Genomic DNA, 55,211 nt, shown 5'->3' with positions numbered 1-55,211 from the left:
CACATGACGCTGACTGGCCGGAGCATTTCCATGCGTGCCCCATCTGCGGCCAGCAGGTAGACCGACACGACTTCCGGCAGGTGATGTGGCACGAGCAGCCCGATCACGAGCCGCTCGATCTCAACCAATAAAAAGCCTGCCGCCCTTCCGGCCGCGCGGGCTGACGACAGAGACGTCACACCGCAAGCCTCACCAGCAATGGAACAATCGGCCATCACCGTCGCGGCCCTGAGGGTACCCAGCCGCAGGAGGGTCCTAAAGCCGCACAACCTTGTCGAGATGCAGGCGTATCCGCTGGCCTTCTGCGAAGGCCAGTGCGAACGATTCCAGGGCGAATGAGCGTGTAATTTCCTGGTCAGTTTCAATGATGCGGACGACCCATTCGCCACTGGCTCCGACCACTTCCACGCAAGGCGCGGCCTTGCAGATTGGCACCACGTTGCCCATCACGTCCTCCCTACGAAAAGCAATGGCGAGTCGACTTAAAACCGTCGTAGCCGGTAGATCAATAACAATTGCTTGTTCGGATCGGACGAACCAACCTGGATGGGCAATACGACCGGGGGCTAATGCCACTTCGGTCAGGCGAACCCTCCGGGGAACCTACCGTGAGATAGCCTCTGCTTCAGGTCGTTGGCATTCAGGATGGCGGCCAGCTCCTCGGCATACTCCATGTCGGGAAGGTCGACAGATGGGTGGCCCGCTACAATAGCCGGGAGCCCGGTGAACACGTCGAATACCGTCCACGTCCCATCCGGTTCCTGCCTTTCGTCGTACCGCAGAGTTGCCATGAGGGGATCATATAGTCACCCTTAGGTGTTGGGAATATTTGGTCCACGGAGGCTCGCGATCCGGAGCGCTGATTTCGCCGCTTTGAAGATTGCCGATCTCGTCGACAGAGATCAGGCCGCTCAATCTGCGATCGAACTTTATAGGATGGAAGCACCGACCGCCGTGGCGCACTGCGCTTTGGAGGCGCATTTCGACGGTCGACCAGATGACTACCGCTTTTGGTGCGATGTCTTTCACCAACTGAGAAAACCAAACTGACGGAACTTTGCCGCAGCATCTTGTTCGGTCGCGCATGGCTAGAATAGCCGACCTTGGACCCGCCTATCCCCGGCAAGCCACACCAACCGCAGGACTGTGACGATCGATTTCACGCATGCCCGATCTGCGGGCAGCAGGTCGACAAAGGCGATTTCCGCGAGGTGATGTGGCACGAGCAACCAGATCACGATCCGCTTGAACTGGATCAGTGAGGCAGGAACAACTTGGCAGCCTTCAGGGCCACGTCACACTAGGAAGGAAAGCGCGGGCCGGACCCTTTGCCGCCGGCGGGCAGCGGTAAGGCATCCTCACGAGCGCTGCGGTGGACCAACTTTTCCATTTACGCGTTGTTCCTAATGCAAATGAAAGGTCGTGTCCCATCAGGTGGGTGTAGCTCGGCGGTAGCGAAGCCGCTCACGAGCGCGCCGTTAGTAGCGCTGTAGCCAGCGAGCGGGGTGTGGGTGGTCATCGGCGCTTTCCGGTAGGGTTTGGTTGTTGACGCCAACCCATTTCGGAAGGACCACCGATGACCGACGACATGATGAACCTGCGCACGCTCGTGGAGAAGACCCCGGATGCCGATCTGCTGCGGGAGATGATCGGCTTTGCCGCCGAGCGACTGATGGAAATGGAGGTGGCGGTTCGAGGAAACCTGGGAAGTAGCTTCCCTTCCTGAGCTTCGGGATGCGCAGCTCGACCGTGCCGGCCCGGGTCTCCCAGTCCCGGTCGCGGTAGCCATTGCGCTGGGCGAGCCGCAGCGGTTCTTCTCGCCATAGCTGGCGCCGGTGGCCGCGCCCGCATGGCCGAGAAGGCGCTAACCGCCGTCATCCAGGAAGCTTATGTGCAAGGCATCTCGACCCGGTCGGTTGACGACCTGGTCAAGGCCATGGGTATGAGCGGCATATCCAAGAGCCAGGTCTCGCGGCTGTGCGAGGAGATCGACGGGAAGGTGAAGGCCTTCCTCGAGCGGCCGATCGAGGGCGATTGGCCATACCTGTGGATCGACGCCACTTACCTGAAGGTCCGCCGCGGTGGGCAGATCGTCTCGGTCGCCGTTATCATCGCCGTCGGTGTCAACGCGGACGGCCGGCGCGAGGTACTGGGCATGGAGATTGGCACCTCGGAGGCCGAGCCGATCTGGACAGAGTTCCTGCGCAAGCTGACACGTCGCGGCCTGCGCGGTGTCAAGCTCGTCGTCTCCGATGCTCACGAAGGCCTCAAGGCGGCCGTCACCAAGGTGCTGTGCGCGACATGGCAGAGGTGCCGCGTCCACTTCATGAGGAACGTGCTGGCCCATGCCGGCAAGAGCGGCCACAGGGTCGTCTCAGCCTTCATCGCCACCGCTTTCGCCCAGGAAACGCCCGAGGCCGCGTCCGTACAATGGCGCGCCGTCGCCGACCAGATCCAATTTGGGCGCGGGTCCAGTGTCTTGGCGGGCGCGATCGACGACCTCATTGTCGACCTGTCGACGCTATCATTGGCGCGCATGCTGGCTCGAAAAAGACTATTGAAGATCAAGTTGCTCGCACCTCGTCAGAGCGTCGGAGCGGCCAGCTAGAGATTGGTGGTCGCTACGAAAAACGTGTCGACCTGCTCGGTGCTCCGAGCGCATCGAAACCTCTCGCCATCATCGGTTCCGTACGGACGAAAGAGCCGCCTGACCCTGCGACCAGATGAAACCTTGGACTTGCGGCAGACCGCAAGCAGTTGGAGCTTGAATTGCCGACACACTCTCAGGAACCGTTGCCGGGATCGCACTCCATTGGTCGTCGGCCCAGATCCGGCGCGCGTCGCTTAAGGTGCCGGTCGAATATGGCCAGCTTCGCTTCGTAGCCGATCCGCACTCTGGACCTGCAGCTATCGCAGCTGAAACCGGCAATCGTTTTCAGCCAGGATCCCCTTCTCACCATTGGGCACGAACAGGAGGGGCATTGGAATTCTATCGGTACGTCGCGCAGTTCATTTGATAGAGGCACTGTGCATGTTCTCCTCAGCGGCACGGCCACTGCAACAAAGTAGAAGGAGAAATGTTTCCGGCTTCGGCCATTTGCGCGAAAGAATCGGACCTAAGTCTAAATGGTGAGCGGCCCAGAAACCTATTTCCCTTGCTATCGGCCTTTGCGTCGGAAATTGAACGGCAATAGCGAGGGTGATCGAAGGCGGCCCCGGGCGTGAGGCTGGCAAGTGGGGCCAAGACGCGGCGGAAAAGCGGAGCCTGTTGCGATCAAATAACCGGTTCGCCTAGAATCTCGTTCACCCAGCTCATAGTTCTCAGCCCGTATGCCATTCCGGCGCAGTCGGCAAACCAGTCGAAGACACTCATGTCACGCCCTGTGACGCATTGAAGGATTTCAATCGCTGCGCCCGTTAAAGCAAGTAGAACCGCCAGCCGGACCACCTGTTGGGGCCAGCCGAGGCTGCCCAAAGCTGACAAGGTGGCGAACGCGGCGGCGTGGTTGAGCTTGTCGTGATGAGACGTAAAGGCCAATCCGAGGGCGTGCAGCAGGTGGTCTGGCAATAGCGCGAGCAGCAGGACGACTGCCAACGTGGAGAGAAAGGCAGCCCTTGCCATGCTCTGATGAAAGCTGGACTGCGGCAATCTATTCGTAGCACTCCCGGTTCCTAGTTCTCGCTTCTCATACTGGTGCACTAGGAAGGGCTCCAACCTGCATCTGAGCTATGAGCGCGAACAACTGGCATGCTTAACAGGCCTCCTGATGTCATCAGGAAGTTCCATGAAACAGCCTATGTCACTCTGGATGGTTCCATAGGGCGCTGCGAATGTCGCCCTCCATTGTGATGAGGCCGAGGGTTTCCTGCCGAAAAGGCGCGGCGGAATAGGCGAGCCGTTGGTACCGCTTGCGCCCAGGTGCGATGCGTATCGTGCTGGGCACGGCTGGGCTGGAGCGGAACTCTTTCCAGCCTTGGCCCGGCTGTCTTTTGCACCCTGATGTTGGGCAGCCGGGCCGACTCCCTTCTGAATTCAATTATCGTCGGCGTGGCGGCTAACAGACGAAACCGTTATTTAGTCTGGTCATCCCTGCCTTGGTGATCTCGCCTTTACAGATTCCAATCCTGGACGCTAAGCCAGCAGCGGCCACTCGCTGCTGTCCATCAACAATCCCAAACATCAGGTCGCGCTTATATACAAAAAAGCCGGCCACCTTTCGGCAGCCGGCCAGTGCAAACAAGGAAGGGAACGTTGCACTGATGGGGCAGTGCACCGTCCGAAGCGTTTCCAGGCGACAATGTTCCACCGATGAGAGAACAAAGAAGGCTTCACCGCCAGCGCACATTCCCCTTAGCTGCGCTGTATTGCCAGCGGCTAGTCTCTAAAGGCCTTTAACCAGCCACGGATCGGTGTCGTATCCGAGGCGCGGCTTTTCCGGCGTTCCACCGGCCGGCAATTTGGCGGTTCCGGTCGGCCTGCAGTCCAGCTCGAGCACCTGCTTCTTGGCCGAGTGCTTCGTAGAGCAAAGGTCCGTGGCGTCACTCACCACCACCTTCTTCTCCTTGGCAACAGCGACACCAGTCCCAGCGATCACGATCGCCGCGCAAAACACAGCAACTCTCATCATACTCCCCACGTTGTGCCTCCCCAAAAAGGCTGAGCCTGACGTTACGGCACATTTAAATTAGCGCAAGCGAATATTAGCTGCCTAGTCCCTTCACATCGGCTCTGGTCGCCTCCCCCTTGCTGCCGGCGCCTTGCGATACCGGCAGCGCGATATGCTAGGATGGGCGCATGCCTGCTCATGATCGGAGGGCCGATGTTCATGACGAGCTCGACATGGCAGAGGGCTGCAACCGTCAAGTTTCCCAGGTCGTCGTGGCGATGAACGATCGCGTCGAGGATCGCTTAATAAGCGGCGTTTACTAGGTTCCGCTGGTCTAGCCCTACGCGATCACACCATAACCACGTGATGACAAATCAGCCATGTGTGTGGCGCGGCGGGCCTGTTCCGCTTGTGGCCGGCGCCTACCCACCCGGGTTCCCCAACCATGGCGTCGGCCATTTTCGTTCTCTCAGCGATTATAAGCCTTTGCTATAGGCCTATGTGTTGGCTGGATGGTGAGATCGCTGTTAGATCGCCTCGTTCGTTTGGATGTTTCGCTGGCGTTGGGAGGAGGCGCATATGTTCGCCAGCCGGCGGATACCACACCGCCCCACCCTCTTTTTTTGATTGCAGAGAGAGTCTGAGCGGGCTTACTAGTGAGGGGTTTGCCATCGCTTTGAGGGAGGCTGCGATGGTTGCAACACCCATAGATATCGCTCAAGCGGCCACTACGGCCACCTTGCTGATGCGCCTTCGTTAACGTCATCGCGATGACGTGGCGCGAGGCTGGGAAGATGCCGACCATTCTACTGTTGCCGTCTCCCGTACGCCTGAGTGTCAATGGCGCGATTTAGCCAAGGCCCTGGTGCACGATTGGTTCGAGCTGATCGAAACTGGCTTGGTGGATTGGATCCTCAGCAAGTAGCCGCTGCCCGCCAGCGGCCCAGCAGCCGTCTGCGGGACTTTGCAGCGGGCGCGCTGGGCCTGACCGGTTGTCCTCGCTCCCTGTTCTGTCATCGCAATGAAGGACGACATCTTCGAGCACCCGCAGCACACCTGTCGCATGGAAAAAGCTGTAGGCGTTTATAGGTGCTTGGGGAATCCGCCGTTTGTTTGCGTTGTGGAGCGGGACAAAGCAAGTTACTCACTCAGGCTGGCTACCGTGAAGCGGGGCACCAGCCCGACTTCCACGCGTTGCCGTGGGAAGCTGAACAACAGGGCCGTCAAAGAAAGGCAAGGTGGACGCGACGGCGCTCGCTGAACGCATTCGGGCGCCGGCTGCGTTCGCGTTCACACCCGGCGCTATGTCGCTTCTAGGCCCGCTCTGTCGCTACTTTGTGCGCAGCATATTGTGGGAACTCTGCCTCGGCCCATGCACTCAGTGGCTGACCAGAACGAGCGCATCATCGGCCTAACCGTTTAGGCTGTAGAATTTGTGTGTGCGCTCGTATCGAGATGCGGGTGATGTCGCAGCCGAAACGCGCTGCTTCCTTCTCGATCCGCCCCATCAGTTTGGCGCCGATACCAGCACTGCGCATCTCGGCGTCGACAACCACATGGTCGGCCTACGCCCACTTTCCGCCCATACCCGGTTTGCTGATAGAGCGGGTAGATAGCCGCGATCTCTTCGAGCTCCATGGCTGAGTGTCGATGCCTATGTCGGCGAGGTAATGAGTGCGGCCTTGCCGCCGAACACCAGCCCCAACTGGGCAGTCGCATCGCTCGACATTACGGGCGATGCAGCCACTGCGAAGGTCGAGGACGAATTTGGAACCACAAGGTTCACCGACTATATTTCTCTGCTCAAGATCGCAGGAGAATTGAAGATCCTTAGCAAACTCTACCACCTTCACTAATACGACCGTCCAGATCAGAGGCCAAATACCGCAAAACTGACCAACCTGTCGTAGGTCTCCCAGCGCCTTTAGAGCTTGAGCTCAGTCCTTAGCGCGTCGATTCCGTTCGAGGCCTCGGCTTTGCTTAGATCTTCGGCGTAGCTTCTGTCGTCGCCCGCCTGCTCACATAATGTTTTCAAGTAGGAAGCTTGCGACGGAGTCATTGGCTCGTCTCCCGTCGTCCATTCGTCAGGATCCTTGCTGATAGCTTCGCCTTTGGCTCGGGGTGTAGTTTTGCATGACGCTCTCCATGTTGGGAACGGCACAACGTATTTGATCTGCTTTTGTTCCACATGCTTGAAGTGTCTGAGATTGCGATGGCAGGGGTGTTCACGAACGCAAGTTTACCCGTGCTGGAAGAATCCGACGAGATTGCTTAGCTTCCGCTCGCGGTCGCCAACGATGAACTCAACGCCAACTCTGCGCGAGACATCGAAGACCCTCCGCGCCCGCAATTTACCCCAACGGTGAGGAGACGCCCCATGAAAGCAATCGTAGCGACGGACCAGACTGCAGGAACGGCCGGGATGAAGTTGGTGGAGCTGCCCGAGCCTCAGGCGGCAATTAACGACGTGGTCGTACAGGTTCATGCGGCAGGATTCGTCAACACCGAACTGGAGTGGCCCTCGACGTGGGCCGACCGAGCCTTCCGTGACCGGACCTCTTCGATCCTCGGCCACGAACTGGCTGGTGTGGTCACTGCGCTCGGCTACGGCACCACGGGGCTTTCTAGAGGTCAGCGGGTGTTCGGCCTCGCGGACTGGCATCGCGACGGCACCCTCGCCGAGTATGTTGCCTTGGAGGCCCGTAACCTCGCGCCGCTGCCCGGCGATGTCGACTTTACGGTGGGCGCTAGCCTGCCGATCTCCGGCCTAACCGCATGGCAGGGGCTGTTCCAGCATGGCCGCATCAAGGCCGGGCAGAGCGTTCTCGCGCATGGCGCTGCCGGTGCCGTCGGTTCGATGGTGGCGCAGCTTGCAAGGGAGGCCGGAGCCTATGTGATCGGCACCGGGCGGGCCGCCGACCGCCAGAAAGCGCTCGACTTCGGTGCAAATGAATTCCTCGACCTCGCAAAAGACACCCTTGAAGATGTCGGCGGCGTCGATCTGGTGTTCGATGTCATCGGCGGCGATGTCCAGAAGCGATCCGCAACGCTTGTCCGGGCCGGAGGTATCCTTGTCACAGTCGTCGGACCAACGGATATTCGACCTGCACACGGCCTGGCGGTTGACTTCGTCGTCGAGGCTGATCGAGCCCAGCTTTCTGAGATAGTGCAGCGGATCCGCGATGGACGACTGCGGTCGAACATCGTCAAGGTTTCGAGCTTGGATGATGCCATCGGCACCTTCAACTCAACGGACCGACGCGCGGGCAAGACCGTTGTTCGCGTTCGTCCGTGAGAACTTGGGAGAGAGGCGGGCCCTCGCTCCTTATGGTCGCGTCGGCAGCTGACACGGTGAGGTGCAAATCAGCGCCTGTCGCGGGATTTAGCCATCGTAGGGCGGTGTTTGCGGGAACCTACTTTGTACGTTTCCGACTCTTGCCTTTTTCGGAAAGTGACCCACAGAATAGCTGATTGAGGTTCTATCTCTCTGGGAGGATGGGATGGACATTCAAGCACCTGTTCGGCCTACGCAGCAAACGGCCAAGGAGCTGGTCCGCGAGGTCCTGTTGGGCTCTCAACCCGGCGACATTATTTCCGTCAAAGCGACCATTGTAGCGGTCCGTGAGCGCGGCGGCGATCTTCTCGAAACTGACTGCCAGTTAGTCGAAATGATCGTCAAATCAGCCTCCGTTTGGGGACTGTTCATCGCCTTTGACGTTCGAGAGGCGTGATGCCCCACCGTTGGTTCAACCCTCCGGTTTATGTGAAGACTGAGCGCCCGGGGCTTCGCCTTGGTGTCAACCGGGTTGATGCCGCCGCCGAGGAGCTCCTAAAGTGGTCCAATCGTGGCCCCAAGTGGCGGCTGGCGGCCGAGGCTTGCCTATCTGCGATGGATGGCAAAATGCCGGGTAATGACTTCCGGCTGCTGTTCGAAGCCGCGGCCGATGAAGAGGAGATGCTGCTGCCGGATTAACAACGCTATACGACGAGCCCATTCGGGTCTGTTCGCGTTGCGAATTCACCGGCGCAACGGGCATTTATGCTGTCCGTCTCCGTCGTCAAACTTTAAAGTGAGACACTAACGAGCGACGACCTAGATGGACAGTTTATTCGCCGGTGCGCGTACCATATAGGGCCGCGGGTGACCGATGGAGGTCACATGGTTGATGAAGAGCATCGCCGCGAACGGAGGCAGCGGGTGCTGAAAGGCGCCTCAATCATCAGCGGAATCACAAACTCCGAGATCAGTTGCACCATTCGGAACCAAAACAGTGGCAGAGCTGAGCTCAAAGTCCCGGTGGAATCGCGTGTCCCTGAGCGGTTCGTGGTTTACGTGCCGACCGACGGCGTTGCCTACGAGGCAGTCCTGCGGTGGCGCAGGAACGACCGAATTGGGGTTCAATTTATAGGAACGTTGCCAAAGCCGCGTCTCCACTATGGCTGAGCTTGTGCCCGGGATGCACAGACCGGGGAATTGGACACTCTCCGGCGCTCGGCACGTGTTCCATGGCAGTCGCACTTTAGAGATTACCCCCCGGCGAAACTTCGCTTCAGGTCGACGCGGTCAGAAGGCTTACAAAATCGCGGGAATATTCCCCGTCCAGATATTTAGCCGGAGCGCCCCACGCCTCGGCTGGTTGGCCAGTGAACGCGTCAAACACCGCTCAGGTTTCGTCGAGTCCCTCCTGAGGTCGTATCTTTGAGAAGCCATGCCGTCGCTAGGTAAGTCTGCGGTCCAGTTCTCAAGCGGTGATCGACATTCCTGTTGGAGTGCGGGTTCTACAGGAGATTCGGTTTTGAGGATCGCGAGGACTCAACGGATCATGAGCGACCCAGCAGGATCAGAAACCGGCACCCGTCTGCGCAGCCCTTTGATGAAGATAGGTAGAATCAAAATCTGCGGCGCGAACGAGCCCTGCCCAGTCGGTCGCATGAAAACGCGAGCCAACGGTGGATATCAGACCGTCGCGTCTAAGGTCCTGAAGCACTCGGTTCACGTGCACGGTAGAGAGGCCAAGTGCGTCGCCAAGTGCAGCCTGCGTTATGGGGAGATAGGCCACATGATCTTCAATGCGGCCTACCGACCGAAGGCGAACAATGAGTTCGCAAAGAATGTGAGCCATACGCGAGTAGGCGTCGCGCCTACCGACGTTGGTGACCCACTCTCGATAGATCGCCGCATCGATCACCGTCGAGCGCCAAAACACTCTCGTTATCGAAGAGTGCTGGTCGCAAACGGCGCGAAGTTCGTCGTGCCGCATGAAGCCCACCCTAGCGGGCATGAGAGGGGTGAAAGTGCAATCCATGACCGACAAATGCAAACCATGCAGGTCGGGAATGTCGCCCGGAACAAAAAAGGAGGAGATTTGACGCTTCCCCTCCCCGGTTAGTTTGATCGACCCTATTAAGCCTTCAAGAACGACGAACGAAAGGCTCGGCTTATCGCCCTCGCGCAGAATGTCTTCGTTGGCCTGATATCTCTTCTCCTGAATCGAGATGTTCCCCAAGGTCGCAATGTCTGATTCTGCGAGTTCCGAGATGGCTTGGAGCTTGCGGATCAACATTTTGAAAGAATGATCATGTGCCATCAAGAACCTGTTCGTGTTTGCTCCCAACTTTTAGTTGGCGCTAATGTTCCCGCTGCCTAGAGGAGACGAAGGCCAATGGTCAGTGCGTCGATGATGCGCGCAAAGTTCAGCTGTCCTCAATCCTTTTCGCCTGCCGCAACCTGTTCGAAACGGCTGGATCACAACCTGCTTTCCACCGGATTAACGAGTGCTATTGCGCGCCAGGAACCTTAAGAGTTCGCAGCCGTTCAACTGTTGGGGCGCACGAAGCAGGCTTTCAATGTCATCGGGTTCCGTGCTGATCGTGGAGACGTCGAGAACTCTCTCCGGGAGGCCGGGTTCGAGGTGGTCGCCGGCTTAAAAGGGCCTTCAAGCGATTGCGACTTTCGATCGTGAGCCGGAGCGAGTTGTGGCTCTCCTGACAGATATCAGACTTGGGGACGGCCCAAGCGGGTGGGATGTGGCCCGGCACCTCCGAGGCGCCGATCCTACTATGCCAGTTATATGACAGCGTTGGTCGATGCCATGGCCTGCTACGCAATTGACCGACATCAAATCGACATCCTGTCTCTCGGCTGCGTTGAATTGGAGTTCGCCTTCACCAAGGGCCAAATCGCCAAGGGCGGTATCAGGCACTGGCGCGAGATCATTTCTGCCGCCATGCGCCTGCAAAGCCAGAATGCACTGGGCCAAGCTGGGCTGCTGGTAGGACGAGACCGTCTACTACGCGTCGACGGAGCACCTATGAAGTCTAATCCGATCGACCTCGACGACTACACCGGTCCGCCGCAGAGTTACCTGTTATTGCTGCCTCACTGGTCAAGCAACATGAGGAACGGCTGGCCGCGCTTTTCGTTGCGCCGCGTCCACCCTACAAAGCGGTGTATGGGCCAAGGTCTCAGGACCCGTAAATAGCCACCTGTTCTTCGCACGATGTCGGCTTTCAGAAACCGCCTAAAGCGATCCCGATATTGAGCGCAATGGCCATCCGTTCTGATTAAGTCGTCTTGGCCAGCCGTGGTCTTCACTCGACCCCGCATGATGAGGTATGACCAAGAAGGATGTAGACTGGAAGAGACAAGGTGCAGGTGCAAGGCATTGAGAGAAATAGCAGGAACCGAACCAATCCACAGGAATATTTTGTTGGTATTTATGTTGGTATCAGATGCGGCTAACATTCCCCTAAGTATCTGAAAGCAAAACGGGATTTTCTTCACTTGAATTCCGCCTCTGGGCACCAGTTTTCTCTGAACATCAAGGGCTTGACTTCCTGGCGCCGCACCGACGGATTCCTGATTTCGGCCTGCCGGCTGTGCCGGCAAGCCTGCGCAACCGAGTTATGAACTTTCGGGGCGCACGGTCTCCACGCGCAGCGAGCCGGCTGGAAGCGGCTGCAGCAGTTCGGCTTCCGGCTTGGTCAGACTGAGCCAAGCCGCCCAATCGCCGGGCCGAAGCACCACGACCTGCCGACTGTGATAGGGCGCAATATCCGGTCCAGGCTCGGTTGTCAGCATGGTGAAGGTTGGCGGCTTGTTGCCGGCAGCTTCACGCCAAAGCCCTGCGATGGCCATGAACGGCGAGCCGTTGAGCGTGAAGCGATGCTTTGCCTTCGGATACTTCGTGCCCGTGAACTCGAAGAAGGCGGATGCCGGCACGAGGCAGCGTTTGCTGCCGGCGAATTGCCGGCCTTCGGAGCGGAAGTTGAACACTGGTCCGCCTTTCGGGCCGGCCGGCGGAAATCCAAACGTCATCGACGTCAGTTCAACAACGCCAGTGTCGCCGGCGGCGCGCATGATCGGGGCTGGATCGTTGATATGGATGTCATCAACCCGCGGCAGTTCAAGTTCGGTCTGATGGGTCGGGATCTCGAGTGCCAGCGACTCCAGCATCCGGCAATATTCAGCCCAGAGAATATGCTGCTCATAGTCGTTGCACATGGAAGGCTCCCGACCGGTCTGCCAGTTTACCTCACGCCAAACAAAGAGGCGATGGACCGCTCAACCCTCGCGGTCGCGCTCGAGCAGTATATCGGGCTCGATCGCCGCGTTGACGAAGGCGGCGCGGGCATAGCGCGCCTCTTGAAGGCCTTCCAGAACGCCAAGGCAGGCTTTACGGGCGGCGACGTGATAGCCGCCTGTCTTCACGGGCCATCGGTTCATGAGGATGTCAGCGGCCTGCGCGACACGCTCCACCTTGTAGATCGTGTTTCTGGACCTGCCAAGCGCCACGCGAACCGGCTCATCGAAATGCTGATCTTGCATGCTTCCCCTCCCGAACGCGATCGCGAGTCAATTCGGGGGAGGCAAGTTCGGTTCCACGGGAGCGATTTGCCAACGCAATAAACCCGCCCAATGAAATCACTTTGCGCCCATCGGCCAAATGGCGGATTCGCTTTGCTTGGTGATCCCCTCCACCTAGGGCAAACTGCCTGCCGGGGCTGCAGGAGGAGAAATGCGAGCACGCGCAGCTACGATCGGCGATCTCGAAAGTGTCTTCCGTGATCTGTCCACGCGGATGTCGGACGAGTATGTGGCCGCCGGCAAGGACAGCAAGGTCGCCTACGACAATCTGATGATGAATTTGAAGGAAGGCCGAGCGCACGCGCTGGTCGAGGGCGACAAGACGGTGGCGATCGTCGCCTGGCACGAGAACAGCGACGCCGCCGACACGCTGTTTGCCGCGCAGGAGGGTTTCTTCAGCGCCGCGACGGTCCGCTTCTGCAGGCGCCACATCCGCCACATTCAGGCGCTGGCCGGCAACCTTCCCATCCACTCGCGCAGCTGGCTGCAGCGGGCCGACGTCGGCAAATGGTTCCGTGTCATCGGTTATGTCGAACGCGGCCGAGAGAACGGCGCCACTGTGTTCGAATTGCCGCCGGCACGGGGAGCGTCAGCTGCGCGGGCTGCCTAGGGCTGCGCACCCACGGATGCCATCACGGAAAAGCCCCCGCCAGGATGGCGATGGGCCAATATCGCCTGCAATGGGCTCATATCGGGGGCTCAGATATCGGGCTGATCCAGCGCCTCGAAAATCACCCGTTCCAGCGGACCGAGATCCTCTTCGATCTCGCTGACCTCAAGGCCTAAATGCCGAGCATCCAGGGCAGCTCGCGTGGTTAGGGTTCGAGCCGTTGCCTTGTCGGCAGGCAGTTCGCCCGGCAGGTGCTCGTGGATCCAGCCCTGCAGGAAATCAACGCCGCGCTCGCTCATCGATTTATCCCTTCCCTTATCTGGGGGATCATTCCCCCAGAATGACCCCAGAAGCGACGATCTGAGCCGTCAGGCTGGTGAGCCTGCCTCGCTTCACGAGCGTCGGCTTTTGGTAGATTTTCTTCATGGCGGTGCCTTTCGCGACAAATCGCTCGTCGGCAACAACGTCCGTCGCGGGGCAGCGTTCCATGGCGGGCTGTTGAGCCCGACCCCCTGACACATCGTATTTGAGAACAGCCCCGCTCCCGCGACCCGTGATGTTGATGCCGCGGCAGGTTGCGAAGCCAATGCGGGGCGTGGCATTTGTCGATGCCGATCATTGGGATGGCAAGCAGGACATGGCACGGCCACCAGACATCGCCCGACACCAGGCCGCCAAGGCAGGCGTTAGCCTGAACCGGGCGCTTTCCAAACTCGGCCTGTGTTCGCGCAAGCAGGCCGAGCTGCTGATAGCCGAAGGGCGCGTGCGGGTTGGCGGCAAGGTGGTGCGCGATCCGTCGCTGCGTGTCGATCTCGGCCGCGACCGCATCGCTGTCGACGGCGAGCAGATCGTCGGCGAGGCAAAAGTCTACCTGATGATCAATAAGCCGCGCGGACAGGTCACCACGCGCGATGACCCGCAGGATCGTGGCACCGTCTATGACTGCCTGGTGGAACTGGAGTTGCCTTTCGTGTCGCCGGTCGGCCGCCTCGACAAGGCCAGCGAAGGCCTGTTGCTGATGACCAACGACACGCGCTGGGCCAACCGCCTGCTCGATCCGGCCTCGCATGTCGCCAAGACCTATCATGTCCAGATCGGCACCGCGCCCGACGAAGCGATGCTGGCGCGCTTTCGCGACGGAGCGATCGTCGACGGCGAACTGCTGACCGCAAGTTCGATCGAACTGCTGCGCAGCGGCGGCCGCACTGCCTGGCTGGAAATCGTGCTCGACGAGGGCCGCAACCGCCAGATCCGCCGCCTGCTCGGGGCATTCGATATCGAGGTGCTGAGGCTGGTTCGGGTGGCGATCGGCGGTTTGCAGCTCGGCGAACTCGCCAAGGGCAAGGCGCGGCATCTGACATCGGAGGAATTGGCGGTGCTCGCGCGTTAAGAGGCAGGCTTGCCGCGAAACCCTACTTCTGGTTCCACCTGCGTATCACCGGCTCGCTCAGATCGTGCTCATAGCCGAGGATGCTGAGGCTCGCGGTATCAAGTACGAAGTGCGCACCGCCTTCGGGTGGCAGACCGAGCCAGCGCGCGGCCAGCACGCGCAGGAAATGCGAGCTTGAAAACACCAGCACATTGCCCTCGATTGCCCGCAGCCCGGCGATGATCCTGTCGGCCCTGGCGCCAACATCCGCTACCGACTCGCCGTCGGGACAGCCGTCACGGAACAATTGCCAGCCGGGGCGCTGCACAACAATCTCCTTGGTCTTAACGCCCTCATAGGCGCCATAGTCCCATTCCTGCAGGTCGTCCTTCTTGACGGCAGCAGCGCCGAAGCCGGCAAGCGTGCAGGTGCTGAAGGCGCGCTGCGACGGGCTCGACCACACCGCCTGGAAGGACAGATCCTTGAGCCGGTCTGCCACGCCGCGAGCTGCCGCCTCGCCCTTTGCCGTCAACGGTATGTCGGTGCGGCCGGTGTGTTTTCCCGAAGCGCTCCACTCCGTCTCGCCGTGACGGACGAGGTAGATTTCGGGGTACGGATTGCTCATGCGCCGGCCTTTCGGTTTTACGTCCGCACCCTACCCGGGAGGGCCCGGCCAGCGCCAGCCACGTGCAGGCGGAAAAGGAAAGGCCGCAACCGAATCGGCTGCGGCCTTGTGCTCAAACGTCAGTGCCCGGAGCGGTCAAGCGGGCTGCAGATCGCCCGACAGCGCCAGGTCGGCTTCCTCGGACAATGTGCCGGCCATGGCGGCGGCGAACTTGGTCTGGTCGAGTTCGCCTTCCCAGCGCGCCACAACGATCGTCGCCACTGCATTGCCGACGAAGTTGGTCAGCGCCCGGCATTCCGACATGAAGCGGTCGACCCCTAGGATCAGCGCCATGCCGGCAACGGGTACCGTAGGCACGACAGAGAGCGTGGCGGCCAGCGTGATAAAGCCGGCGCCGGTGATGCCGGCGGCACCCTTGGAGCTCAGCATGGCAACCAGCAGCAGCAGAATCTGGTCGCCATAGGTGAGCGGCGTATCGGTCGCCTGGGCGATGAACAGCGCCGCCAGCGTCATGTAGATGTTGGTGCCGTCGAGGTTGAAGGAATAGCCGGTCGGGATGACCAGGCCGACCACCGAGCGGTTGCAGCCGGCGCGCTCCATCTTGGCCATCAGGCCGGGAAGAGCGGCTTCCGAGGACGAGGTGCCGAGCACCAGCAGCAGCTCTTCCTTGATGTAGCGGATCAAGGCGAGGATCGAGAAGCCGTTGTACCAAGCGACAGCGCCGAGCACGACCAGCACGAAGAGCAGCGACGTCAGGTAGAAGGTGCCGATCAGAAAGGCGAGGTTGGCAATCGCGCCGATGCCGTATTTGCCGACGGTGAAGGCCATGGCGCCGAAGGCGCCGATGGGGGCGGCCTTCATCAGGATGGCGACCAGGCGGAAGATAGGCGAGGTCAGCGCCTGCAGGAAATCGACGACCGGGCGGCCGCGCTCGCCGACCAGAGCGAGAGAGATGCCGAACAGCACCGAGAAGAACAGCACCTGCAGGATGTCGCCTTGCGCGAAGGCGCCGGTGATGGTGTCGGGGATGATGTTGAGCAGGAAGCCGACGATGGTCGTGTCATGCGCCTTCTCGGTGAAGGTGGCGACCTTCGAGGGGTCGAGCGTCGCCGCATTGATGTGCATGCCGGCGCCCGGTTGGACGACGTTGGAGACGACCATGCCGACGACCAGCGCCAGGGTCGAAAAGACCAGGAAATAGATCATCGCCTTGCCGGCGACGCGGCCAACCTTTTTCAGGTCGGAGACGCCGGCAATGCCTGTGGTCACCGTCAGGAAGATGACCGGCGCGATCACCATCTTGACCAGCTTGATGAAGGCATCGCCGAGCGGCTTCAGCGAAGCACCGAGTTCGGGATAGAAATGACCGAGCAGGATGCCGGCGGCGATCGCCGTCAGGACCTGCACGTAGAGATGACGGTAAAAGGGTAGCTTGCCGCGCGGTTCGGCGGCAGCGAATGCTGGCTGCATGACGTCCTCCATGGCGCCCCGATCGAAAGCTCGACCTCCCGGGGCAAGTTGTTTCCGCAGCCTCGCGACTGCTGTACTGGTCACTGCAACTGCCGTGCCAGACTGAGCGGCATTACCGTATCCATTGATTTTGTTGGAGATCTTTGTCGACCGAGCTGGTGCGCCGCAACCGCAAGTGCGGACATCCGCATGACTGAATTGTGCTTTGTGCGAAATCATGCACAAATAGGGAATGCTGCAACGCCCTGCCGCGGTCCTGTCGCCGACGCCCGAGCAACTCGGCAAACGCGCGCGTCGCGCCTGGCTGCTGTTTGCGGCGATCGCGCTGGTGATCGTTGCCACGGCGCTCACCGGCGCCGGCCTCTACTCGCGCCGCGCCGAGGTCGCGGCACTGGCGGCGCAAGGCCGCACCGATGCCAATCTGAAGGTTGCGTTGCTGCGCGCCGTGCTGGAAAGCCCGCGGGCGCTGCCGCTGCTCTTGTCCGAGGACCAGCAGGTGCATGACGCCCTGCAGAACAAGGGCGCTGTCACGATCGACGTGCTCAACCGCAAGCTCGAAGGGCTGGTCTCCGGCACCAAGGCTTCGGTGCTTTACGTCACCGGCGTCGACGGGTTTGCGATCGCCTCCAGCAACTGGCGCGAAACAACCAGCTTCGTCGGCAACGACTATGGTTTCCGCGCCTATTTCTCCGGCGCCATGCAATCGAGAACGGCCGAATATTTTGCGCTGGGCAACATCAGCAAGCGCCCGGGCCTCTATATTTCGCGTCGCGTCGGCAATGCGGCGGCACCGCTCGGCGTCGTCGTCGTTAAGATGGAATTCGACCAGCTTGAAGCCGACTGGCATGAGGCCAACCGGCCGGCCTATGTCAGCGACGACCACGGCGTCGTGCTGATCACCAGCGTGCCGTCCTGGCGCTTCATGACCACCGCGCCGCTGACCGGCCCGGTGGCTGCCGCCATCCGGAGCAGCCAGCAATTCGGCAACGCGCCGCTGATCCCCTTGCCGATCACACGCCCCGAGGCATTGAGCCCTGACGTGTCGATGGTGCATGCGATAACACCGGGCGGCAGCGATGCCGAATATCTCAGGCTTTCGACACTGGTCCAATCGACGCCATGGCGGCTCGATTATCTCGTGCCGGTCGAAGCGCCGATCGCGGCTGCGGTGCGTGAGATGCGGCTGCTGGCGCTGGGCGTCGTGGTGCCGTTGCTGGCGCTGGCCGGCTATCTCCTGTGGCGCCGTCAGTCGGCGCAGATGCGCATCGCTGCCGAACAGGCAGCGCGCATCGAGCTTGAGCGCCGCGTCGTCGAGCGTACGCATGACCTCAGCCTGGCGCGCGACCGGCTGCAGGCCGAGATCACCGATCACCGCAGCACCGAAGCCAAGCTGCAGGTCATGCAGCAGGAATTGGTGCAGGCCAACCGTCTTGCTACCCTCGGCCAGGTTGCCGCCGGGGTCGCGCATGAGATCAACCAGCCGGTGGCGACGATCCGCGCCTATGCCGACAATGCGCGTGTGTTCCTGGAGCGCAAGCAGACCGCCTCGGCCGAGGAGAACCTTGGCGCGATTGCCGCGCTGACCGAGCGCATCGGCGGCATCACCGAAGAGTTGAAGGTCTTTGCCCGCAAGGGGCGCACGGCAGCCGAACCGGTCGAATTGCGCGGCGTCATCGAGGGCGCCGTGGTGCTGCTCAGAAGCCGCTTTGCCGGTCGGCTGGACGCACTCGATATCACGCTTCCGCCGGTAACGCTCAAGGTGATGGGCAACCGGCTGCGGCTCGAACAGGTGCTGATCAACCTGTTCCAGAATGCGCTGGAAGCGCTGGACGGGCGCGACGGCGCCAGGGTGCAGGTGTCGGCCCAGGAGACGGCCGACGGCGTGGCGCTTGCCGTCGCCGACAATGGGCCGGGCATTTCGCCTGCCATCCTCAAGTCATTGTTCACGCCGTTCAACACCTCGAAGGAAAAAGGCCTCGGGCTCGGCCTCGTCATCTCGCAGGACATCGTCGCCGACTATGGCGGACGCATCGAGGTGGCGAGCGACCAGGCCGGCACGCGCTTTACCATTCACCTCGCCAGGGCAGCATGATGGACACCGCACCGGTCGTATTGATCGACGACGATAGCGAATTGCGGAGGGCCACGCGGCAGACGCTGGAACTCGCTGGTTTTTCCGTCTCGGCCTTTGCGGTGGCGAACGAGGCGCTGGCCGGGCTCGACGCCAATTTTCCCGGCGTGGTGGTGTCCGACATCCGCATGCCCGGCATTGACGGCCTGCAGCTCTTCGACCGCGTCTTGCAGCTTGATGCCGACATTCCGGTAATCCTGGTCACCGGGCATGGCGACATCGCGGTTGCGGTCAAGGCGATCAAGGATGGCGCCTACGACTTCATCACCAAGCCTTTCGCCGCCGACCGGCTGGCGCAAAGTGTGGCACGGGCGGCGGAAAAGCGCCGGCTGGTGATGGAGAACCGCGCCTTGCGCGAAAGCGCCGAACAGGCGCAGGACGGCCTGCCGCTGATCGGGCAGACGCTGGCGATGGAGCGATTGCGCCGGACGCTGCGGCAAATCGCCGATACCGATGTCGACGTTCTGGTGACCGGCGAGACCGGCTCCGGCAAGGAGGTGGTGGCGAGCCTGCTGCATCGCTGGAGCCGCCGCGCCAGGGGCAATTTCGTGGCGCTGAATTGCGGCGCGCTGCCGGACACGGTCATCGAAAGCGAGCTGTTCGGCCATGAGGCCGGCGCCTTCACCGGCGCACAGAAGAAGCGCATCGGCCGGATCGAGCATTCGAGCGGCGGCACGCTGTTCCTCGACGAGATCGAAAGCATGCCGGCCTCGACCCAGGTGCAGATGCTGCGGGTGCTGGAAATGCGCGAGGTGACGCCGCTCGGCACCAATGAAATCCGGCCGGTCGACCTGCGCGTCGTCGCCGCCGCCAAGGTCGATCTCGGCGACGCCAGCCGGCGCGGCGCCTTCCGCGAGGATCTCTACTACCGGCTCAATGTGGTGACGATCTCGATCCCGCCGCTGCGCGAACGCCGCGACGACGTCGCCCTGCTGTTCTTCTACTTCGCCGAGCGTGCAGCCGGCCGCTTCCGCCGGCAAATGCCAGCCGTGCCTGCCTCAGTGCACCGCCATCTGAGCCAGCACGACTGGCCGGGCAATGTGCGTGAACTCGCGCATTTCGCCGAGCGTTTCGTGCTGGGACTCGAGGAAGCGGCGCAAGCGCCACCTTCCGCCCCGGCGGAGCCGGATGACGCCAGCTCACTGCCGGAACGGCTGGAACGCTATGAAGCCAATGTCATCCGCGAGGCGCTTGGCCGCAATGACGGCGATGTCCGGCGCACGATTGAAGCGCTCGGCATTCCGCGCAAGACCTTCTACGACAAGCTGCAGCGGCACCGCATCGTGCGCAGCGATTTTTCCAGGTAATTCATTTTCCAGGTATTCAGGCGTGTGGACCCGAAAGCAGGGTAGATTTTGTGAACCGGCGCAAAAAAACCGTGGCAAGTCGGCATCAGAAAGTGTTGAAGACCGCATCGGCGGCCTTCGGCACGGCGCGATCCGGTTGCGCTCGGCAGATGTTGATGATTTGTTGCCGGTCAGCGGAGAATGAATGATGCGAGAACCTGTCGGTCAAGATGAATATGGATCGACCAACCCGTTCGATCCGGACGATCTGACGAATTTGAACGCGATCGGCCCGGCCATGGGCGGCGGCAACGACTTCGAGAAATACGCCGTTGCCGTGATCATCGTCTTCGGCGCGCTGATCATTGGCGGGCTGATGGCCGCTTCCATGACCTTTGGTCACCGGAACGGCTTCCTGTTTGCGCTTGGCGGCGCAACCGCGGCCTGGATATCGGGCAATGCGCTGCTCCTCGACCGTCCCCGCATCTACGCGGCGTTCGTCGTGATCGCGGCGCTGATGCTCGTCGGGTCGACGCTTACGCTCGTCCTCTGATCAATCTCTTGTTTTGATCAGTAGCCAATCGCCTCGCCGGATGCGGCGCGGCTGTCGATGGCGCCGTTGTAGCGGGCGCCGCCGCCCTTCTCGATTTCCGCCAGGCTCTTGCCGCCGACAAGAATGCCGGCCGCCTGACCCCAGGTAGAATCCGCGAGATCGAGGTGGTAGCCCATGCCGGCCAGCAGTTTTTCAGTGTCGGGCGACAGGCCGAACGGTTCGACATAGATCGTGTCGGGCAGCCATTGATGGTGGATGCGCGATGCGTCGATCGCCTCCTGGATGTTCATGCCGTGGTCGATGACGTTGACGATGGCTTCCAGCGTGATGGTGATGATGCGCGAGCCGCCGGGGCTGCCGATAACCATGAACGGCTTGCCGTCCTTGGCGACGATGGTCGGGCTCATCGATGACAGCGGCGTCTTCTTCGGCTGGATGGCATTGGCCTCTCCCTGCACGAGACCGTAGAGGTTGGGCACGCCAGGCTTCTGGGTGAAATCATCCATCTCGTTGTTGAGCAGGATGCCGGTGCCGTCGGCGACCACGCCGGCGCCGAACGAACCGTTCAGCGTATAGGTGACCGCGACCGCATTGCCGTCATCGTCGATGATTGAATAGTGCGTCGTTTCCTTCGACTCGCCGAAGCCCTTCGGCATCAAATCCTGCGAGACGCCGGCGCGGAACGGGTCGATCTTGTCGCGGATCTCCTTGGCGTAACCCTTGTCGAGCAGTTTCGAGACCGGATTGTCGACGAAATCGGGATCGCCGAGCGCCGAGTTGCGGTCCACATAGGCGTAGCGCATCGCCTCGACCATGACATGCACGGTCTCGGCCGAGCGGGCGCCGAGATAAGACAGCGGGTAGCCCTCCAGCACGTTGAGGATTTCGCAGATGATGACGCCGCCGGAGCTTGGCGGCGGCGAGGACGTGATCTCATAGCCCCGATAGGTGCAGCTCACCGGTTGCAGCTCGCGTACCTTATATTGCTCGAAGTCTGAGTTGGCCAGAATGCCGCCCTTGGCGCCGCTCGCCTTGACGATGGCGTCGGCGATGGCGCCTTTGTAGAAGGCGTCGGCGCCTTTTTCGGAGATGGCGGCGAGCGAGGCTGCAAGATCGGGCTGGAGGAGACGCTCGCCGGCGCCATAGGGTTTGCCGTCCGGCTTCAGGAAGATGGCGGCGGCGGCAGGGTCCTTCGCCAGCCGTGCGGCATTGCTCGCGAATGAAGCAGCGTCGCCCTGGTCGAGGATGAAGCCATCCTTGGCATAGGCAATTGCCGGCGCCATCAAATCCTGGCGTGGCAGCGTGCCATATTTTTCACGAGCCATCTCGAACCCTGCCACGGAACCAGGTACGCCGACCGCGAGGTAGCCATCAAGGCTGGCGCCCTTCACCGGATTGCCGTCCTTGTCGAGATACATGGTCTTGGTTGCCGCCAGCGGCGCGCGCTCGCGGAAATCGAGGAAGGTCGATTTGCCGTCCTTGAAGCGGATGGTCATGAACCCGCCACCGCCGATATTGCCGGCATTAGGGTAGACGACGGCGAGCGCATAGCCGACGGCGACCGCCGCATCGACGGCATTGCCGCCCTTCTTCAGCACCTCGACGCCGGCTTCCGACGCCAGATGCTGGGCGGTGACGACCATGCCGTGCTCGCCCTTCGCCGGTTGAGGCGAGGCGGCATGGAGCGCGCCGGATGGCGCGAGCGCAATTGCGAGCGAAAGGGTGACGCCAATCAGCGTCCGGCGGGTCAAGGGCATGGCGGTGCTCCAAGTGCGGTGTGCCTAGAAGAGCTACATGGAGCGCCCGAGTCCATCATCAATATGAGCGAACACATATTGGTGTTCGCCTGCCGGCAGAGGCAAGCTAATCTCCCCCCCTGTGGTGGAGATTAGCCAATCTCAAACAATCCCGCCTGACCCGCCCATAACCGCCGGCCGTTCCGCCGCGACCTTCGCCCGGTAGCCCGCCGCGCGATATGCGGCGACTGGATCGATGGCGCCGCCTGTGTTCAGCCGCGCCATGGCAAGGATCGGCTCGACATCGGTGCGGTAGGCAGCTTTTAGCGTCTGCGTCGCCATCAGCGCATCATTGCCGTCTTGGAAACCCTCGAGCGCCTTGCGGTCGACCAGCAGCGCCTGCGCATAGGCGCGCTGCACCTCGACTGCCGACAGCATCAGGCTTTCGATCGGGTCGGTGACGTTGTGGCTCTGGTCGAGCATGTGAGCGGGATCGAAACCCTCGGCGCCGGAAAGCTCGGCATCAACCAGTTCGTTGAAGACCAGGAACAGCCGATAGGGATCGATCGAGCCGGCATCGAGATCGTCGTCGCCATACTTCGAATCGTTGAAATGGAAGCCGCCGAGCTTCTTGAACTGGATCAGCCGCGACACGATCATCTCGATGTTGACGTTGGGCGCATGGTGGCCCAGGTCGACCAGGCAGTAGGCCTTGTTGCCCAGCTCCTTGGATATGAGGTAGTTAGTGCCCCAGTCCTGCACGACCGTCGAATAGAAGGCCGGCTCGTACATTTTGTGTTCGGTGAACAGCTTCCAGTCGGCGGGCAGTCCGGCATAGATCTCCTTCATCGCGTCGAGATAGCGCTCGAAGACTTTGGCGAAATTGACTTGGCCGGGGAAATTCGAGCCGTCGCCGATCCACACCGTCAGCGCTTTGGAACCAAGCGTCTTGCCGATCTCGATGCATTCCAGATTGTGCTCGACTGCCTGCCGGCGCGTGCCGGCATCGGCATGCGACAGCGACCCGAACTTGTAGGACAGTTTTTGGTCCCTGGCATCCGAGAAGGTGTTGGAATTCATGGCGTCGAAGCCGAGGCCGAAGCGCGAGGCGGCCTGCTTCAGCCGGTTCGGATCGGCCTTGTCCCACGGGATGTGCAACGAGACGGTCGGTGTCGCCTGCGTCAGTTGGCTGATGACGGCGCAGTCCTCGATCTTGTCGAAAATGTCGCGCGGCTCGCCGGCGCCGGGAAAGCGGGCAAAGCGTGTGCCGCCGGTGCCGACGCCCCAGGACGGAATGGCGACGGCGAATTTCTCGACCTTGCCGCGGATGGCGTCGATGGCGATGCCGCGACGGTCGAGGCGTTCCCCGAGCGAGGCGTAGTCGCGTTCGAGGTCGGGTTTGCGGGCGGCGTTGCTCTTTTCGACAACGTCAGCGGAGATGATGAATTCCGACACTGCTATTCCTCCCAATATTTGCTGCATCGGCGCTGCCCCGCCTGCCAGGCATTTCTCCCCGTAGACGGCAGGGCTATTGCATAAAAATTCTTACGAGGAGGACCCCCACCCTAGCCCTCCCCACAAGGGGGAGGGGACGCTGCCGCGCGCCCTTGCTATTTCCGCCCTTGCATCCAGACCTCGATAATTTGCAGAGGTCAGCGCCAGCGGGTCTCCCTCCCCCCTGTGGGGAGGGATTAAGGGTGGGGGTAGGTGCCGGGCAAACATTTCAGACAATGTCATATGCGATTGCCCTGCCTTGGACGAGAAAAAGCCTAGCGCGTAAAGCTCTGCGCGTTGCCGGCGTCGACGTTGATGATGTTGCCGGTGGATTTGGCCGACATGTCGGACGCCAGGAAATAAATCGCTTCGGCAATGTCTTCCGGAAACACCGAGCGCTTCAGCATCGAGCGCGAGCGGTAGTGTTCTTCCAGATCGTCGGTCGACATCTTGTAGGCGGCGGCGCGCTGTTCCTTCCACTCGCCGGTCCAGATTTTCGAGCCGCGCAGCACGGCGTCCGGATTGACGACATTGACCCGGATCTGGGCTTCGGCGCCTTCCAGCGCCAGGCAGCGAGCGAGATGGATTTCGGCGGCCTTGGCGGTGCAATAGGCGGCGGCGTTGGGTGACGCGGCAAGGCCGTTCTTGGAGGCGACGAAGACGACATTGCCGCCGATCTTCTGGGCGCGAAACAGCCGGAAGGCTTCGCGCGAGACCAGGAAATAGCCGGTCGACAATATGTCCATGTTCTTGTTCCACAGCGCCAGCGTTGTCTCCTCGATCGGCGCCGAGGAGGCGAGGCCTGCGTTGGAGACGAGAATATCAATGCCGCCGAACTCGACGGCTGTCTGGGCGAAGCCGGAAATCACCTGCTCCTCCGCGGTGACGTTGATCAGCACCGGCCGGACGAAGTCCTTGCCATAGGCTTTCGCCAGTTCGTCGTTGGCGTTGGCAAGTGCGGTCTCGTCGATATCGGCCAGCACGACGCAGGCGCCTTCGCGCAACAGGCGATTGGCGGTGGCGCGGCCGATGCCGCCGGCGCCGCCGGTGACCAGCGCGATTTGGCCGGCGAGCGACTTCGGCTTCGGCATGCGCTGCAGCTTCAAATCCTCGAGCAGCCAGTATTCGATGTCGAAGGCCTCCTGCGCCGGCAGGCCGACATAGGACGAAACGGTCGAGGCCCCGCGCATGACATTGATGGCGTTGACGTAGAATTCGCCCGAGATGCGCGCCGTCGCCTTGTCGCCGGCGAAGGTGAACATGCCGACGCCGGGCATCAGGTAGACCACGGCGTTGGGGTCACGGATCGGGGGCGAGTCCGGATGCTTGCAGCTGTCGTAATAGGCCTGGTAGCCGACACGGTACTCAGCAATATCGTCGGCGAGTCGGGCGATAACGGCTTCGACGTCGGGCTTCGCTGAGTCGAACTCGATAACCAGCGGGCGAATTTTTGTGCGCAGGAAATGATCCGGGCATGAAGTGCCGAGCGCCGCCAGCGGGCGCAAATCCCTGGAGTTGACGAATTCGAGCACGGCGGCGGAATCGTCGAAATGGCCGAGCTTGTGGCTCTTCTCCGAAATCAGGCCGCGGATCCTCGGCATCAGTCTCGCCGCGATGGCGCGGCGCTCAGCGGCGTCGAGCGATTTGACGACTTCGCCGCCAAAGATGGCGAGACCCTCGGAGCGGCGCTCGAACCATTCGATCGCCTGGTTGATGACCGAGATCGTCGTCTCATAGCACTCCTTGGGTGTGTCGCCCCAGGTGAACAAGCCGTGGCTTTCGAGGATGACGCCCTTGGCCTCGGGGTGTTCGACGCAGAATTTCTCCAGCCAGAGGCCAAGTTCGAAGCCCGGCCGCTTCCACGGCAGCCAGCCGATGGCGCCACCGAATATCTCCTTGGTCAACGCCTTGGAATCCTTGGCCGCGGCAATCGCGATAATGGCATCGGGATGCATGTGATCGACGAACGGCTTCGGCACATAGGCGTGCAGCGGCGTGTCGATCGAGGCCGCGCGCGGGTTGAGGTTGAAGGTGCAGTGGGGAAGATAGCCCACCATCTCGTCCTCATGCGCGACGCCACGATAGAGGCCTTTCAGCGCCTGCAGTTTGTCCATGTAGAGCGTGGCGAAACCGTCCAGCTTGATCGAGGCGCTGTCGCCGCCCGAGCCCTTGACCCATAGCACTTCGACTTCGGCGCCGGAGAGCGGGTCCTTCTGCCGGATCTTGGACGAGGTGTTGCCGCCGCCATAATTGGTGACACGCTTGTCGGAGCCGAGCGTGTTGGAGCGATAGACCAGAAGCTCAGGCTCGCTCAGCCCCTTGGCTTTCGCATCGTCCCAAAGGTTGGCAAGGCGCGAGCCGGAGCGCTTGTCGAGCATGATTATCCTCCCTGGGACGCAAAAGGCGCGGTCCATTTTGCCGGAAATGTCTACGCAAGCATCTCGGTTGTCAATCATAAACGATCAAGATCGATCATATTGCACTGCACAATGAAATTATATGAGCGGAAATGATTGACACTGGTGGTTTTCTAGTGCCTCATGACCATGCAGGGAGGAACCATGCACGAAAAAGAGCGCCACAGGATCATTCTGTCCGCCGTCCAGGAAAAGCCTGTGGTGACGGTGCAGGAGATGGTCGACCTGACGGACTCCTCCGAGGCGACGATCCGGCGCGATATCGCGGCTCTTCATGTGCAAAAGCGCCTGCGTCGCGTGCGTGGCGGCGCCGAGGCGATCTCGCCACCGCAGTTCATCGGCCTCGCCGGCCGGCCCTTTTCCGTTAACGAAACGCTTAACGCTTCGCAGAAGCGCGCGATTGCGCGCGAAGCGGTGGAGCTGTGCAAGGACGGCGAACCGATCATCATCAATGGCGGCACCACCACCTTCCAGATGGTGCATTTCCTGACCGGACGCCGCATGCCGATCTTCACCAATTCGTTCCCCATCGCCGAGCACCTGCTCAAGCATTCGAAGAACACCGTCATGCTGTCGGGCGGCACCATCTACCGCGAGCAGAACATCATCCTCTCGCCCTTCGACAATGACGTGACGCGTAATTTCTACGCGCGCCGCATGTTCATGGGCGCTCAAGGGCTGGGGCCGCTTGGCCTGATGGAAGGCGACCCGCTGCTGATCCAGGCGGAGCAGAAACTGATCGACCAAGCCGACGAACTGGTGGTGCTGGTCGACTCATCGAAATTCCGCCAGCGCTCGAGCCTGATCCTGTGCGGGCTGAAGCGCATCGCCACCGTCATCACCGATGACGGCATCGAGGATCGCGAAGCCAACATGCTGGAGGCCGCGGGTGTGACGCTGATCGTCGCCCGCAAGTCGGCAAAGGAAGAATCCTCGCTGCAGGCCTGAGGCCAACCGCAGCGACGATGGAATGCAACGCTCAAGGGAGGAAATACGATGAGCTTTCTGAAGAAATTGATGGTGACGGCCGCGTTCTCGGCCGCCATGTTCGTGAATGCCGCCTATGCCGAGAACGTCAAGATCGCGCTGGTGGTGAAGTCGCTCGGCAACGGCTTCTTCGACGCCGCCAACAAGGGTGCCGAAGAGGCGGCCAAGGAACTCGGCGATGTCGACATCATCTACACCGGCCCGACCAAGGCGACCGCCGAAGCGCAGATCGAAGTGGTCAATTCGCTGATCGCGCAGAAGGTCAACGCCATTGCGATTTCGGCCAATGACGCCGACGCGCTGGTGCCGGTGCTGAAGAAGGCGATGGAGCGCGGCATCACCGTCATCTCGTGGGATTCGGGCGTCGCCAAGGAAGGCCGCCAGCTGCACCTCAACCCGTCCGACACCGGCCTGATCGGCGAGACCATCATCAAGCTTGCCGCCGACTATCTGCCGGAAGGCGGCGAAGTCGCCATTCTGTCGGCTTCGTCGACCGCGACCAACCAGAACGCCTGGATCGACGCGGCCAAGAAAATCCTGCCGGAAAAATTCCCCAAGATCAAACTCGTCGCCACCGTCTACGGCGATGACGATTCGGCCAAGAGCACCGACGAAGCCAAGGGCCTGCTGAAATCCTATCCGAACCTCAAGGCGATCATCGCGCCGACCACCGTCGGCGTCGTTGCCGCTGCCCAGGTCGTCACCGACGCGAATCTGATCGGCAAGGTCAATGTCACGGGTCTGGCGCTGCCGTCGGAGTTCAAGAAGTTCATCGACAACGGCTCCAGCCATGCGGTTGCCCTCTGGAATCCGATCGACCTCGGCTACTCCGCCGTCTACCTCGCTCATGATCTGGCGGTGAAGAAGGAAGAGGCAAAGCCGGGCGCAACGCTGTCGATCGGCCGCGTCGGCAAGGTCACGCTCGATGACAGCAACTCGGCTGCGATGGCTCCGCCCTTCCAGTTCGACAAGTCCAACATCGAAAAGTTCTCCAAGATCTATTGATCTCGGACGTCTCGGACCAAGCGCGACGGGACCCAAAATCCCGCCGCGACTTTAAACGGACCTTGTTTCAGGGCTTGATACGGATATGGACACGACAGCCCAGCACGGCATTGCGAAGGAGGAGCCCACGGGTCCTGCCCCGCACCTGACGCTGTCCGGCGTCTCCAAAAGCTTTCCCGGCGTGCGCGCGCTGCATAATGTCAGCCTGTCGCTTTACCCCGGCCAGGTTACGGCGCTGATCGGTGAAAACGGCGCCGGCAAGTCGACGCTGGTCAAGATCATGACCGGCATCTACCAGCCGGACGCCGGCACGATCAGCATTGACGGCCAGGCCGTCACCCTGCCCAGCGCGCATGCCGCCTTCGGCCACGGCGTCACCGCCATTCATCAGGAAACCGTGCTGTTCGACGATCTGAGCGTCGCCGAAAACATTTTTCTCGGCCATGCGCCGCGCACGCGGCTAGGCACCATCGACTGGCGCACCATGCGAAAACACGCGCGCGAAGTGCTCGACACCATGCATGCCGGCCATATCGACGCCGATGCGCGGCTGAAAGACCTCGGCATCGCCAACAAGCATCTGGTAGCGGTTGCTCGCGCGATGTCGATCGATGCGCAGATCGTCATCATGGATGAGCCGACCGCAGCCCTTTCGATGAAGGAGATCGAGGAGCTTTTCCTGCTGATCGAATTCCTCAAGGAGGAACGCAAGGCGATCCTGTTCATCAGCCACAAGTTCGACGAGATCTATCGGATCGCCGATCGCTACACCGTGTTCCGCGACGGCGAGATGGTTGGCGAGGGCCTTATAAAGGATGCCGGCCAGAGCCAGATCGTGCGCATGATGGTCGGCCGCTCGGTCGACCACATCTTCCCGCAACGCAAGGCCGAGATCGGCGCGCCGGTGCTGTCTGTATCCGGCCTGTCGCACCCGACCGAATTCAGCGATATCGGCTTCGAGCTGCACGAGGGCGAGATCCTCGGTTTCTATGGCCTGGTCGGCGCCGGGCGGTCAGAGGTGATGCAGGCGATTTCAGGCATCACCCGCATATCGGGCGGCACGATCACGCTGGGAGGCAAGGTGATCACGCCGAAATCGGCGGCGGATTCCATCGAAGCCGGCATCGTCTATGTGCCGGAAGAGCGCGGCAAGCAGGGCGTGGTGATCGGCCTGCCGATCTTCCAGAATGTCTCGCTGCCTTCGCTGAAGCGCACCTCCAAATCCGGCCTGCTGCGATTGTCGGACGAATTCGCGCTCGCCCGCTCCTACACCGAGCGGCTTGACCTCAGGGCCTCCTCGCTCAGCCAGGATGTCGGCACGCTGTCGGGCGGCAACCAACAGAAGATCGTCATCGCCAAATGGCTGGCGACGGCGCCCAAGGTGATCATCCTGGATGAGCCGACCAAGGGCATCGACATCGGCTCCAAGGCCGCCGTGCACGGCTTCATGGCCGAGCTCGTCGCGCAGGGCCTGTCGGTGATCATGGTGTCGTCGGAACTGCCGGAGATTCTGGGCATGTCCGACCGCGTCGTCGTCATGCGCGAAGGGCTGGTTGCGGCGGTCTACGATAATAAGGGGCTGGACGCCGAAACGCTGGTCCGGACGGCAGCGGGGATCGCGGCATGAAGGCTCTCCTGAAATACCGCGAGATCTGGCTGGCAGCGGCGATCGTCGTTTTGATTGCTCTGATCTCGACGCGCTTCCCGGCCTTTGCCGACCCCGGCAATCTCGCCCAGGTGTTCAACGACACCTCGATCCTGATGATCCTGGCGCTGGGACAGATGGTCGTCATCCTGACCCGCTCGATCGACCTGTCGATGGCCTCCAACCTGTGCTTCACCGGCATGGTGGTGGCGATGCTGAACGCCGCGCATCCGGCGATCCCGATCCCGCTGCTGATCGTCATTGCGCTGGCCGTCGGACTGGTGCTCGGCGCCATCAACGGCCTGCTGGTGTGGCGGCTGAACATCCCTTCGATCGTGGTGACATTGGGCACGCTCACCATCTATCGCGGCGCCACCTTCGTCCTGTCCGGCGGCGCATGGGTCAATGCCGACAAGATGAGTCCTGAGTTCATCGGCTTCCAGCGCGCAGCTTTCCTGGGCATTCCGGTTCTGTCCTGGATCGCCATACTGGTCATCGCGCTGTTCTTCGTGGTGATGACGCGAACCGCGCTTGGCCGTTCGATCTATGCCATCGGCGTCAACCCGACGGCGTCGGTCTATGCCGGCATCGATGTCGGCCGAACCAAATTCATCGTCTTCTGCATTTCCGGCATGATCGGCGGGCTCGCCGGTTATCTCTGGATTTCTCGTTATGTCATCGCCTCGGTCGAGGTCGCCAATGGCTATGAACTCAATATCATCGCCGCCTGCGTCATCGGCGGCATTTCGATTGCCGGCGGCATCGGCTCGGTCGGGGGCGCGGTGCTCGGCGCGCTGTTCCTCGGCATCATCTCCAACGCACTGCCGGTCATCAACATCTCGCCTTTCTGGCAGATGGCGATTTCGGGCAGCGCCATCATCCTGGCCGTCGTGCTCAACGCGCGCGGCGAACGCCAGCAGGGACGGATCATCCTGAGGAAAGCGGAAGCGGCATGACCGACACCCCCGCCCCGCGCCACATTCCCGACCGGCTCGACAAGCCGCTCTCTTCAGCGATCTTTTCCTGGGAAGCGCTGCTGGTCGTCGTGGCCGTCGCCATCTTCGCCATCAACAGTTTCGCCTCACCCTATTTCCTAGATGCCTATTCGCTGTCGGACCTGACCTTCAATTTCACCGAAAAAGGCCTGATCGCCTTCGCCATGGCGCTGCTGATCATTTCGGGCGAGATCGACCTGTCGGTCGCCGCCATCATCGCGCTCGCCTCGACCATGATGGGCATGGCGGTACAGGCCGGCGCCGACACGCCGGTGCTGGTGGCTATCGGCATCGTCGTCGGGCTCGGTTGCGGCGCCTTCAACGGCCTGTTGGTGACGAGGCTCGGCCTGCCGTCCATCGTCGTTACCATCGGCACGATGAGCCTGTTTCGCGGCATTGCCTTCATCATCCTCGGTGACCAGGCCTACAAGGGCTATCCCGAGAGTTTTGCTTCCTTCGGCCAGGGCTATGTCTGGTGGGTGGTGTCGTTCGAACTGGTGCTCTTCCTCATCGCGGCCGTCGCCTACTGGTTCCTGCTGCATCGCACCAGCTTCGGCCGCCGTGTCTTTGCCATCGGCAACAATCCGGTCGCGGCACAGTTTTCCGGCGTTCGCGTCGGCCGCATCAAATTCATCCTGTTTTGCCTGACAGGGCTGATGGCCGGCATCGCCTCGGTGCTGATCACCTCGCGGCTCGGCTCGACGCGACCGTCCATCGCGCAGGGTTACGAGCTCGAAGTCATCACCATGGTGGTGCTCGGCGGCGTCAGCATTCTGGGCGGCTCCGGCAGCATTTTAGGCGTCGTGCTCGCCGCCTTCATCATGGGGCTGGTGACCTTCGGCCTCGGCCTGCTCAACGTGCCCGGCATCGTCATGTCGATCTTCATCGGCCTGCTCTTGATCGTCGTCATCGCGCTGCCGATCGTCTGGCGGCGGCTGCGTGGTAACGGCTGATGCCTGAGAAATACGCCTTCAAGATGCAGCTCAAACCCGGCATGAAAGCCGAGTACAAAAAGCGCCACGATGAGATCTGGCCGTCGCTGGTGGCGCTGCTGAGAGAGGCCGGCGTCGCCGATTATTCGATCCATCTCGATGAAGACACCTGTTCGGCGTGCTGTGGCGGCGCGACGACCATGGCATGGCCGACCTGCCGAAGCACCCGGTGATGCAGCGCTGGTGGGCGCACATGGCCGACATCATGGAGACCAGGCCGGACAACCAACCGGTGGCCATCCCCCTGGAAACAATGTTCCATATGGCATGAGTGCGCTGCGCCACATCGCCGTCATCGACATCGGCAAGACCAACGCCAAGGTGGCGCTGGTCGATCTCGTCACGCTGAGCGAGGTGGGGTTGCGCCGCATGGCGAACGCGCCGCTGCGACAAGCGCCCTATCCGCATCACGATATCGAGGCGCTGTGGACGTTTATCCTCAACAGCCTTGCCAGCCTCGACCGCGAACAGCGTATCGACGCGATTTCGATCACCACGCATGGTGCGACCGGCGTGCTGGTCGACGCCTCGGGCGAGCTGGTGCTGCCTGTCCTCGACTATGAGTTCGACGGCCCCGACAGGCTGGCTACAGAGTATAGTGCGATCCGTCCGCCCTTCATTGAGACTGGGACGCCGCGCCTGCCGCTCGGCCTCAATCTCGGTGCGCAATTCTTCTGGCTTGAGAAGCGTTTTCCCACCGAATTCGCCAAGGCCGCCGCGATGCTGATGTATCCGCAATACTGGGCGCTGCGCCTGACCGGCGTTGCCGCCAACGAGGTGACCTCGCTCGGCTGCCACACCGATCTGTGGAGCCCTTGGGAGGCGGACTTTTCCTCGATGGTCGACAGGCTGGATTGGCGCAGGCTGATGGCGCCGGTGCGGCCGGCCAGGGACCAGCTCGGCCCGATCCTGCCGGCGCTTGCCGCGCGCACCGGGCTCGATCCGCAGACCCCGGTATTCTGTGGCCTGCACGATTCCAACGCCTCCCTATTGCCGCATCTTCTGTCCGACGAGCCGCCCTTCTCGGTCGTCTCGACCGGCACCTGGGTGGTATCGATGGCGGTCGGCGGCAGAGAGATTGCGCTCGATGCTGCGCGCGACACGCTGGTCAATGTCAGCGCGCTTGGCGCTCCCGTCCCCTCGGCGCGGTTCATGGGTGGCCGCGAGTTTTCCCAGCTGACCAAGGACAAGCCGCAGGACTGCAGCGGCAGCGAGGTGCTGGCCGTTCTGACCGGAAAAATGCTGCTTTTACCTTCTACGCAGCAGGGATCGGGACCGTTCCCGCACCATGCCGCGGAATGGCTTGATGCCGACGGCATCAGCAAAGGCGAGCGGTTCGCCGCCATTTCCTTCTATCTGGCACTGATGACGGCGACCTGCCTCGAGCTGATCGGCGCCGACGGCCCGACCACCGTGGAAGGACCGTTTGCCCGCAACCGCCTCTTTGTCGGCATGCTGGCGGCAGCGACCGCGCGAATCGTCATCGCCTCCGAGGCCGCCACCGGCACCAGCATCGGCGCGGCGCTGCTGGCAACGGATCAGTCCGTGCCACACGGCAAGGGCGAGAGAACTGAACCGCAGACCGACCCAGTCTGGGCGGCCTATGTCACCGCGTGGCGCGCGGCAGTCGACGCGCAAGGCTGATCACAAGATCCGCTTCCCAAAGGCCGACATGACGAAGTTGACGGCGTCGGCGCCGATCCGCGGCTCCAGACCGGCGGTCAGTCCGGAAACATCCATCGACAGCAGGCCGCCGGACAGCGAGATCGCCTCCATTGCCTGATGCGTCTCGCGCACCGTCAGCCCGCCCGAGCCCGCAGCCCAACCGGCAAATTCGGTCGCCGTCGGCGAATAGCTGACGTGAAAGCCCTGCGTGCCCGACGTCGCGATGCGGATCGCCTCATGCATGAGGTCGCGCATGCCCATGGCGTCGATATCGGTCATGGTGAAGGCCGAGACGCGCGAATCCTTGAGCACCCTCGCCTCGGCAGGATCGGCATGGCGCAGGCCGACGATGACGACATTTTCCGGCGACAGCTGCGGCTGCAGCGCGCCGGGCTTGTGATCGAGACCGAGCGCGCGGGCCAGCACCGAGACTTCAGGCATGTCTTCGGCCTCCTCGTCCTCGGGCATCAGGGCGGCGAGGGAATCGATCCAGATCAGGCCGAAGGAATGCGTGGCGCGCGCCGTTGCGGTCAGCGCCTTGTGGGCGATACGGCGATCTGCGCCGGCGGCGAGACGGACGAGGCCCGAGGGCGGCCGCTCGACGTCGGCGAGTTCGACCACGTCGAAATTCATTGCCTCCAGCCGCGCGCCGGTTCCCTCGCGGGCGATAATCCCGCCGGCTTCCGGTTCGGCCGAGATCGACACCATCTTGCGGCCGGAGAAATCCGCGACGTCGTGCATCGGCGCCTTCTCGACATATTCCGAGGTCATCGCCAGAAGCATGGCGCCATAATTCATGCGGAAGGCGACACGGTCGCCGACGGTAGGTCGCGGATCGGCATCCTGCACATCGAGCAGCAGATGGTCGCTGGAAGCGCCGAGCACCCTCACCCCCTTGGCGATCGGCGTCAGCCCTTCGACCAGCACGTCCTCGCGGCCTATATTGGCGATGGCGCGCAGCCGGTCGCCCTCGTCGGCGAAGACCGGCTGGTTGCCGAAGGCGTCGTAGCCGGATGTGCCGATCGGCCGCGAAGGCTTGAGTTTGACCTCGATGATGTCGCTGGTCAGCCGGCAGGCATCGGGTTCGAGTTCGGGCCACGGCACGTCGCGAAAGGTTTCGACACCGCCTTGCAGGATCGCCTCGCCCACGCGCAGATTGTTGATGCCGGGCGGCAGCTTGCCTTCGAGCAGCAGCGTCAGCGATGACGAGGCGCCGCCGGAAATGAAGTCGAGGCTTTTGCCGGACAGGCGCTCAGTCTTGTAGGCATGGGCGACGAGTTGGCCAAGGTTCTCCGGCGTCGGCATTATGGCGCCGAAGCAGCCGAGATTGGTGCCGATGCCGGCGATGCGCACGCCCTTGAATTGTAGGATCTGCTCGACGGTGGGGATCAGGTCGCTTGGCCAGATGCCTTCGCGGAGATCGCCGAGATCGATCATCAGCATGATATCGTGGACGCGGCCCATGCGCTCGGCAATGCGCGATATCTCGCGGATGGTGGTCAGTTCCGACTGCAGGCTGATGTCGACGGTGCGCACGACCTCCTCTACGCGCGCCATGGGCGGGCTGCGCAGCAGCATGACCGGCGCATTGATGCCGCTGTCGCGCAGCCGGCGGATGTTTTCGAAGCGCGATTCCGCGATGCCGGCAACACCGCCGCGCAGCATGGCCCGCGCCACCTGCGGCATGCCGCATGTGCCCTTGGTGACACCGAATACCTTGATATTAGACAATGCGCAGCGTTCGACGATGGTGCGGGCGTTGCGCTCGATGCGGCCAAGGTCGATAGCGACTTGCGGTCCCGACATCGCTCAGCTCCCGTAGACCAGCCCTTGGGGGTCGATCTCCGGCTTGCGGCCGGCGACGAGGTCGGCCAGGAACTTGCCCGAGCCGCAGGCCATCGTCCAGCCGACATGGCCATGCCCAGTGTCGAGATAGAGGTTGCGATATTTGGCCTGACCGATGACCGGCACCGAGTTCGGCATCATTGGTCGCAGACCTGCCCACAACAGCGCCTTCTTCTCGTCGAAAGCGCCAGGGAAAAGGTCTTTGCCGGTGCTCAGCATGGACTTGAAGTCGCTGGGCTTGAAGCTGCGGTCGAAGCCGGTGAACTCGGCTGTCGAGGACATGCGCAGGCGGTTTCCGAGCCTGGAGTAGCCAACCAGCCGGTCCTCGTCGGCGCCGCCCATGGTCGGTCCCTTGCTCTCGTCCTCCAGCGGGATGGTCGCGCTATAGCCTTTAACCGGATAGACGGGCAGGTCGATACCGTAGCGGCGACCGATCAGGCCGCTCTCGGGGCCCATGGCGATGACGACGGCGTCGCCCGTCACCGGGCCGGCCGATGTCATGACCGCACGTACCCAGTCGCCCTCTATGTCGAGCCCCTCGACCGTGGTGTCGAACAGGAATCTGACGCCGAGCTTTTCGGCGGCATAGGCGGCCAGCCCATCGACGAATATCCTGGAATCGCCGGTCTGGTCGATTGGCGAATAAACGCCGCCGGCGATCTTTTCCTTCACTCCGGCGAGCCCGGGCTCAAGTTCGACCAGCCGGTCGCGGCCGACGATCTCGATCGGCAGGCCATGCTTCGCCAGAAACTGGTAGTTGTCGGTGCCGGTGTCGAGACTGTGCTGCGAGCGGAAGAAATAAAGAATGCCCTTCTTGCGCTCGTCATAGTGGATGCCGGTGGCGTCGGAGAGCGCGTTGATGCAGTCGCGCGAATAGAGCGCCAGGCGCAGTTTGACCTGGCTGTTGGCGCGCAGGCGCGCCACCGTGCACTGGCGCAGGAAGCGCAGGCTCCAGGCGAGGAAATAGGGATCGAAGCGCAGCCTGACCTTGATGCCGAGATCATGGTTCCAGAGCGCGCGCAGGAAGGTCTTCAGCGCCGCCGGGGAGGCCCAGGCGGTGGCGTCGCCCGGCGACACCAGACCGGCATTGGACTGGCTGGTGCCGCGCGCCGGCGCCGGATGGCGCTCGATAACGGTGACCTCATGGCCGTCGGCGGCCAGATAATACGCGGCCGCGGTACCGACAACACCGGCTCCAAGCACCGTTATCTTCATGCCACCCCCTCTTCGCGGCGCAGCGCCTCCACGCCGCATCGCCAATGCCTTCAATAGCGCTTCGCCGCGCGCCTTGCGAGCCCTCGGAAGTGCCCGGCTCAGCCTCGCGCGGAGTTCTTGCCGGTGAGGATGCGCTCCCAGGCGAGCGCATCGGCGACGATCTGGTCGAGGTCGTCGCGTTGCGGGGTCCAGCCGAGTTCGGCGCGTGCAAGGTCCGAATTGGCAACCACGGCGGCGGCGTCGCCGGGGCGCCGGTCGCCCATCTTGACCTCGAAATCCCGGCCGAAGGCGCGCCGCACGCTGTCGATGACCTCGAGCACCGAATAGCCGTGGCTGTAGCCGCAATTGGCGACGAGGCTGCCGCCGCCGGCGCGCAGGCGCTGCAGCGCCAGCCTGTGGGCCGCGGCCAGGTCGCTGACATGGATATAATCGCGCATGCAGGTGCCGTCCGGCGTCGGATAATCGGTGCCGAACACCTGCATGAATGGGCGTTTGCCGAGCGCGGTCTCGCAGGCGACCTTGATCAGATGCGTGGCGCCAGGCGTCGACTGCCCCGTCCGGCCCCTGGGATCGGCGCCGGCGACGTTGAAGTAGCGAAGCGCCGTGTAGCGCAAGGGATGCGCAAGCGCTGCATCGCGCAGCATCCATTCGCTCATCAGCTTGGACAGGCCGTAGGGCGATTCCGGCGCCAGGCGGGCATCCTCGCGCACCGGCTCTAGGCCGGCGCCGCCATAGACGGCGGCGGTCGAGGAGAAAATGAAATGCCGCACGCCCTCGCGCACGGCGGTTTCGATCAGCGTGCGGGTCTTGGAGGTGTTGTTCTCGTAATAGGCGAGCGGATTGGCAACCGATTCCGGCACCACGATGGAACCGGCGAAGTGGATGATCGCGTCGACCTTGTTATCCCGGATGATCTGGCCGACCAATTCCCTATCGGCGACATCGCCGACGACAAGCTTGGCTTCCGGCGCTACCGCCCATTCGAAGCCCGTGGAAAGGCGGTCGAGAACGACGACGCTCTCGCCGGCATCCAGCAGTTCCCAGACCATGTGGCTGCCGATATAGCCGGCGCCGCCCGTTACCAAAACCGTCATCCGCGTCCTCTTTTACTCATGATTTATCGGAAACTGTCTCAATCACCGCCTTACTGGAAAGCCTGCGGCAAGGCCATTAGAAACGCCTGAATGTTAAATCCGTAACAGTCTCACCGGCCTGTGGCATCGTACGGAAACAAAATTGATCCACATCAAGGGAATAGGCCACGATCTGGCATCGTTAGGAACAGGCTTGGGGCGTGGCATTTTGACCAAAACGGCCCGGTGGACGACGAATGGGCCAACGATTATGATCCCGCGCAAAACTGGGAAGGCGACATGAACTATCAGCGGTTCTTCGAGGAAGCGATCGACCAGCTCCACGCCGAGCGGCGCTACCGGGTTTTCGCCGATCTCGAGCGCATTGTCGGCAAGTTTCCGCGCGCCATCTGGCGTTCCAACGGTCGCGCCGAGGAAATCACCGTCTGGTGCTCCAACGACTATCTCGGCATGGGCCAGAACCCCGATGTCATTGCCGCGTTCCAGAACGCGGCCGGCAAGATGGGTTCGGGCGCCGGCGGCACCCGCAACATTTCCGGCACCTCGAACCCGCTCGTCGAGCTCGAGCTGGAACTGGCCGACCTGCACGACAAGGAAGCGGCGCTGGTCTTCACCTCCGGCTTCGTCTCCAACGAGGCCTCGATCTCGACCATTGCGCGGCTTTTGCCCAATTGCCTGATCATTTCGGACGAGCTCAACCATGCCTCGATGATCGAAGGCGTACGGCGCTCGGGCGCCGAAAAGAAGATTTTCCGCCACAACGACGTCGCGCATCTCGAAAGCCTGCTGCAGGTGGCGGGCCGCGAACGCGCCAAGCTGATCGTGTTCGAGAGCGTCTATTCGATGGATGGCGACATCGCGCCGATCAAGCAGATCGTCGAACTGGCCGAACGCTACAACGCCATGACCTATATTGACGAGGTCCATGCCGTCGGCATGTACGGACCGCGCGGCGGCGGCATCACCGAGCGCGAGGGGCTGGCCGACCGTATCGACATCATCGAAGGCACGCTGGCCAAGGCGTTCGGCACGCTGGGCGGCTATATCGCCGGCAACAGCGCCGTCATCGACGCGGTGCGCTCTTATGCGCCGGGCTTCATCTTCACCACGGCGCTGCCGCCGGCCATCGCCGCCGCCGCCACCACGTCCATCCGCCACCTCAAGCGGTCGCAAGCCGAGCGCTATGCGCAACAGCGCCAGGCGTTGCGGACCAAGGAGGTTCTGTCTGCCGCCGGCCTGCCGGTTATGGACTCGCCGACACACATCGTGCCGGTGCTGGTCGGTGACCCCGAACTCTGCAAGATGGCCAGCGACCGTCTGCTCGGCGTGCACGGCATCTACATCCAGCCGATCAACTATCCGACCGTGCCGCGCGGCACCGAGCGGCTGCGCATCACGCCGACGCCGTTCCATACCGATACCCTGATTGCGGGACTGCAGGACGCGCTGGTCGAGACATGGGATGCGCTGGGCATTCCCTACGGCTCCGCCGGACGGCCCAGTGTCGCCAAGAGCGACCGGATTGTGCCGCTGCTTGTGCCGAAGTCGGGCGGCTGAAGCCGCCGCCCATTCACCTCAAACCGTCCTCATCCATCCCGCCAGCCGGTGTGCCGCTTCCTCGAGTTGGTCGAGGCGGCGGTGGAAGCACAGGCGCAAAAACGCCTCTCCGCCAGGGCCGAAGGCGGTGCCCGGCGCCAGGCCGACATTGGCCTTGTCGACGATGTCGAAAGCAGCCCGGCGCGGATCGGTGATGCCGTCGACCGTGAAAAACAAATAGAACGCGCCTTGCGGCACGGTGAAGCGCGCTTTGCCGGTTGCGCCGAGAATATCGCAGACCAGGTCGCGCGCTTTCCTGGCGCGCTCCACCTGCTCGACGATGAAGGCATCACCGTGGTCCAGCGCCGCGACGGCGCCGCGCTGCATGAACTGGGCGACGCCTGAGGTCGAATACTGGATCAGGTTCTCGAACACCTGCTGCAGCTCGGGATGGGTCTTGATCCAGCCGACGCGCCAGCCGGTCATCGCCCAGTTCTTGGAAAAGGAGTTGACGAACAGGATGCGGTCTTCCGCGGTCGAAATGTCGAGGAAGGACGGCGCACGGCCGTGGCCGTAGTGGAACAGCGAATAGATCTCGTCGGCGATGATCCACAGGCCATTTTGGCGGGCGAGATTCAGGATCGCCTGCAGCGTTTCCTTATCGGCCGTCCAGCCGGTGGGGTTCGATGGCGTGTTGACGAACAGCGCCTTGGTGCGCGGCGTCACCGCAGCCGCAATTTTGTCGACATCGCAGGACCAGCCATTGCCCGACTGGTCGAGCGTGACCGCAACCGGGGTAGCGCCGGAAATACCGGCGGCGGCGGCGAAATTCGGCCACGCCGGGGAGAGATAGACCACCTCGTCGCCGCTGCCGGCGACCGCGGCTAATGCCAACTGAATGGCATGCATGCCGGAACCGGTGGCGATGAATTCCTCTTCGGCGAAGCTCTTGCCGAAATGCCTGGCATAGTAGCGAGAAAGCGCTTGCCTCAGCTCCGGAATGCCTTTCTGCCAGGTATAGAAGGTCTCGCCATTGGCGAGCCCCTTGGCGGCGGCTTCCGAAATGAAGGCAGGCGTCGGCAAATCGCCTTCACCGGCCCAGAGCGGGATCATGCCCTCGCGCGTACGGCCGTAATTGACGACGGCGACAATGCCGCTTTCGGGGGCGGCCACCGCTTCGGCGCGCAAGCTATCGATCAGGGTCATGACAGGTCCGTTTTGATGTCTGCTTTGATGCATGTCATTATCCAGAACCGCTGCGCACTTATGGGCGACATGCATTGGCGGATGCTCTTAGCAGATGCGGCAACAGAAAACCCCGGCCGCGAACGACCGGGGTTTTGGTCCAGAAATCTGGCCTTGTCTATTTCCTGGCGAGGAGATCGCGAATTTCGGTGAGCAGTGCGACGTCAGCCGGCGGCGGAGCCGCAGGTGCGGCCGGCTTCTCGCGCTCGAGCCGCTTGCGCATGTTGTTCACGGCCTTGACCATAAGGAAGATGATGAAAGCCAGGATGACGAAATTCAGCGCCACGGTGATAAAATTGCCGTAGGCGAACACCGCGCCTTCCTTACGCGCGTCGGCAAGATTGGTCGAATGCACTGTTGATGAGAGGCCTATGAAGTAGTTGGAAAAGTCGACGCCACCAAGTGCGCCGATGAAAGGCATGATGATGTCATTGACAAGAGAATCGACGATCTTGCTGAAGGCCGCGCCGATGATGACGCCGACCGCAAGGTCCATCACATTTCCTTTGGAAATGAATTCCTGGAATTCTTTCAGCATTCGACCCTCCTTGTCATGACGGACCGCGCTGCCGCCGTCCCTCCGGCGTCGGCCCGTGCGCACCATAACAAAAACCTGCGGTTGCAACAGAAGCAAAAGCTGGAAAACACCGCTTTCTCCTTACCTTGGTTCACGGTTCGACAGGGCGGCGTCGCGGCCATGCGCCGAAAGCCGCGATGGACTTGACCTTAGAGCTGTGATTGCCTCTGGGCAGGCCGGGGTGAAAGCTGGCCGAGGAGGATTTTCGGGCCGTGCAGGGCTGGTTCATCGTCATCATTGCGGTCGCCTATGTAACGCTGCTGTTCGTCATCGCCAGCCTCGGCGACCGGCGTTCAACGGCGTTGGGACCCGGCCGCGCCCGGCCCTTCATCTATGCGCTCAGCCTCGCCATCTACTGCACCTCCTGGACCTTCTTCGGCTCGGTCGGCCTGTCGTCCGAGCGCGGCCTCGAATTTTTGGGCATCTACACCGGGCCCGTGCTGGTGTTCGTGTTCGGCTTTCCGTTGCTCAACCGCATCGTGCGGCTGGCCAAGAGCGAGAAGATCACCTCGATCGCCGACTTCCTCGGCGCGCGCTACGGCAAGAGCTTTGCCGTCTCGGCGATCGCCACGCTGATCGCCACCATCGGCGCGGTGCCCTATATCGCACTGCAATTGAAGGCGATCTCCGGTTCGGTCGGCCTGATGGTCGAGCATTATACGGGATCGCCGCCCTCCTTCGATCCCTTCGTCAGCGACATCTCGCTGGTGGTGGCCATGCTCTTGGCGCTGTTTGCGGTGCTGTTCGGCACCCGCCATGCCGACGCCACCGAGCACCAGGACGGGCTGGTGCTGGCGGTGGCGGTCGAAACCGTGGTCAAGCTCGCCGCCTTCCTGGCGATCGGCCTGATGGTCACCTTCCTGATCTTCGGTGGCCCGGGCGACATGATCGACAAGCTGGCCGAAAACAGCCAGGTGCGGCAAGCCATGGGCTACAACACCTCGCTCGCCACCTGGCTGGTGCTGACTTGCCTGAGCGGCTTTGCCATCATCATGCTGCCGCGCCAGTTCTACGTCACCATCGTCGAGAACCGCGGCGAGGCCGAACTGCGCACCGCGACCTGGGTGTTCCCGCTCTATCTCGTGGCGATAAACCTGTTCGTGCTGCCGATCGCCTTTGCCGGCCTGGCGCTGGTCGGCACCAAAACCACCAGTGACCTCTATGTGCTGGCGCTGCCCTTGTTCGGCGGCCATGACTTCCTCGCCATGGCCGCCTTCATCGGTGGGCTGTCGGCGGCGACCGCCATGGTGATCGTCGAAAGCGTGGCGCTGTCAATCATGATCTCCAACGACCTCGTCATCCCGCTGTTCGTGCGCCGCCTGCTCAAGACCACGACCTCGGAGAATGAGGATTGGTCGACGCTGATCCTCAACGTGCGGCGCGGCGCCATCTTCATCCTGTTGTTCATTGCCTTCCTCTACTACCGCGAAAGCACCAACTCGGCGCGGCTGTCGTCGATCGGCCTGATGTCGTTCGCGGCAATCGCCCAATTCGCGCCGGCGCTGATCGGGGGGCTGATCTGGCGCGGCGCCAATGGCCGCGGCGCGGCCCTTGGCATGGTCGCCGGCATCCTCGTCTGGGGCTATACGCTGCTTTTGCCGTCGCTCTCGGCAGCCGACGCGGACATCGTCGTGCAGGGGTTGTTCGGTTTCGAGGCGCTGCGGCCGCAGGCTCTGTTCGGCACCGTCGCCGAACCGTTGAACCACGGCGTGCTGTGGAGCCTGTCGGTCAACACGCTGTTCTTCGTGCTCGGCTCGCTGTCGCGCGCGTCAGTGCCGCTGGAGCGGATCCAGGCGTCGATCTTCGTGCCGCGCGAGTCCGGCCCGATGCCCAGCCTGCGCCGCTTCCGCACCGCCATCACCGTCAATGTGCTGAAAGACACCATCTCGCGCTATCTCGGCGTCGAGCGCACCGAGCGCTCCTTCCAGTCCTTCGAAAAGAGCACTGGCGTCTCGTTGCACGGCAATGAGCAGGCTAGCATGGACGTCATCCGTTTCTCCGAGCAGCTGCTGGCGAGCGCGGTCGGCTCGTCGTCGGCGCGGCTGATCCTGTCGCTGCTGTTTCGCCGCAACGACCGCGACTCAAAAGATGCCTTCCGCCTGCTCGATGACGCCACCGAAGCGCTGCAGCACAATCGCGACCTGTTGCAGATCGCGCTCGACCAGATGGAACAGGGCATTACCGTCTTCGACCGCGATTTCCGCCTGATCTGCTGGAACAGACAATATCGCGCGCTGTTCGACCTGCCCGACGAGATGGGCCAGGTCGGCGTCTCGCTCGACCGCATCCTGCGCCACCTCGCCGAGCGCGGCGATATCCCGGCCGACCAGCGCGTGGCGATGCTCAACCGTCTGACCAGCTTCGTCAGCCCATGGCAGATGGAGTTGACGACCAGTGGCCGAATCCTCGAACTGCGTTCCAACCCGATGCCGGACGGTGGCATCGTTGCCACCTATGCCGACATATCAGGACGCGTCGAACAGGATTTGGCGCTGAAGCGGGCCAATGAATCGCTGGAGCAGCGGGTCAAGACGCGTACCATCGAACTGACTAGGGTCAACGAGGAGTTGACCCGGGTCAATGAGGAGCTGGCGCAGGCGCAGATGCTGGCCGAGGAGGCCAATCTGGGAAAGACGCGCTTCCTCGCCGCCGCTGGCCACGACATTCTGCAGCCGCTGAACGCCGCCCGGCTCTACTGCTCGTCGCTGATCGAAAAGGCCGGCAAGGGCCCGGCCGGCAAGGCCGCTATCAACATCGAATCCTCGCTGGAATCGGTCGAGACGATCCTGGGCGCCGTGCTCGACATTTCCCGCCTCGACGCCGGCGCGATGAAACCGGACGACAGCGCCTTCCGCCTGGACGGGCTGCTGCGCCAGATCGGCAATGATTTTCAGCCGCTCGCCGCCGAAAAGAAACTCGATCTGACGATCATAGCCTCGTCGCTCAGCGTGATGACGGACCGCAACCTACTGCGCCGGCTGATCCAGAATCTGGTCTCCAACGCCATCAAATACACCCCCCATGGCCGCATCCTGGTCGGCGTGCGACGGCGCGGCGAACTCGCCGAAATCCAGGTGATCGACACTGGCATCGGCATTGCCGGCGACAAGCTGAACACGGTCTTCAACGAGTTCACCCGGCTGGACGAAGGCGTGCGCGAAGCCGAAGGTCTCGGCCTTGGCCTGTCCATCGTCGACCGCATCGCGCGGGTACTGCGGCTCGAGATCCAGATCTTTTCCAACCCGGGCAAGGGTACGCGCTTTTCCGTTATCCTGCCGGTTGCGGCGGTTGAGGCGCCGCGGCGCGAGGTCGAGCCGAAGGCGCCTGCCCGCACCGCGAATTCGCTGGCCGGCCTGCGCGTCATGTGCATCGACAACGACCCTCGCATTCTCGATGGCATGCGGCTTTTGCTCGAAGGCTGGGGCTGCAGCGTCGGCACGTTTTCGGGTTCGGAGGATTTTGGCAGGGCCGATCGTCCCGACATCGTGCTTGCCGACTATCATCTCGATGGCAGAAGCGGCCTCGACATCATCGCGCGCCTGCGTGACATCCATGGTTCGGACCTGCCGGCCGTGCTGGTCACCGCCGACCGCTCCACCGAGGTCCGTGCCGCTGCCGCCGCCATTGACGTGCCGGTGATCAACAAGCCGCTGAAGCCGGCCGTGCTACGCTCGATGATGGCCAGGGTCAGGCCGCTGGCGTCGGCGGCCGAGTAGAGTCCTATCTCTTTGTTTTTGCGCAATTCCCAAGGGAAAGCGCTACGCACTTTTCCTGGAATAGCTTTAGCCTGCTGGCTGCAACGGATCGCTGCCGATCTTGGACAGCTGGATCACCGCCTGGGTGCGGCTGTCGACGCCGAGTTTCTGCAGGATGGCCGAGACATGCGCCTTGACCGTCGCTTCGGAGACGCTGAGTTCGTAGGCGATCTGCTTGTTGAGCAGGCCTTCGGCCAGCATGCCGAGGACACGCGTCTGCTGCGGCGTCAGCGCCTGCAGCCGCTTGATCAGGTCGGATATTTCGGGGTCGCGCTCGACGCCGAGGTCGATGCCGACGGGCGCGGCGATATCGCCGGCCAGCACCGTCTGCACGGCGCCGCGGATCTCCTCCATGCTGGCCGATTTGGAGATGAAGCCGGATGCGCCGAGATCGAGCGCGCGCCGGATGGTCACCGGGTCGTCGTGGGCCGACACCACCACCAGCGGCACCGCCGGGTGGATGCCGCGCAGCGCGATCAGACCGGACAGGCCGCTGGCGCCCGGCATCGACAGGTCGAGCAGCACCAGGTCGACATCCTCATTGGCCACGACCAGGGCCTTGGCACTTTCGAAATCACCGGCCTCGTGAATGGCGGCGACGTCGCCGACGCCGGCAAGCGCCTCTTTCAAAGCGCCGCGGAACAGCGGATGGTCGTCGGCAATGACGAAGGTGTAACCCGACGGCAAATCTTCCTCCCAAATCCCGTTGTTGCCCAAACTTCGTTATCGATTGACGGCTTTCCGGGATCGGACGATTATGCGGCGAAGCGCTTTGTTTTCAAGCGGCAATGGCCGGACGGCACTTTGCGCCGGGCAGCTCAGGTCTTTTGCGAGTTGAGCTTGGCGCCGTCGCCATTGTCCTTGTCCAACTCCTTGACGATGCCCATGAAGCCGCGCAGCATGCGCTCCATATAGCTCATCGTCTTGTCGAAATCCTCCTCGCTCGGCAGCTTCGATTCGAGGCGGGCGGACAGCGAGTTCTCGAGCCTGGCGACGCGTTCGTCCATTGCCTTCATCGAAGCCTGCAAACGGTCGACTTCGTCCTGGAAGGCGGCGCGTTCGTCGGCGGCCATCTTGCAGACGAGCTGGCCGGAGCGCTCCTCGCAGATCGACATGGCGCCGGTCCGGGTGTCCATGCGGACATAACCGTTGGCGGATTTTTCCAGCCGGTAGCGGTCGGTCTCTTCGGACCAGGCCGATGCCGCAACCAGCGAGACCAGTGCGGCGGGGATCAGTATGTGCTGCAGACGCATGTTCCATCCTCCACGAGCCAGTATGCGCAACCTATCACAGCTTTGCGCCGTAAATGCGGACGAGTTGCCCTTCCCCGCATGATCGGTTCGGATTATAGCGCAACCATGTCTCAGATTATCTACAAGATCGCGCCCGAAGCGCTTTGGCGCGAGGCCGAGAAAAACGGCCGTTTCACCGGGGCTCCGATCGACATCGCCGACGGCTTCATCCATTTCTCCACCGCTGATCAGGCCAGGGAGACGGCAGCGAAGCATTTCGCCGGCCAGACGGATTTGCTGCTGATCGCCATCGAAGGGGCGCTGCTCGGTGACGCGCTGAAATACGAGGTCTCGCGCGGCGGCGCGCTGTTTCCGCATCTCTATGGCGTGCTCGATATGACGGCCGTGCTGTGGGTGCGGCCATTGCCGCTCGGCGCCGACGGCCCGCACCAGTTTCCGGCGCTGGAGGCCGAATGAGCGTGTTCGACCGCATCGGCCAGAAACTGCTGTTCACCTTCGATCCGGAAACGGCGCATGGCATGTCGATCGCTGCGCTGCGCTGCGGCCTGCCGGTCGGCGCGCGGCCGGTGCGCGACGAAAGGCTGAAGGTCAGCCTCTGCGGCCTCGATTTTCCGAACCCGCTCGGCATGGCCGCTGGCTACGACAAGAACGCCGAGGTACCGGACGCGCTGCTTGGGCTCGGTTTCGGCTTTGCCGAAGTCGGTACCGTGACCCCGCTGCCGCAAGCGGGCAATCCGAAGCCGCGCATTTTCCGGCTGACGGAGGATGACGCGGTGATCAACCGGCTGGGTTTTAACAATGGGGGCCACGAAGCGGCCGAGATGCGCCTTGCCGCGCGCAAGGGACGCGTCGGCATCGTCGGCGTCAACATCGGCGCCAACAAGGACAGCGCCGATCGTGTCCATGACTATGAGCTCGGCGTCTCCCGCTTTGCGAAATACGCCAGTTATCTCACCGTCAACATCTCGTCGCCCAACACGCCCGGCCTGCGCAACATGCAGGCGCGCGAACAGCTCGGCGAACTTCTGGCTCGCGTCATATCGGCCCGTGGCTCGGCATCGGCCCAGCCACCAATCTTTCTCAAGGTCGCACCCGATCTGGTCGAGGCCGAGCTTGAAGAAATCGCCGCCGAAGTGACCGAAAAGCAGATCGACGGCGTCATCGTCTCCAACACGACGCTCTCGCGATCCGAATTGCGTAGCCCAAGCGGCGCCGGCGAGACCGGCGGTCTCTCGGGAAAACCGCTGTTCGAGCGTTCGACCATCGTGCTGGCCAAGATGCGTCGGCTGCTCGGGCCGGAGCGCGCCGTCATCGGCGTCGGCGGCGTCGATTCCGCCGAGACCGCGCTGGAGAAAATCCGCGCGGGCGCCGACCTCGTGCAGCTCTATACCGGCATGGTCTATGCCGGACCGGCGCTGCCCGGCCGCATCCTTGCCGGCATGGCGAAGTTCGCCGACAGGGAACAGCTGACGTCCTTGCGCGGCCTGCGCGACAGCCGGCTCAGCGAATGGGCGGCAAAGCCGCTTTGATTTGACGGCCAAGCTACGCCGTTGATGCGCAGCGAAAGTGGCCGCTGTCCGTCTCACGCCATATTTAGAGCACACAGGACCTGTCAGCTTGTTCGATTGAAAAGCGAGGCTGCAATGCCATCGACTGCGGTTTTCATTCTTGCGTCCATGGCTGCTCCCTTTGGCGATGGTCAACTGGAGCCCTATGTGCGGCAATTTTGCCAGGCCGCTGCTGTGAATGCCTTGCCCGCGAACGTCTCGTCGACCACCGCATTGCAGTCAGCCGCCGTTTGCTTCTTTGTCTATTCCGATATGCCTTCTGCTGGGCAGCCCGCCAAAAACTGCCATGCAGTCGTCGCGGCGCTTGCGCCTTCCGACATCGGGGCGGCCATGGACGTTTGCGAGGCAGCAGGCGAGCTGACGCGAAATTGGGCTAATGGCCGTTTCTGAGGGCTAAAACGCCTCCCGCACCCTCACCCGCAAAATCGCCAGCAGGCTGAAGCCGCGCACCAGCAGGAAAACGTGCAGCGCCGCCCACAGGCCGTGATTGCCGAGAGACGGCGCCAAGCTGAACAATGCGGCGCTGAAGGCCAGGAACGACACCAGCATCATGTTGCGCATGTCGCGCGACCAGGTAGCGCCGATGAAGACGCCGTCCATCTGGAAGGCCAGCACGCCGCTCAGCGGTGTCAGTGCCGCCCACGGCAGATAGATGTCGGCAACAGCACGAACATCCGGCGACGTGGTGATCAACGAAATCAGGCCGGCGCCGCCGAGCCAGAAGATCAGCGTGGCGGTTCCGGCGAGGCCGAACCCCCAGAATAAGGTCAGACGTACCGCCCGGCGGAACGCCGTCTCGGCACGTGCGCCGATCGCGCGTCCCGCCAACTGTTCGGCCGCGGTGGCGAAACCGTCGAGAAAATAGCCGGCGACGAGGAAGAAGTTCATCAGCACGGCATTGGCGGCCAGCGTCAGCGTGCCGAACTGCGCGCCCTGGCGGGTGAACAGCGCGAAAGCGGCGAGCAGCGAGAACGAGCGGATCATGATATCGCGGTTGAGCGACAGCATGCGCAGGAAAGCGGGCATGTCGAGCAGGCGATGCCGCGGCAGGCGGGGTGCGGCCCGGAAGCGCCAGACAACGATGGCGAGACCCAGCAGCATGGCCAGACATTCGCCGGTGACGGTCGCCCAGGCCACGCCGGCGACGCCCCAGCCAAGCTTCAGGCCGAGCAGGATGCAAAGCACGATGTTGATGCCGTTGAGCACCGCCTGCAGCATCAGCCCAAGCCCGCCCTCGCCGCGTCCAAGGACATAGCCGAGGATGGCGTAGTTGATCAGCGTGAAGGGGGCGGCGAGCATTCTGATGTGGATATAGACGCCCATCGCCTCGCCGACGCGCGCTTCGCCGCCGATGAATTTCTGGCCGGCGATGGCGATCAGCGGCGCAAGGACGACAAGCACGATGCCGGCGGCGACCGCGATCAGCACGGCGCGCCAGAACACCGCCTGCTCCTCGGTTTCGTCGCCGCGCCCAAACGCCTGGGCGACGAGGCCGGTGGTGCCGGAGCGCAGGAAATTGAAGGTGCTGAAGACGACGTCGAAGACCAGGGCCCCGGCCGCCAGGCCGCCGAGCAGGGCGGCATCGCCGAACTGCCCGACCACCGCCGTGTCGACGATGCCGAGCAGCGGCGTCGTCAGATAGGCGAGCGTCATCGGCACGGCGATGGCGAGCACCGAACGGTTGGTGACGGCGAAGGGTCTCGCGTCGGCTGGGGTTGCACCCGTGTCCAGGGGATTGCTGCCTTGCTGGTTGCGGCTTGATCGAACAGCCGATGTGCCCCATTTTCCCGCCACCGCGCAATCACTCTTGCCGTGACGGCCAACCGAAATGTTCTTCTGGCGCGAGCCCGCCGGATCCCAGTACTGGTTTTAAGCAATTCCCAAAGGGAAGCGCTACGCGCTTCTCCCGGGAAAACCGCTGCACACTTTTCCTGGAATTGCTCTAGCCATGCCCCTGCAGATCGTCCATCATCCCGACTACGATGCCGGCTTCGCCGTCAATCATCGCTTTCCGATGAGCAAATATCCGCTGCTGATGCAGGCCTTGCATATCAGGGGTCTGATCCATGCCGGGGCGCTGTGGATGCCCGAGCCGGCGCCGGCCTCCTGGCTGAAGCTCGCCCATGCGGCTGATTATGTCGACCAGGTCATCACGTGTTCAGTGCCTGAAAAGATCGAGCGCGAGATCGGCTTTCCCGTGGGACCGCGCGTTTCGCTCAGGGCGCAACTCGCCGCCGGCGGCACGGTGCTGGCGGCGCGACTGGCGCTTATCAATGGCATTGCCTGCAACAGCGCCGGCGGCAGCCACCATGCGCGGCGCGCGCAAGGCGCGGGCTTCTGCACCTTCAACGATGTTGCCGTCGCTTCGCTGGTGCTGCTAGCCGAAGACGCGGTGAAAAACATCCTGATCGTCGATCTCGATGTGCATCAGGGCGACGGCACCGCGGACATCCTGAAAGACGAGCCACGCGCGTTCACCTTTTCCATGCATGGCGAGCGCAATTATCCGGTGCGCAAGATTGCCTCCGATCTCGACGTTGCCCTGCCGGACGGCACCGGCGATGGCGTCTATCTCGAACGGCTGGGTGTCCTCCTGCCGGAGCTCTCGGCCAAGGCGCACTGGGACATCGTCTTCTACAATGCCGGTGTCGACGTGCATGCCGAGGACCGGCTCGGCCGGCTATCGCTCAGCGATGACGGCGTGCGTGCCCGCGACGCCATGGTGATCGGTCATTTCCGCGCGCTGGGCATCCCGGTCTGCGGTGTCATCGGCGGCGGCTATTCGACCGATGTCGCAGCGCTCGCGGCGCGCCACGCCATCCTGTTCGAGGTGGCGTCGGACTTTGCCTGAGTGGCCTTGGTTTGAGCATGATCTTTTCCGAAAACCGGTTGCCACTTTTCGGGATCATGCTCCGCTTCACTTGCGGTAGTTCGCGACCCTGAGCAGGATGAACACCGGCACGACGATCGCGGCGCCGAGCAGGATATAGCCCAAGAAGCGATAGACCGCGTTGAAGCCAAGATTCCACAGATCGATGAAGAAACCCTGGATGCGGTAGAAGACGTCCATCGGCGTCCAGCCGAACGCATTCATGACCAGGCCGACGAGGAACGACACGACCAGCAGCTTGATGATCACCCTGACGGGCGAGTCACCGAGAAAGCGCGTCACTGTGGACAAGGGCCTGCCTCCAGATTGGTGTGCCCGGATTCGGGGTACAAACCCACGAATACGCACTTGCTGCGCCCGCATCAAGGCAGGCGGACCGGCGCAATCGGTCGGGTTTCCAACAGCCGTTTCCGAAGAGCTGTCCAAGGGCGATTGCCCGAAGCATGCCCATCATGATATCGAGAGGCCGACGCGGGTATGATGTAATGGTAGCTTGTCAGCTTCCCAAGCTGAACGCGAGGGTTCGATTCCCTCTACCCGCTCCAGTTCCTATCCCACCTCCCGCAAGATAAAATCGTGCAGCATCTTGGCTGCCGGCGACAGGACGCGGTTCTTCACCGTGATCAGGCTGTAGGGGCGGACCTCGATGTCGAACTCGGTCTGGACGACATCGATGGCGCCGGCGAGACCGTCGGGGTTCTGGATGAATTTTGCCACCTGGATCGACACCGGGGCGATGGCGTCGGACTGCGCCACCATGACCAGTGTGAGCAGCAGCGACGAGGTGTTGAGGATGCGGTCCGGCAGGGCGATGTTGCGGTTCAGGAAATTGCTCTCCATCGCCTGGCGCAGCGGCGACCCGCCCGACTGGAACACCCAGTCAAAGGCGGCGGTGTCCTCCAGCCTCACCGCCTTCCCATTGTTTAGAGGATGGCCGTTGCTCAGCGGGTGGCCTCGGCGCACGATCAGGCAGGCCTTCTCGACGCCGATGACGCGCGATTCGAACAGGCGCGGATTGAGGTCTTCGGGGACACGGGCGATGATGAAATCATGGCGCGTGGCGATCAGTTCGCGCGCCAGCACATTCGACGTCTCGACCTGCATGGTAATCTCGATGCGCGGATAAAGGCGGCGTATCTCGCGGATCGCCGGGACCGCCAGTTCGATCGCCGGCGCCGTCACCGCGCCAAGGAACACCGAGCCGCCCTTGCCGGCCTTGAGCTCCGATATTTCGCGGTCGGCCTCGCGCATTTCGAGCAGGATCGAGCGCGCGCGCCGCGCCAGCGCCTTGCCGTAAGGGGTGAGCGTGATGCCGCGCGGCAGCCTTTCGCACAGCTTGACCTCAAGCACCGCTTCCATCTCGGAAATCATGCGCGAGGCCGCCGGCTGCGAGATGTTCATCACCTGGGCGGCCGCGCTCACCCGACCGTGATCGTCCAGCGCTGCGATCATGCGCATGTGACGCAGGCTCAAGCCACTGCGCAGAAGTGTCTCGCCATCGCCCGGCAATTCATCGTAACCGCTTGAAATTCCCTGAGGACCTCGTAAAGCCGCCATGCCTTTTCCCGCTTCCGCCACTGTTCCAGCCCGGTCTAGTCATATACCGGTTTTGGCATAGCAACCACCGAAGATCGCATTTGACAGTTATGGCAAAGGGTCACACTTTCGCGCGTCCTCAAGACTTGACGGTCGATGACGAGCAAAATCGTATCGATTTAAATCAAGACTGAGGGCCGATTGGGAGGATACCGGAGATCGATTATGACGGCGGCGGCGCTTTGGCGCATCCGCCCGACTGCGCGGCCCGCGAAGCCCCGAGGTGTCGCGTCCATCAACCAGGGAGAGTTTTACGTGAAAATCATCAAGACACTGGCCGCCGTCGCGGCCCTTGGCATCGCTGCCATGACCTACTCGGCGCACGCAGCCGACAAGGGTCTTGTCGGCGTGCTGATGCCGACCAAGACCTCGCAGCGCTGGATCAATGACGGCGATGCCGTCAAGTCCCAGCTCGAAGCTCTCGGCTACACGGTCGACCTGCAGTACGCGCAGGACGACATCCCCAACCAGCTCAGCCAGCTGGAAAACGAAATCACCAAGGGCCCGAAGGCGCTGATCATCGCTTCGATCGACGGCACGACCCTGTCGGACGCGCTGCAGAAGGCCGCTGACGCCGGCGTCGTCGTCGTCGCCTATGACCGCCTGATCAAGAAGACCGCCAATGTCGATTACTACACCACCTTCGACAATTTCGGCGTCGGCGTGATCCAGGCGAACTCGCTGGTCAAGGGCCTCAAGGAGCGCTTCCCGAACACCAAGCCGTGGAACGTCGAACTGTTCGGCGGCTCGCCGGACGACAACAACGCCTTCTTCTTCTACAACGGCGCAATCTCGGTGCTGCAGCCGCTGATCGATGACGGCTCGATTAAGATCAAGTCCGGCCAGACCGGCATGGACAAGGTCGGCACGCTGCGCTGGCTCGCCGCCACCGCCCAGGCGCGCATGGACAACCTGCTGTCGGCCAACTACTCGGACGGCAGCCGCGTCGATGGCGTTCTTTCGCCCTATGACGGCCTGTCGCGCGGCATCACCGCTTCGCTGCGCGCCGTGGGTTACGGCACCGACGCCCAGCCGTGGCCGATCGTGACCGGCCAGGACGCCGAGACTGCTTCGGTCAAGCTGATCATCACGGGCGAGCAATACTCGACCGTGTTCAAGGACACCCGCGAACTGGCCAAGGCCACCGTCGAACTCGTCGACAAGGTGCTCTCGGGCGGCAAGCCGGACGGCCTCGACGAAAAGACCTACAATAACGACGTCAAGGTCGTTCCCTCGATCCTTTTGACGCCGCATGAGGTCGACAAGTCGAACTACCAGGCACTGGTCGTCGACTCCGGCTACATCAAGGCCGACGAACTGAAGTAATCCCGGTTACAAAATCAGGGGTCCTGCGCAACGCAGGGCCCCTTTTCGTTCACCAGCGAGCCCGGTATTGTTACCGACCTCGCCGGCAGTGTTTGCCAACCTCTCAAGGAGCGGTAGTTCCCATGGCCTCGACGATTTTGGAGATGCGCGACATCACCAAGACCTTCCCCGGCGTGAAGGCGCTGTCGAACGTCAACCTCAGCGTCGAGGAAGGCGAGATCCACGCCGTGGTTGGCGAGAACGGCGCCGGCAAGTCGACGCTGATGAAGGTCCTGTCGGGCGTCTATCCCGCCGGCACCTATGACGGCCAGATCATTTTTCAGGGTCAGGAATGCCAGTTCAAAGGCATTCATGACAGCGAACACAAGGGCATCGTCATCATCCACCAGGAACTTGCTCTGGTGCCGATGCTGTCGATCACCGAAAATATCTTCCTCGGCAACGAAAACGCCCGATACGGCGTCATCGACTGGGATGCCAACGAGGCGCGCACCGCTGCCCTGTTGAAGAAGGTGGGCCTCAAGGAGGACCCCAAGACACTGATCACCAATATCGGCGTCGGCAAGCAGCAGCTGGTCGAGATCGCCAAGGCGCTGAGCAAGGACGTCAAGCTTTTGATCCTCGATGAGCCGACCGCGTCGCTCAGCGAGAAAGACAGCCAGGCGCTGCTCGATCTTCTGCTCGAATTCAAGCGGCAAGGCATGACCTCGATCCTGATCTCGCACAAGCTCAACGAGATCAACCGGGTCGCCGACAAGGTAACCGTCATCCGTGACGGGCGCACCATCGAGACGCTGGCCAAGAAGGATATCTCCGAAGACCGCATCATCACCTCGATGGTCGGCCGTTCGCTAGACGACCGCTATCCGCCGCGCGAGCCCAAGATCGGCGAAGTCGTGTTCGAGGTGAAGAACTGGTCGGTCTATCACCCGCTCCATGCCGAGCGGCAGGTGATCAAGGGCATCGACATCAATGTGCGCAAGGGCGAGGTGGTCGGCATCGCCGGGCTGATGGGCGCCGGCCGCACCGAATTCGCCATGAGCCTGTTCGGCCGCTCCTATGGCCGCCGCATCACCGGCGAAGTGCTGCTCAAGGGCAAGCCGGTCGATGTCTCGTCGGTAAGCAAGGCGGTCCAACACGGCATCGCCTATGTCACCGAGGACCGCAAGACCTACGGCCTCAACCTCATCGACCATATCAAGCATAACATTACGCTGGCCAATCTCGACGGCGTGTCGCGCCACAGCGTGATCGACGACATGCGCGAACTTGCGGTCGCCAACGATTATCGCAAGAAGACCAATATCCGAGCGTCCAGCGTCTATCAGATGACCGGCAATCTTTCCGGCGGCAACCAGCAGAAGGTGGTGCTGTCGAAATGGTTGTTTGCCGACCCTGACGTGCTGATCCTCGACGAGCCGACACGCGGCATCGATGTCGGCGCCAAGTATGAAATCTACACGATCATCGCGCGCCTTGCCTCGGAGGGTAAGGCGATCGTGGTTATCTCGTCGGAAATGCCGGAATTGCTAGGGATTACCGACCGCATCTACGTCATGAACGAAGGGCGCATGGTGGGCGAAATGCCGGCGGCGGAAGCAAGCCAGGAAAAGATAATGCGCGCTATCGTCCGGGGAGAAGGAAAAGCAGCATGAGCACCGAAAGCGCCCCCGCCCCGCAGGGCAACGTCGCCGACGAACAGCGCCCGCGCATCGCCGTCTCGGCGCTGGCGACGAATTTGCGCGAATACGGGCTGATCATAGCCCTGATCGTCATCATGCTGTTCTTTCAGTTCACCACGTCGGGGACGTTGTTCAAGCCGGTCAACCTCAGCAATCTGGTGCAGCAGAACTCCTT

General features: G+C 62.3%; 54 protein-coding genes, 1 tRNA gene and 3 pseudogenes (1 of these 58 only partly in view). 31 read left to right on the top strand and 27 right to left on the bottom strand.

Features of this window, described 5'->3' with window-relative positions:
* Positions 1-255: 255 nt before the first annotated feature.
* Positions 256-447 (bottom strand): hypothetical protein, encoded by a 192-nt coding sequence (locus tag NKJ76_RS10320; RefSeq protein ID WP_023672259.1) that lies wholly within the window; start codon positions 445-447, stop codon positions 256-258.
* Between the two features lie 134 nt (positions 448-581).
* On the bottom strand, positions 582-791 hold the full coding sequence (locus tag NKJ76_RS10315) for a hypothetical protein (protein WP_023672260.1): 210 nt from the start codon (positions 789-791) through the stop codon (positions 582-584).
* 25 nt (positions 792-816) lie between these two features.
* Between NKJ76_RS10315 and NKJ76_RS32385 the strand changes: the two genes are divergently transcribed.
* Positions 817-1,050 carry a Y4oE-related protein gene (locus NKJ76_RS32385; RefSeq protein WP_502902286.1) on the top strand — a complete coding sequence of 78 codons (234 nt, stop codon included), beginning with the start codon at positions 817-819 and terminating at the stop codon, positions 1,048-1,050.
* A gap of 526 nt (positions 1,051-1,576) precedes the next feature.
* Positions 1,577-1,726 carry a hypothetical protein gene (locus NKJ76_RS10310; RefSeq protein ID WP_023672262.1) on the top strand — a complete coding sequence of 50 codons (150 nt, stop codon included), beginning with the start codon at positions 1,577-1,579 and terminating at the stop codon, positions 1,724-1,726.
* Here NKJ76_RS10310 and NKJ76_RS10305 read toward each other — a convergent pair.
* Positions 1,689-1,843 (bottom strand): annotated as a pseudogene (locus NKJ76_RS10305) (transposase); the annotation flags it as partial. The gene NKJ76_RS10310 and the pseudogene NKJ76_RS10305 overlap by 38 nt on opposite strands.
* On the opposite strand from NKJ76_RS10305, the pseudogene NKJ76_RS10300 reads away from it, so the two are divergent.
* Positions 1,844-2,458: pseudogene (locus NKJ76_RS10300) on the top strand (IS256 family transposase); the annotation flags it as partial. It abuts the pseudogene before it with no gap.
* A gap of 816 nt (positions 2,459-3,274) precedes the next feature.
* On the opposite strand, the gene NKJ76_RS10295 reads toward NKJ76_RS10300, so the two are convergent.
* The 3 genes from NKJ76_RS10295 to NKJ76_RS10285 all read right to left on the bottom strand — a co-directional run bounded on the left by NKJ76_RS10295 (position 3,275) and on the right by NKJ76_RS10285 (position 6,163).
* Positions 3,275-3,649 carry a VanZ family protein gene (locus NKJ76_RS10295; protein ID WP_245261419.1) on the bottom strand — a complete coding sequence of 125 codons (375 nt, stop codon included), beginning with the start codon at positions 3,647-3,649 and terminating at the stop codon, positions 3,275-3,277.
* Positions 3,650-4,382: 733 nt separating this feature from the next.
* Complete coding sequence (locus NKJ76_RS10290; protein WP_155922525.1) at positions 4,383-4,625, bottom strand: hypothetical protein; 243 nt, start codon at positions 4,623-4,625, stop codon at positions 4,383-4,385.
* Between the two features lie 1,385 nt (positions 4,626-6,010).
* Positions 6,011-6,163: a GNAT family N-acetyltransferase gene (locus tag NKJ76_RS10285; protein WP_352496840.1), complete on the bottom strand. Its 153-nt coding sequence runs from the start codon at positions 6,161-6,163 to the stop codon at positions 6,011-6,013.
* 84 nt (positions 6,164-6,247) lie between these two features.
* On the opposite strand from NKJ76_RS10285, the gene NKJ76_RS10280 reads away from it, so the two are divergent.
* On the top strand, positions 6,248-6,463 hold the full coding sequence (locus tag NKJ76_RS10280) for a nuclear transport factor 2 family protein (protein ID WP_280940454.1): 216 nt from the start codon (positions 6,248-6,250) through the stop codon (positions 6,461-6,463).
* Between the two features lie 68 nt (positions 6,464-6,531).
* On the opposite strand, the gene NKJ76_RS10275 is transcribed toward NKJ76_RS10280, so the two are convergent.
* Positions 6,532-6,708: a DUF3072 domain-containing protein gene (locus tag NKJ76_RS10275; protein ID WP_502902289.1), complete on the bottom strand. Its 177-nt coding sequence runs from the start codon at positions 6,706-6,708 to the stop codon at positions 6,532-6,534.
* A gap of 276 nt (positions 6,709-6,984) precedes the next feature.
* Between NKJ76_RS10275 and NKJ76_RS10270 the strand changes: the two genes are divergently transcribed.
* The 4 genes from NKJ76_RS10270 to NKJ76_RS10255 all read left to right on the top strand — a co-directional run bounded on the left by NKJ76_RS10270 (position 6,985) and on the right by NKJ76_RS10255 (position 9,051).
* Positions 6,985-7,902 (top strand): NADP-dependent oxidoreductase, encoded by a 918-nt coding sequence (locus tag NKJ76_RS10270; protein ID WP_023669679.1) that lies wholly within the window; start codon positions 6,985-6,987, stop codon positions 7,900-7,902.
* 205 nt (positions 7,903-8,107) lie between these two features.
* Positions 8,108-8,338: a hypothetical protein gene (locus NKJ76_RS10265; RefSeq protein ID WP_023669678.1), complete on the top strand. Its 231-nt coding sequence runs from the start codon at positions 8,108-8,110 to the stop codon at positions 8,336-8,338.
* Positions 8,338-8,580, top strand: coding sequence for a DUF982 domain-containing protein (locus NKJ76_RS10260; protein ID WP_023669677.1), 243 nt, complete (start codon positions 8,338-8,340; stop codon positions 8,578-8,580). Before NKJ76_RS10265 ends, NKJ76_RS10260 begins: the two co-directional genes overlap by 1 nt.
* Before the next feature lie 186 nt (positions 8,581-8,766).
* Positions 8,767-9,051 carry a PilZ domain-containing protein gene (locus NKJ76_RS10255; RefSeq protein ID WP_084630714.1) on the top strand — a complete coding sequence of 95 codons (285 nt, stop codon included), beginning with the start codon at positions 8,767-8,769 and terminating at the stop codon, positions 9,049-9,051.
* Between the two features lie 397 nt (positions 9,052-9,448).
* On the opposite strand, the gene NKJ76_RS10250 is transcribed toward NKJ76_RS10255, so the two are convergent.
* Positions 9,449-10,195, bottom strand: a complete 747-nt coding sequence (locus NKJ76_RS10250; protein ID WP_023699539.1) for a Crp/Fnr family transcriptional regulator — start codon at positions 10,193-10,195, stop codon at positions 9,449-9,451.
* 483 nt (positions 10,196-10,678) lie between these two features.
* Here NKJ76_RS10250 and NKJ76_RS10245 point away from each other — a divergent pair, with 483 nt between their 5' ends.
* Entirely contained in the window at positions 10,679-11,089 is a 411-nt protein-coding gene (locus tag NKJ76_RS10245; RefSeq protein WP_023669676.1) for a patatin-like phospholipase domain-containing protein, read from the top strand.
* Between the two features lie 422 nt (positions 11,090-11,511).
* On the opposite strand, the gene NKJ76_RS10240 is transcribed toward NKJ76_RS10245, so the two are convergent.
* On the bottom strand, positions 11,512-12,111 hold the full coding sequence (locus NKJ76_RS10240) for an SOS response-associated peptidase (RefSeq protein ID WP_023834291.1): 600 nt from the start codon (positions 12,109-12,111) through the stop codon (positions 11,512-11,514).
* Positions 12,112-12,171: 60 nt separating this feature from the next.
* Positions 12,172-12,435: a DUF982 domain-containing protein gene (locus NKJ76_RS10235; protein WP_023834292.1), complete on the bottom strand. Its 264-nt coding sequence runs from the start codon at positions 12,433-12,435 to the stop codon at positions 12,172-12,174.
* Between the two features lie 190 nt (positions 12,436-12,625).
* Here NKJ76_RS10235 and NKJ76_RS10230 point away from each other — a divergent pair, with 190 nt between their 5' ends.
* Complete coding sequence (locus NKJ76_RS10230) at positions 12,626-13,084, top strand: hypothetical protein (RefSeq protein ID WP_023669674.1); 459 nt, start codon at positions 12,626-12,628, stop codon at positions 13,082-13,084.
* 89 nt (positions 13,085-13,173) lie between these two features.
* Here NKJ76_RS10230 and NKJ76_RS10225 read toward each other — a convergent pair whose 3' ends face one another.
* Positions 13,174-13,383 (bottom strand): DUF768 domain-containing protein, encoded by a 210-nt coding sequence (locus tag NKJ76_RS10225; RefSeq protein ID WP_023669673.1) that lies wholly within the window; start codon positions 13,381-13,383, stop codon positions 13,174-13,176.
* Positions 13,384-13,411: 28 nt separating this feature from the next.
* Positions 13,412-13,573, bottom strand: a complete 162-nt coding sequence (locus NKJ76_RS10220) for a hypothetical protein (RefSeq protein ID WP_023669672.1) — start codon at positions 13,571-13,573, stop codon at positions 13,412-13,414.
* Positions 13,574-13,721: 148 nt separating this feature from the next.
* Here NKJ76_RS10220 and NKJ76_RS10215 point away from each other — a divergent pair, with 148 nt between their 5' ends.
* Positions 13,722-14,474 carry a pseudouridine synthase gene (locus NKJ76_RS10215; protein ID WP_023669671.1) on the top strand — a complete coding sequence of 251 codons (753 nt, stop codon included), beginning with the start codon at positions 13,722-13,724 and terminating at the stop codon, positions 14,472-14,474.
* Between the two features lie 22 nt (positions 14,475-14,496).
* Here NKJ76_RS10215 and NKJ76_RS10210 read toward each other — a convergent pair whose 3' ends face one another.
* Positions 14,497-15,078 (bottom strand): histidine phosphatase family protein, encoded by a 582-nt coding sequence (locus tag NKJ76_RS10210; RefSeq protein WP_023669670.1) that lies wholly within the window; start codon positions 15,076-15,078, stop codon positions 14,497-14,499.
* Positions 15,079-15,213: 135 nt separating this feature from the next.
* On the bottom strand, positions 15,214-16,548 hold the full coding sequence (locus tag NKJ76_RS10205) for a dicarboxylate/amino acid:cation symporter (RefSeq protein WP_023669669.1): 1,335 nt from the start codon (positions 16,546-16,548) through the stop codon (positions 15,214-15,216).
* 232 nt (positions 16,549-16,780) lie between these two features.
* Here NKJ76_RS10205 and NKJ76_RS10200 point away from each other — a divergent pair, with 232 nt between their 5' ends.
* The 3 genes from NKJ76_RS10200 (at position 16,781) to NKJ76_RS10190 (ending at position 20,518) form a co-directional block, all read left to right on the top strand.
* Complete coding sequence (locus NKJ76_RS10200; RefSeq protein WP_023669668.1) at positions 16,781-18,640, top strand: sensor histidine kinase; 1,860 nt, start codon at positions 16,781-16,783, stop codon at positions 18,638-18,640.
* Positions 18,637-19,986: a sigma-54-dependent transcriptional regulator gene (locus NKJ76_RS10195; RefSeq protein WP_023669667.1), complete on the top strand. Its 1,350-nt coding sequence runs from the start codon at positions 18,637-18,639 to the stop codon at positions 19,984-19,986. The genes NKJ76_RS10200 and NKJ76_RS10195 overlap by 4 nt, the downstream gene beginning before the upstream one ends.
* 184 nt (positions 19,987-20,170) lie before the next feature.
* A complete protein-coding gene (locus NKJ76_RS10190) occupies positions 20,171-20,518 on the top strand; it encodes a hypothetical protein (protein WP_032885862.1) in 348 nt (115 codons plus the stop codon).
* 17 nt (positions 20,519-20,535) lie between these two features.
* Here NKJ76_RS10190 and ggt read toward each other — a convergent pair whose 3' ends face one another.
* The 3 genes from ggt to NKJ76_RS10175 all read right to left on the bottom strand — a co-directional run bounded on the left by ggt (position 20,536) and on the right by NKJ76_RS10175 (position 26,126).
* Entirely contained in the window at positions 20,536-22,275 is a 1,740-nt protein-coding gene (gene ggt, locus NKJ76_RS10185) for a gamma-glutamyltransferase (RefSeq protein ID WP_023669665.1), read from the bottom strand.
* A gap of 141 nt (positions 22,276-22,416) precedes the next feature.
* Positions 22,417-23,736, bottom strand: coding sequence for an L-rhamnose catabolism isomerase (gene rhaI / locus NKJ76_RS10180; RefSeq protein WP_352537333.1), 1,320 nt, complete (start codon positions 23,734-23,736; stop codon positions 22,417-22,419).
* 287 nt (positions 23,737-24,023) lie between these two features.
* Positions 24,024-26,126: a bifunctional rhamnulose-1-phosphate aldolase/short-chain dehydrogenase gene (locus NKJ76_RS10175; protein WP_352537332.1), complete on the bottom strand. Its 2,103-nt coding sequence runs from the start codon at positions 26,124-26,126 to the stop codon at positions 24,024-24,026.
* Positions 26,127-26,309: 183 nt separating this feature from the next.
* Here NKJ76_RS10175 and NKJ76_RS10170 point away from each other — a divergent pair, with 183 nt between their 5' ends.
* The 7 genes and pseudogenes from NKJ76_RS10170 (at position 26,310) to NKJ76_RS10140 (ending at position 33,433) form a co-directional block, all read left to right on the top strand.
* A complete protein-coding gene (locus tag NKJ76_RS10170) occupies positions 26,310-27,113 on the top strand; it encodes a DeoR/GlpR family DNA-binding transcription regulator (protein ID WP_023669662.1) in 804 nt (267 codons plus the stop codon).
* A gap of 48 nt (positions 27,114-27,161) precedes the next feature.
* A complete protein-coding gene (gene rhaS, locus NKJ76_RS10165; protein ID WP_352514537.1) occupies positions 27,162-28,157 on the top strand; it encodes a rhamnose ABC transporter substrate-binding protein in 996 nt (331 codons plus the stop codon).
* Between the two features lie 85 nt (positions 28,158-28,242).
* The gene (locus NKJ76_RS10160; protein WP_352537331.1) at positions 28,243-29,784 is read left to right on the top strand and encodes a sugar ABC transporter ATP-binding protein; all 1,542 of its coding nucleotides are present in this window, start codon (positions 28,243-28,245) and stop codon (positions 29,782-29,784) included.
* Entirely contained in the window at positions 29,781-30,758 is a 978-nt protein-coding gene (locus NKJ76_RS10155; protein WP_352537330.1) for an ABC transporter permease, read from the top strand. Before NKJ76_RS10160 ends, NKJ76_RS10155 begins: the two co-directional genes overlap by 4 nt.
* A complete protein-coding gene (locus NKJ76_RS10150) occupies positions 30,755-31,750 on the top strand; it encodes an ABC transporter permease (protein WP_352537329.1) in 996 nt (331 codons plus the stop codon). Before NKJ76_RS10155 ends, NKJ76_RS10150 begins: the two co-directional genes overlap by 4 nt.
* Positions 31,750-32,060, top strand: a pseudogene (locus tag NKJ76_RS10145) (L-rhamnose mutarotase). Before NKJ76_RS10150 ends, NKJ76_RS10145 begins: the two are co-directional and overlap by 1 nt.
* Complete coding sequence (locus NKJ76_RS10140) at positions 32,057-33,433, top strand: FGGY-family carbohydrate kinase (RefSeq protein ID WP_352537328.1); 1,377 nt, start codon at positions 32,057-32,059, stop codon at positions 33,431-33,433. Before NKJ76_RS10145 ends, NKJ76_RS10140 begins: the two are co-directional and overlap by 4 nt.
* Here the strand turns inward: NKJ76_RS10140 and NKJ76_RS10135 are convergent, their stop codons facing one another.
* The 3 genes from NKJ76_RS10135 to galE form a co-directional block, all read right to left on the bottom strand.
* On the bottom strand, positions 33,434-35,260 hold the full coding sequence (locus NKJ76_RS10135; RefSeq protein ID WP_352537327.1) for an alanine racemase: 1,827 nt from the start codon (positions 35,258-35,260) through the stop codon (positions 33,434-33,436).
* Positions 35,261-35,263: 3 nt separating this feature from the next.
* Complete coding sequence (locus tag NKJ76_RS10130; RefSeq protein WP_023715345.1) at positions 35,264-36,514, bottom strand: D-amino acid dehydrogenase; 1,251 nt, start codon at positions 36,512-36,514, stop codon at positions 35,264-35,266.
* Between the two features lie 98 nt (positions 36,515-36,612).
* Positions 36,613-37,608 (bottom strand): UDP-glucose 4-epimerase GalE, encoded by a 996-nt coding sequence (gene galE / locus NKJ76_RS10125; protein ID WP_352537326.1) that lies wholly within the window; start codon positions 37,606-37,608, stop codon positions 36,613-36,615.
* Positions 37,609-37,887: 279 nt separating this feature from the next.
* Here galE and hemA point away from each other — a divergent pair, with 279 nt between their 5' ends.
* The gene (gene hemA / locus NKJ76_RS10120) at positions 37,888-39,165 is read left to right on the top strand and encodes a 5-aminolevulinate synthase (RefSeq protein WP_352537325.1); all 1,278 of its coding nucleotides are present in this window, start codon (positions 37,888-37,890) and stop codon (positions 39,163-39,165) included.
* Between the two features lie 18 nt (positions 39,166-39,183).
* Here the strand turns inward: hemA and NKJ76_RS10115 are convergent, their stop codons facing one another.
* Complete coding sequence (locus NKJ76_RS10115) at positions 39,184-40,350, bottom strand: pyridoxal phosphate-dependent aminotransferase (protein ID WP_023696681.1); 1,167 nt, start codon at positions 40,348-40,350, stop codon at positions 39,184-39,186.
* Between the two features lie 157 nt (positions 40,351-40,507).
* The gene (mscL, locus tag NKJ76_RS10110; RefSeq protein WP_023681933.1) at positions 40,508-40,927 is read right to left on the bottom strand and encodes a large conductance mechanosensitive channel protein MscL; all 420 of its coding nucleotides are present in this window, start codon (positions 40,925-40,927) and stop codon (positions 40,508-40,510) included.
* 251 nt (positions 40,928-41,178) lie between these two features.
* Here mscL and NKJ76_RS10105 point away from each other — a divergent pair, with 251 nt between their 5' ends.
* Positions 41,179-44,682, top strand: a complete 3,504-nt coding sequence (locus NKJ76_RS10105) for a PAS domain-containing hybrid sensor histidine kinase/response regulator (protein ID WP_352537324.1) — start codon at positions 41,179-41,181, stop codon at positions 44,680-44,682.
* 66 nt (positions 44,683-44,748) lie between these two features.
* Here NKJ76_RS10105 and NKJ76_RS10100 read toward each other — a convergent pair whose 3' ends face one another.
* A complete protein-coding gene (locus tag NKJ76_RS10100; RefSeq protein WP_023703427.1) occupies positions 44,749-45,408 on the bottom strand; it encodes a response regulator transcription factor in 660 nt (219 codons plus the stop codon).
* Between the two features lie 131 nt (positions 45,409-45,539).
* On the bottom strand, positions 45,540-45,974 hold the full coding sequence (locus NKJ76_RS10095) for a hypothetical protein (RefSeq protein WP_352537323.1): 435 nt from the start codon (positions 45,972-45,974) through the stop codon (positions 45,540-45,542).
* Positions 45,975-46,079: 105 nt separating this feature from the next.
* Here NKJ76_RS10095 and NKJ76_RS10090 point away from each other — a divergent pair, with 105 nt between their 5' ends.
* From NKJ76_RS10090 to NKJ76_RS10080, 3 genes are all read left to right on the top strand, one after another.
* The gene (locus tag NKJ76_RS10090) at positions 46,080-46,430 is read left to right on the top strand and encodes a DUF952 domain-containing protein (RefSeq protein WP_352537322.1); all 351 of its coding nucleotides are present in this window, start codon (positions 46,080-46,082) and stop codon (positions 46,428-46,430) included.
* Entirely contained in the window at positions 46,427-47,503 is a 1,077-nt protein-coding gene (locus NKJ76_RS10085) for a quinone-dependent dihydroorotate dehydrogenase (protein ID WP_352537321.1), read from the top strand. Before NKJ76_RS10090 ends, NKJ76_RS10085 begins: the two co-directional genes overlap by 4 nt.
* A gap of 114 nt (positions 47,504-47,617) precedes the next feature.
* The gene (locus NKJ76_RS10080; RefSeq protein WP_352537320.1) at positions 47,618-47,932 is read left to right on the top strand and encodes a hypothetical protein; all 315 of its coding nucleotides are present in this window, start codon (positions 47,618-47,620) and stop codon (positions 47,930-47,932) included.
* A gap of 3 nt (positions 47,933-47,935) precedes the next feature.
* Here NKJ76_RS10080 and NKJ76_RS10075 read toward each other — a convergent pair whose 3' ends face one another.
* Positions 47,936-49,273, bottom strand: a complete 1,338-nt coding sequence (locus NKJ76_RS10075) for an MATE family efflux transporter (protein ID WP_352537341.1) — start codon at positions 49,271-49,273, stop codon at positions 47,936-47,938.
* A 217-nt stretch (positions 49,274-49,490) separates the two neighbouring features.
* Between NKJ76_RS10075 and NKJ76_RS10070 the strand changes: the two genes are divergently transcribed.
* Positions 49,491-50,393, top strand: a complete 903-nt coding sequence (locus NKJ76_RS10070) for a histone deacetylase family protein (RefSeq protein WP_352537319.1) — start codon at positions 49,491-49,493, stop codon at positions 50,391-50,393.
* A gap of 66 nt (positions 50,394-50,459) precedes the next feature.
* Here the strand turns inward: NKJ76_RS10070 and NKJ76_RS10065 are convergent, their stop codons facing one another.
* A complete protein-coding gene (locus NKJ76_RS10065) occupies positions 50,460-50,723 on the bottom strand; it encodes a DUF6460 domain-containing protein (protein ID WP_023669641.1) in 264 nt (87 codons plus the stop codon).
* Between the two features lie 180 nt (positions 50,724-50,903).
* Here NKJ76_RS10065 and NKJ76_RS10060 point away from each other — a divergent pair.
* Positions 50,904-50,977, top strand: a tRNA-Gly gene (locus NKJ76_RS10060).
* 4 nt (positions 50,978-50,981) lie between these two features.
* Here the strand turns inward: NKJ76_RS10060 and NKJ76_RS10055 are convergent.
* Entirely contained in the window at positions 50,982-51,989 is a 1,008-nt protein-coding gene (locus tag NKJ76_RS10055; RefSeq protein WP_023681942.1) for a LysR family transcriptional regulator, read from the bottom strand.
* Positions 51,990-52,283: 294 nt separating this feature from the next.
* On the opposite strand from NKJ76_RS10055, the gene chvE reads away from it, so the two are divergent.
* From chvE to mmsB, 3 genes are all read left to right on the top strand, one after another.
* Entirely contained in the window at positions 52,284-53,354 is a 1,071-nt protein-coding gene (chvE, locus tag NKJ76_RS10050) for a multiple monosaccharide ABC transporter substrate-binding protein (protein ID WP_023681943.1), read from the top strand.
* 122 nt (positions 53,355-53,476) lie between these two features.
* Complete coding sequence (gene mmsA, locus NKJ76_RS10045; protein ID WP_023696689.1) at positions 53,477-55,009, top strand: multiple monosaccharide ABC transporter ATP-binding protein; 1,533 nt, start codon at positions 53,477-53,479, stop codon at positions 55,007-55,009.
* On the top strand, positions 55,006-55,211 hold the start of the coding sequence (gene mmsB, locus NKJ76_RS10040) for a multiple monosaccharide ABC transporter permease (RefSeq protein ID WP_023669637.1). It continues 1,081 nt past the right edge of the window; only the first 206 of its 1,287 coding nucleotides appear in the window; it begins with the start codon at positions 55,006-55,008; its stop codon lies off the right edge, out of view. The genes mmsA and mmsB overlap by 4 nt, the downstream gene beginning before the upstream one ends.

This window comes from Mesorhizobium sp. M0029 (assembly GCF_040323735.1).
Classification (GTDB): domain Bacteria; phylum Pseudomonadota; class Alphaproteobacteria; order Rhizobiales; family Rhizobiaceae; genus Mesorhizobium.
The sequence above is the reverse complement of the archived record's forward strand: the minus strand, read 5'-3'. Positions and strand labels throughout refer to the sequence as shown.

What these genes read in the sequence shown, in the direction of transcription:
- NKJ76_RS10320 (WP_023672259.1), bottom strand. Translation starts at nt 447, where the DNA reads ATGGGCAACGTGGTGCCAATCTGCAAGGCCGCGCCTTGCGTGGAAGTG.
- NKJ76_RS10315 (WP_023672260.1), bottom strand. Translation starts at nt 791, where the DNA reads ATGGCAACTCTGCGGTACGACGAAAGGCAGGAACCGGATGGGACGTGG.
- NKJ76_RS10310 (WP_023672262.1), top strand. Translation starts at nt 1,577, where the DNA reads ATGACCGACGACATGATGAACCTGCGCACGCTCGTGGAGAAGACCCCG.
- NKJ76_RS10290 (WP_155922525.1), bottom strand. Translation starts at nt 4,625, where the DNA reads ATGAGAGTTGCTGTGTTTTGCGCGGCGATCGTGATCGCTGGGACTGGT.
- NKJ76_RS10270 (WP_023669679.1), top strand. Translation starts at nt 6,985, where the DNA reads ATGAAAGCAATCGTAGCGACGGACCAGACTGCAGGAACGGCCGGGATG.
- NKJ76_RS10265 (WP_023669678.1), top strand. Translation starts at nt 8,108, where the DNA reads ATGGACATTCAAGCACCTGTTCGGCCTACGCAGCAAACGGCCAAGGAG.
- NKJ76_RS10260 (WP_023669677.1), top strand. Translation starts at nt 8,338, where the DNA reads ATGCCCCACCGTTGGTTCAACCCTCCGGTTTATGTGAAGACTGAGCGC.
- NKJ76_RS10255 (WP_084630714.1), top strand. Translation starts at nt 8,767, where the DNA reads ATGGTTGATGAAGAGCATCGCCGCGAACGGAGGCAGCGGGTGCTGAAA.
- NKJ76_RS10250 (WP_023699539.1), bottom strand. Translation starts at nt 10,195, where the DNA reads ATGGCACATGATCATTCTTTCAAAATGTTGATCCGCAAGCTCCAAGCC.
- NKJ76_RS10245 (WP_023669676.1), top strand. Translation starts at nt 10,679, where the DNA reads ATGACAGCGTTGGTCGATGCCATGGCCTGCTACGCAATTGACCGACAT.
- NKJ76_RS10240 (WP_023834291.1), bottom strand. Translation starts at nt 12,111, where the DNA reads ATGTGCAACGACTATGAGCAGCATATTCTCTGGGCTGAATATTGCCGG.
- NKJ76_RS10235 (WP_023834292.1), bottom strand. Translation starts at nt 12,435, where the DNA reads ATGCAAGATCAGCATTTCGATGAGCCGGTTCGCGTGGCGCTTGGCAGG.
- NKJ76_RS10230 (WP_023669674.1), top strand. Translation starts at nt 12,626, where the DNA reads ATGCGAGCACGCGCAGCTACGATCGGCGATCTCGAAAGTGTCTTCCGT.
- NKJ76_RS10225 (WP_023669673.1), bottom strand. Translation starts at nt 13,383, where the DNA reads ATGAGCGAGCGCGGCGTTGATTTCCTGCAGGGCTGGATCCACGAGCAC.
- NKJ76_RS10220 (WP_023669672.1), bottom strand. Translation starts at nt 13,573, where the DNA reads ATGGAACGCTGCCCCGCGACGGACGTTGTTGCCGACGAGCGATTTGTC.
- NKJ76_RS10215 (WP_023669671.1), top strand. Translation starts at nt 13,722, where the DNA reads ATGGCACGGCCACCAGACATCGCCCGACACCAGGCCGCCAAGGCAGGC.
- NKJ76_RS10210 (WP_023669670.1), bottom strand. Translation starts at nt 15,078, where the DNA reads ATGAGCAATCCGTACCCCGAAATCTACCTCGTCCGTCACGGCGAGACG.
- NKJ76_RS10205 (WP_023669669.1), bottom strand. Translation starts at nt 16,548, where the DNA reads ATGCAGCCAGCATTCGCTGCCGCCGAACCGCGCGGCAAGCTACCCTTT.
- NKJ76_RS10200 (WP_023669668.1), top strand. Translation starts at nt 16,781, where the DNA reads ATGCTGCAACGCCCTGCCGCGGTCCTGTCGCCGACGCCCGAGCAACTC.
- NKJ76_RS10195 (WP_023669667.1), top strand. Translation starts at nt 18,637, where the DNA reads ATGATGGACACCGCACCGGTCGTATTGATCGACGACGATAGCGAATTG.
- NKJ76_RS10190 (WP_032885862.1), top strand. Translation starts at nt 20,171, where the DNA reads ATGATGCGAGAACCTGTCGGTCAAGATGAATATGGATCGACCAACCCG.
- ggt (WP_023669665.1), bottom strand. Translation starts at nt 22,275, where the DNA reads ATGCCCTTGACCCGCCGGACGCTGATTGGCGTCACCCTTTCGCTCGCA.
- rhaI (WP_352537333.1), bottom strand. Translation starts at nt 23,736, where the DNA reads ATGCAGCAAATATTGGGAGGAATAGCAGTGTCGGAATTCATCATCTCC.
- NKJ76_RS10175 (WP_352537332.1), bottom strand. Translation starts at nt 26,126, where the DNA reads ATGCTCGACAAGCGCTCCGGCTCGCGCCTTGCCAACCTTTGGGACGAT.
- NKJ76_RS10170 (WP_023669662.1), top strand. Translation starts at nt 26,310, where the DNA reads ATGCACGAAAAAGAGCGCCACAGGATCATTCTGTCCGCCGTCCAGGAA.
- rhaS (WP_352514537.1), top strand. Translation starts at nt 27,162, where the DNA reads ATGAGCTTTCTGAAGAAATTGATGGTGACGGCCGCGTTCTCGGCCGCC.
- NKJ76_RS10160 (WP_352537331.1), top strand. Translation starts at nt 28,243, where the DNA reads ATGGACACGACAGCCCAGCACGGCATTGCGAAGGAGGAGCCCACGGGT.
- NKJ76_RS10155 (WP_352537330.1), top strand. Translation starts at nt 29,781, where the DNA reads ATGAAGGCTCTCCTGAAATACCGCGAGATCTGGCTGGCAGCGGCGATC.
- NKJ76_RS10150 (WP_352537329.1), top strand. Translation starts at nt 30,755, where the DNA reads ATGACCGACACCCCCGCCCCGCGCCACATTCCCGACCGGCTCGACAAG.
- NKJ76_RS10140 (WP_352537328.1), top strand. Translation starts at nt 32,057, where the DNA reads ATGAGTGCGCTGCGCCACATCGCCGTCATCGACATCGGCAAGACCAAC.
- NKJ76_RS10135 (WP_352537327.1), bottom strand. Translation starts at nt 35,260, where the DNA reads ATGTCGGGACCGCAAGTCGCTATCGACCTTGGCCGCATCGAGCGCAAC.
- NKJ76_RS10130 (WP_023715345.1), bottom strand. Translation starts at nt 36,514, where the DNA reads ATGAAGATAACGGTGCTTGGAGCCGGTGTTGTCGGTACCGCGGCCGCG.
- galE (WP_352537326.1), bottom strand. Translation starts at nt 37,608, where the DNA reads ATGACGGTTTTGGTAACGGGCGGCGCCGGCTATATCGGCAGCCACATG.
- hemA (WP_352537325.1), top strand. Translation starts at nt 37,888, where the DNA reads ATGAACTATCAGCGGTTCTTCGAGGAAGCGATCGACCAGCTCCACGCC.
- NKJ76_RS10115 (WP_023696681.1), bottom strand. Translation starts at nt 40,350, where the DNA reads ATGACCCTGATCGATAGCTTGCGCGCCGAAGCGGTGGCCGCCCCCGAA.
- mscL (WP_023681933.1), bottom strand. Translation starts at nt 40,927, where the DNA reads ATGCTGAAAGAATTCCAGGAATTCATTTCCAAAGGAAATGTGATGGAC.
- NKJ76_RS10095 (WP_352537323.1), bottom strand. Translation starts at nt 45,974, where the DNA reads ATGCGTCTGCAGCACATACTGATCCCCGCCGCACTGGTCTCGCTGGTT.
- NKJ76_RS10090 (WP_352537322.1), top strand. Translation starts at nt 46,080, where the DNA reads ATGTCTCAGATTATCTACAAGATCGCGCCCGAAGCGCTTTGGCGCGAG.
- NKJ76_RS10085 (WP_352537321.1), top strand. Translation starts at nt 46,427, where the DNA reads ATGAGCGTGTTCGACCGCATCGGCCAGAAACTGCTGTTCACCTTCGAT.
- NKJ76_RS10080 (WP_352537320.1), top strand. Translation starts at nt 47,618, where the DNA reads ATGCCATCGACTGCGGTTTTCATTCTTGCGTCCATGGCTGCTCCCTTT.
- NKJ76_RS10070 (WP_352537319.1), top strand. Translation starts at nt 49,491, where the DNA reads ATGCCCCTGCAGATCGTCCATCATCCCGACTACGATGCCGGCTTCGCC.
- NKJ76_RS10055 (WP_023681942.1), bottom strand. Translation starts at nt 51,989, where the DNA reads ATGGCGGCTTTACGAGGTCCTCAGGGAATTTCAAGCGGTTACGATGAA.
- mmsA (WP_023696689.1), top strand. Translation starts at nt 53,477, where the DNA reads ATGGCCTCGACGATTTTGGAGATGCGCGACATCACCAAGACCTTCCCC.